This window comes from Vibrio kanaloae, assembly GCF_024347535.1.
GTDB classification, from domain to species: domain Bacteria; phylum Pseudomonadota; class Gammaproteobacteria; order Enterobacterales; family Vibrionaceae; genus Vibrio; species Vibrio kanaloae.
Genome location: NZ_AP025497.1, coordinates 2,418,505 through 2,476,175, shown reverse-complemented (window position 1 = coordinate 2,476,175; position 57,671 = coordinate 2,418,505). Strand labels below are relative to the sequence as shown.

Genomic DNA, 57,671 nt, shown 5'->3' with positions numbered 1-57,671 from the left:
TAAATCCCACATAATATTTAAGGATGAATACTTGACCAATTTAGTCAGTTAAATACTTGACCAATTTAGTCAAGTATGGGAAAATTCCAACCACATAAACAATGTGGATACGGTGTGATATGAAACTTACATCTAAAGGAAGATATGCGGTAACAGCTATGCTAGATGTAGCACTGCATTCGCAAAAAAGCCCGGTTCCTCTGGCTGATATTTCAGAGCGACAAGGCATATCGTTATCTTACTTAGAACAACTGTTTTCTAAGTTACGTAAAGCTGGTTTAGTTGCTAGTGTTCGTGGTCCTGGCGGCGGTTACCGTTTAGGTGCTGAAGCAAGCGACATCGCTGTCGGAACTGTGATTGCCGCAGTGGACGAATCCGTTGATGCAACTAAATGTCACGGTCGAGCAGATTGCCAAGGTGGTAGTCGTTGTTTAACTCATACCCTATGGCGTGATTTAAGCTCCCGAATCAGTAGCTTCTTAAATGACATTACGCTCGGTGAGCTAATGAAAGATAACGAAGTTTTAGAAACTTCTGACCGTCAAGATATCGATCTTGCGGTTAATAATGGTTTTGCACATAAGAATACGAGCACTACAACGATTAGTGCAGCACCTCACGGTGTCAATGCCCGCTCTTAGCGGTCAGTTTTTACATTGGAGTAGAAAATGAAACTGCCTATTTATTTTGACTATTCAGCTACATGCCCAGTCGATCCACGTGTTGCTGAAAAAATGGTTCAGTGTATGACGATTGACGGTAACTTCGGTAACCCTGCATCTCGTTCACACCGTTACGGCTGGCAGGCAGAAGAATCAGTAGATAATGCTCGTGAGCAAATTGCCGATTTACTGAATGCAGATCCACGTGAGATTGTTTTCACATCGGGTGCTACAGAGTCAGATAACCTTGCTATCAAAGGTGCTGCGCACTTTTACGAGAAGAAAGGTAAGCACGTAATCACGTGCAAAACAGAACACAAAGCGGTTCTTGATCCATGTCGCCAACTAGAACGTGAAGGTTTTGAGGTAACTTACCTTGAACCTGAAGCAAACGGCATCATCGATCTAGACAAGCTACAAGCTGCAATGCGCGAAGATACTGTTTTAGTTTCTATCATGCATGTAAATAACGAGATTGGTGTCATCCAAGATATTTCTGCAATCGGCGAACTATGTCGCTCACGTAAGATCGTCTTCCACGTTGATGCGGCTCAGTCTGCGGGTAAAATCCCACTAGACGTACAAGAGATGAAAGTTGACTTAATCTCACTTTCTGCTCACAAAATGTATGGCCCTAAAGGTATCGGTGCACTTTACGTTCGTCGTAAGCCACGTATTCGTCTTGAAGCGCAAATGCACGGCGGCGGTCATGAGCGTGGTTTCCGTTCAGGTACGCTTGCTACTCACCAAATAGTGGGTATGGGCGAAGCTTGTGCTGTTGCTAAGCAAGACATGCAGAAAGATTACGATCACGCATTAGTACTTCGTGAGCGCCTATTGAAAGGGGTTCAAGATCTAGAAGCGGTAACGGTAAACGGTGATCTAGACCAACGTGTACCACACAACCTAAACGTGAGCTTTGCTTTCGTTGAAGGTGAGTCTCTGCTGATGTCTCTAAAAGACCTAGCGGTATCATCAGGTTCAGCGTGTACATCAGCAAGCTTAGAACCTTCATACGTTCTACGTGCTCTTGGTCTAAACGACGAACTAGCACACAGTTCTGTACGTTTCTCATTCGGCCGTTTTACTACGGAAGAAGAAATCGACTACGCGATTGCACAAATTCGTGTAGCGGTAAACAAATTACGCGACATGTCTCCTCTATGGGATATGTATAAAGAAGGGATTGATTTGAACACTGTTGAGTGGGCTCATCACTAATCTCACGGAACTAGAGGATTCGAGGTAACTATCATGGCATATAGCGAAAAAGTAATTGATCACTACGAAAACCCACGTAACGTAGGTTCGTTTGATAAAGAAGACCCAAGTATTGGTAGCGGCATGGTTGGCGCACCAGCTTGTGGTGACGTAATGAAACTGCAAATCAAAGTATCTGCAGAAGGTATTATTGAAGACGCAAAATTCAAAACTTACGGTTGCGGTAGCGCAATCGCTTCTAGCTCACTAGTAACTGAGTGGGTTAAAGGTAAAAGTGTTGATGAAGCAGCGGCTATCAAAAACTCTGAAATTGCAGAAGAGCTAGAGCTACCACCAGTGAAAGTTCACTGTTCAATTCTTGCTGAAGACGCAATCAAAGCAGCTGTTGCGGATTACAAAAAGAAGCGTTAATCGTTTCATTAAGTAATCACGAAAAATAAGCAATATTTGGGAGCATCCTTTGTGCTCCCCCTGAGTTCTCTATTTATATAAAACACAAGGTTGTAGTATGGCCATCACCATGACAGATACGGCAGCAAGCCGAGTTCAAGCTTTCCTAGATAACCGAGGTAGAGGTATCGGGTTACGCTTAGCGGTAAAAACGACTGGCTGTTCGGGTATGGCGTATGTACTAGAATTCGTTGACGAGCTTAACGAAGAAGACGAAGTGTTCGAGCATTCAGGTGTGAAGGTTATCATTGATCCAAAGAGCCTAGTCTACCTAGACGGTACTGAGCTTGATTATGTCAAAGAAGGCCTAAACGAAGGTTTTGAATTCAACAACCCTAATGCCAAAGGCGAATGTGGTTGTGGTGAGAGCTTCAACGTATAAACACTTCTATCGTTAAGCGTTTATTGTGAGCGAAGAATAAAATTAGGCTTTGTTTAAAAAGCCTAAACTTAGGACCACCGTTAAATGAATCATTTCGAATTATTTGGGCTACCACTTCAGTTTCAACTGGATGGTAGCCTTCTTTCTTCTCAGTTTAGAGATCTACAACGCCAATTCCACCCTGATAAATTTGCTACAGCTTCTGAGCGTGATCGCTTATTGGCCGTGCAAAAAGCGGCACAAATCAATGATGCGTATCAGGTGTTGAAGAATCCAATCAGCCGTGCTGAATACCTGTTGATTCAACACGGTGAGGATATTCGCGGTGAGCAGCAAACCATGCAAGATCCAATGTTTCTAATGGAGCAGATGGAGTTGCGTGAAGAGCTTGAAGGTATTGCCGACAGTTCTAACCCTGAAGATGCATTACTAGCATTTGAAGGAAAGGTTAGCAAAATGTATAAACAACAACTAAGTGCTATCCAACAAGAACTCGACAGCGAAGCTTGGTTAGAGGCAGCAGACCGGGTAAGAAAGCTTAAGTTTATTGCAAAATTAAAGAATGAAATTGAGCTAGTTGAAGATCGTCTGATCGGCTAGTTTGCATAACAAGGACACATCCATGGCACTACTTCAGATAGCAGAACCAGGGCAAAGCGCCGCTCCTCACCAGCACAAGCTTGCTGTGGGTATTGATTTAGGTACAACAAACTCATTGGTTGCGGCAGTGCGCAGTGGTGAGGCGAGCACACTCGTGGACCAACAAGGCCGCAGTATTTTGCCTTCCGTTGTTCACTATCAGTCAGAGTCATACACAACTGGTGATGAAGCGCGTGCAAGTGCACAGACTGATCCTAAAAATACCATTATCTCAGTAAAGCGATTAATCGGTCGTTCACTGTCAGATATTCAACAGCGATACCCATCTCTGCCATATCAATTTGAAGAAAGTGATAATGGTTTGCCTGTGATTCGCACAGAGCAAGGTAACAAGAACCCAATTCAAGTATCTGCAGATATTCTGCGAGCGCTAGGCCAACGTGCTGAGTCCACGTTAGGTGGAGAGCTTTCTGGTGCTGTGATTACCGTTCCTGCGTATTTTGATGATGCACAACGTGCAGGTACTAAAGACGCAGCACAGCTTGCTGGTCTCCATGTTTTACGTCTTTTGAATGAACCAACGGCTGCAGCCATTGCGTACGGATTAGATTCAGGTAGAGAAGGGATCATTGCCGTTTACGACTTAGGTGGTGGTACGTTTGATATCTCTATCTTACGCCTATCGAAAGGCGTCTTTGAAGTACTTGCAACGGGTGGCGACTCTGCATTAGGTGGTGATGATTTTGACCATTTAGTCGCGGAGCACTTTCAAGAGAAAATGGGCTTATCAGTACTAACAGCAGAACAGAATCGTATTCTGCTAGATGCAGCAACAGAAGCGAAGATTGGCTTATCTGAAGCTGAAAGTGTTGATGTTGAAGTGCTTGGTTGGTCTGGTTCATTAACTCGTGAAGAGTTTGAAGAGATCATCAAGCCGCTGGTTAAGAAAACACTGCTTTCGTGCCGTCGTGCACTGAAAGATGCGGAAGTTGACGCGGACGAAGTTCTCGAAGTGGTCATGGTTGGTGGTTCTACTCGCACATTGCTTGTACGTGAAATGGTCGGTGACTTCTTTGGTCGTACACCACTAACCAGCATTAACCCTGATGAAGTGGTTGCGATTGGCGCATCGATTCAAGCGGATATCTTGGTCGGCAATAAGCCTGATTCTGAAATGTTATTACTGGATGTTATCCCGCTTTCCTTAGGTATTGAAACCATGGGCGGTTTGGTTGAAAAAATCATCCCTCGTAATACCACGATCCCTGTGGCTCGCGCACAAGAGTTTACCACGTTCAAAGACGGTCAAACTGCAATGACAGTGCACACCGTGCAAGGTGAACGTGAAATGGTTGACGACTGTCGTTCACTGGCTCGTTTTGCTCTAAAAGGCATTCCCCCAATGACAGCGGGAGCGGCGCACATTCGTGTGACTTACCAAGTGGATGCTGATGGTCTATTATCGGTTACCGCTATGGAGAAGAGCACTGGCGTTCAAGCAGAAATCCAGGTTAAACCTTCTTACGGCCTAAGCGACGACGAAGTGTCTAACATGCTGAAAGACTCGATGACGTTTGCCAAAGAAGACATGCAAGCACGTGCTCTTGCGGAACAACGCGTAGAAGCTGATCGTGTTATCGAAGGCTTGATTGCTGCAATGCAAGCTGATGGTGACGAGCTCCTAGATGAACAAGGGAAACAGCAACTTGTTCAAGCGATTGAAGTGTTGATTGAAGTGCGTAATGGCGACAATGCTGATGCCATTGAACTAGAAATTAAGAATATCGACAAAGCGAGCCAAGACTTTGCTTCTCGTCGTATGGATAAATCAATTCGTGCTGCACTGTCAGGTCAGTCAGTCGATAATATTTAATAGTTAGAGAATAGATAAGCATGCCAAAGATTATTGTTTTACCTCACGAAGAACTATGTCCAGAGGGCGCTGTTTTAGAAGCAAAAACTGGCGAAACGGTTCTTGATGTTGCATTGAAGGCCGGTATTGGTATTGAACACGCGTGTGAAAAGTCATGCGCCTGCACTACATGTCATGTTGTGATTCGCGAAGGCTTCGATTCTTTAGAAGAGAGTGATGACCTAGAAGACGACATGCTGGATAAAGCATGGGGCTTAGAAATGGAATCTCGCCTTGGTTGCCAAGCTAAAATGGCTGATACAGACCTAGTTGTTGAGATTCCAAAGTACACATTGAACCTAGCGTCTGAAGATCACTAAGAACTTCTCTGCAGTTATGGTGGTTTCGCCATGACTGAGATAACGGTTTAACAAAACTGACCTAAAGTATAGATCATAAAGGTGACAGAGCGTCGCTGATAAATATAAGGAAGTGTTATGAGCTTGAAGTGGATTGATTCGCGAGATATCGCAATTGAACTATGTGATTTGTACCCAGATACTGATCCTAAAACGGTACGTTTTACCGATTTACATCAGTGGGTGCTAGACCTTGAAGAGTTTGATGACGAGCCTAATCACTCTAATGAGAAAATCTTAGAGGCGATTATTTTGTGCTGGATGGATGAGATGGACTAAGCCTCTTGTCTGATGATTTGGTCGTGGGTTGGGATCTGTCCAATATAAAACGCAGCCAAGTTAACAATTCTTACTAAAAAAGCGGACCTTATGGTCCGTTTTTTATCAAAATGACATTTTACTTCTACATAATGCTAACATCAGTGCGCTAATAAAAAATAACCGAGCCACTCAAGCAAGGTGGTTCATGACAAGGAGAAATCATGTCTACACAGATGTCTGTATTTTTAAGTCAAGAAGCTGCCCAGCCTCAGTGGGGAGAAAGAGCTATTTTATCGTTCTCTGAAGCGGGATCGACAATTCATATTGGCGAAGGCCACGATTTAGGCGCGGTTCAACGTGCTGGTCGTACGCTTGATGGACAAGGTATTGCATTCGTATCACTTCGTGGTGAAGGTTGGGATCTCGAAAGTGTTTGGGCTTTTTATCAAGGCTACCGTGGACCAAAGAAAAAGAATGCATTGGAGTGGGATGCACTTTCAGAAGCCGACCAAGCTGAACTAGAGGCTCGCATTCGTTCTACTGATTGGACTCGTGACATTATCAACAAAACCGCTGAAGAAGTGGCACCTCGTCAATTAGCGACGATGGCTGCCGAATACATCAAGTCAGTGGCTCCTACGGGCACAGTTAAAGCGAAAATCGTTAAAGACAAAGACCTACTAACCGAAGGTTGGGAAGGCATCTACGCGGTAGGTCGTGGCTCTGAACGCACATCTGCGATGCTTCAACTGGACTTCAACCCAACCGGTGATGAAAACGCGCCGGTATTTGCTTGTTTAGTCGGTAAAGGTATCACTTTCGATTCAGGCGGCTACAGCATTAAGCCTGGTCAATTCATGACTGCAATGAAGGCTGACATGGGCGGCGCGGCAACCATTACGGGTGGTCTAGGCCTTGCGATTGAGCGTGGCTTAAACAAGCGTATCAAACTTATCTTATGCTGTGCAGAGAATATGATCTCTGGCCGTGCGTTGAAGCTTGGTGACATCATTACCTACAAAAATGGTAAGACGGTTGAGATCATGAATACTGATGCGGAAGGCCGCTTGGTTCTTGCTGATGGTTTGATGTACGCAAGTGCACAAAACCCAGAGCTGATCATCGACTGCGCAACACTAACCGGTGCGGCTAAAAACGCATTAGGTAACGACTACCACGCGCTATTAAGCTTCGATGATGAGCTGTCTCATCAAGCACTAACGGCGGCAAACCAAGAGAAAGAGGGCCTTTGGCCACTACCTCTTGCTGATTTCCACCGTGGTATGTTGCCTTCTAACTTTGCTGATCTCTCAAACATAAGCTCAGGGGATTACTCTCCGGGTGCAAGTACAGCAGCTGCGTTCCTTTCTTACTTTGTTGATGACTACAAAAAAGGTTGGATTCATATGGACTGCGCGGGTACTTACCGTAAGTCTGCAAGTGATAAATGGTCGGCAGGTGCGACTGGTATGGGTGTCCGTACTCTGGCTCGTCTTCTTATCGACCAAGCAAAATAATAATAAGAGTGCGCGGTATTTAATGCCGCTTATTCATAACACTAAGATCGAATGATCTCAGTACTTTCAGTATTTAATAACAAAAAATGAAGTGAAGGAATCCCTATGGCTCTAGAAAGAACGTTCTCAATTGTTAAGCCTGATGCAGTTAAGCGTAACCTTGTTGGTGAAATCTACCACCGTATCGAGAAAGCAGGTCTAGAAATTATTGCTGCTAAAATGGTTCGTCTAACTGAAGAGCAAGCGAGTGGCTTCTACGCAGAACATGAAGGTAAAGAGTTCTTTGGACCACTTAAAGAGTTCATGACTTCTGGCCCTATCATGGTTCAAGTGCTTGAAGGCGAAAACGCGATCGCTCGTTACCGTGAACTTATGGGAAAAACTAACCCAGAACAAGCGGCTTGCGGTACTATCCGTGCTGACTACGCAATCAGCATGCGTTACAACTCAGTACACGGCAGCGACAGCCCCGAGTCTGCAGCTCGCGAAATCGAATTCTTCTTCCCAGAATCTGAAATTTGCCCGCGTCCTGCTGAGTAAGCAGACAACAGTAAGTATCAATAAAGGCTTCACTTCGGTGAAGCCTTTTTTGTAAGTGGTTTTACGTTACTCCCGAAACTACGAAGAAGTGCAGTCGGGAATATTTTCTTTAAATTGGGTAATCTCAGGCCAATAAATTAAATTGTTCAAGTTTTAATCGCTTAAGTTTGAATGTCTTAATAAACACAGGGTTTTACAATGCTTGTTGAAGTTGCGTAAAGCCTGTACAATTCGCGCCCTTAATTATTGTTCCGTCATTGAGAGGCATCATGACCACAGCTAAAGTCAATCTACTCGATTTTGATCGTAAAGGTCTTCGTCAATTTTTCGCAGAAGAACTGAATGAGAAAGCGTTTCGAGCAGAGCAGGTGATGAAGTGGATTTATCATTTCGGTGTTGATGACTTCGAAAAAATGAACAACATCAACAAAAAGTTACGTGAAAAACTTGAGCGTCGTTGTGAGATTGTTGCACCAGTTGTTTCAGAAGCTCAACACTCTTCAGACGGCACAATTAAATGGGCAATGAGCGTTGGCGATCAAGATGTTGAAACCGTATACATCCCAGATGGTGACCGTGCGACGTTATGTGTATCGTCTCAAGTTGGTTGTGCGCTTGAATGTAAATTCTGTTCTACTGCTCAACAAGGCTTTAACCGTAACTTAAAAGTTTCAGAGATCGTTGGCCAAATCTGGCGTGCATCTCGTGAAATAGGCCTCGAGAAAGAAACTGGCCGTCGCCCAATTACTAACGTCGTAATGATGGGGATGGGTGAGCCCCTGCTAAACATGAAGAACCTAATGCCGTCATTAGAAATCATGCTTGATGATCTAGGTTTCGCACTGTCTAAGCGTCGTGTAACCGTATCAACGTCTGGTGTTGTTTCTGGCCTTGACCAAATGACAGACAACATTGATGTTGCGTTGGCTATCTCTCTACACGCGCCAAACGATGCACTACGTAGCCAGATCATGCCGATTAATGATCGTTGGGATATTCAAGATTTCCTAGCGTCTGTTCGTCGTTACATTGCTTCTTCAAATGCTAATCGCGGTAAAGTAACGGTTGAGTACGTTCTATTGGATCATGTGAATGATGATATGGACCATGCTCGTGAGCTTGCAGAGTTAATGAAAGACACGCCGTGTAAGGTTAACTTAATTCCATTTAACCCTTACCCGGGATCGCCTTATAAGAAGCCAAGCAACTCTCGTATTGATCGCTTCCAAAAAACATTAATGGAATACAATTATACCGTAACCGTTCGTAAAACTCGTGGTGATGACATTGATGCCGCATGTGGGCAGTTAGTGGGTGATGTGATTGATAGAACCAAGCGCACTAAAATGATCAAAGCCGCATCAGAAGCGAACTTGATTGCAGGTGGTGTGATTGAAGTAAAAGCGGTATAAAAGATAGTTGAACTTAAACAAGCCAGAAGCATTACTTCTGGCTTGTTGCTTTTCAGGGGGAGAGGTTTTGTCATTTTGAGCTTCTTCTCTGTACTTTCTTACACTTTTCGTCAAATTTTGGACAAAAGCATGAGCTGACGGTAAATTTTGTTTAAAGTGTTTTTGCCTTGCAATGGCATTAGCTTATGATTAAATAACCTTAAATTAATTTAAGTGCTCGCTTGTTACTAATCATCAATATGTCTATTTAGGTTGGCTACTTGATAAACTAGCTTCCTGAGAGGATCATTCATAATATTATGAGTGATGTTCGTCTTTAAGGGTTGATGATTTAGGTAACAAGACAAATTTCACATAAAGTGGGTTGCTAGATTGAGCTTAAACGATAATAAAAATGCTCTCATCAACCTGCGATAATCTTTAGAAGTTCACTTTTTATGAACACAGAACACGATACAAAAACACAAGAAACCGTTGCTCCAGCTTTGGAGGCGGGGACGCTTCTCAAAAATAAACGCGAGTCTCTTGGTCTTACACAAAAACAGATCTCTGATCGCTTAAAGCTTCGCGTTACTTTGATACAACAAATCGAAGAAAACCAATTTGAGTCAGATCAAGTGGCGACTTTCATGCGTGGTTACATTCGCTCATACGCGAAATACGTCAACCTTGATGAAAAAGTTGTACTGAGCGCACTTCACCATGCAGGTGATGCTCAACATCAAGAACAAGAAATGTTGAGCTTTTCTCGTAAAACAAAAACCGAGAAGCACAACAGTCGCATTATGTTGCTGACTTGGAGTATCTTCGCTGTTATTGCTGGTATCTCTTCATTGTGGTGGTGGCAGAATCAACAACAAGACACTTTATCTCAATCTCTGGTCAATGCTGAGAGCCCAGAAGAGCTGGTGGTTGAAGAGCCGCTTACTCCTGAGTTAGATTCATTAGCCGTTATCGAAAGTGTTGATGCTCTTACCGTGGTTAGTGCTGCTGAATCTTCAGATACAGTCACGCAAGTTGAAGAAACCCAAGCAGCCGCAGAGGTTGACTCTGTTGTTGCTGAACCAGAAGCTGTAACTCCCGAATCTGTAGCTAATCAGCTCGTTATGCAATTTTCTGCTGATTGTTGGATTCAAGTAAAAGATGCGGCAGGCAAGACTTTGTCTACCGGTATCAAAAAAGCAGGTCAGACACTCAATCTTTCAGGAACGGCGCCATACAAAGTGATTCTAGGTGCACCTGAGGGCGTATCGATGACATTTGCAAGTGAACCTGTCGACCTTTCTGGGTATACTTCAGGCAAAGTAGCTAGAATAACCTTACCTTAGAGTTAATATGCAACACGAATCTCCTATTATTCGTCGCAAATCAACCCGTATTTATGTGGGTGATGTGCCGATCGGTGATGGTGCGCCAATTGCTGTGCAATCCATGACCAACACAAGAACAACTGATGTAGCCGCGACCGTGGCTCAAATTCGAGCTTTGGAAAAAGTTGGCGCTGATATCGTTCGCGTATCTGTACCAACTATGGATGCCGCTGAAGCGTTTAAGCTAATTAAGCAGCAAGTTTCTATTCCTTTGGTTGCTGATATCCATTTTGATTATCGTATTGCCCTTAAAGTGGCAGAATATGGCGTAGATTGTCTGCGTATCAACCCCGGTAATATCGGTAACGAAAGCCGTATCCGCTCTGTTGTGGATTGCGCTCGCGATATGAATATTCCGATTCGTATTGGTGTTAACGGCGGCTCTCTTGAAAAAGAGATCCAAGAGAAATACACAGAGCCTACAGCAGAAGCGCTTGTTGAATCCGCGATGCGTCATGTAGATATCCTAGACCGTCTGAACTTTGATCAGTTTAAAGTCAGCGTTAAGGCCTCGGATGTATTCTTAGCCGTCGGTTCTTATCGCTTGCTCGCCAAACAGATTGACCAACCACTTCATCTTGGTATTACCGAAGCGGGCGGTGCTCGTGCTGGTTCTGTGAAGTCAGCCGTTGGTTTAGGTATGTTATTGTCTGAAGGTATCGGCGATACGCTGCGTATCTCACTCGCGGCGGATCCTGTTGAAGAGATAAAAGTCGGCTTTGATATTCTTAAATCTTTGCGTATTCGTTCGCGTGGCATCAACTTCATTGCGTGCCCGAGCTGTTCTCGTCAAGAGTTCGATGTTATTAACACCGTTAACGCTCTTGAAGAGCGCTTAGAAGACGTTATTACCCCAATGGATGTATCAATCATCGGTTGTGTGGTTAACGGCCCTGGTGAAGCTGAAGTGTCTCACTTAGGTCTAGCGGGTAGTGCACGTAAGAGTGCCTTCTATGAAGACGGTAAGCGTCAGAAAGAGCGTTTTGACAACGATGACCTTGTCGACAAGCTTGAAGCGAAGATCCGAGCAAAAGCATCGGTGCTTGATAAAGCAAATCGCATTGATGTAGAAAATTTAGAAGATTAATACAACACGATGAGGTGTGATTGTCTATTCGCACTAACATCTGGTCGTGAGAAATTACGGAATAAATACTGTGGCTAAAAATATTCAAGCAATTCGAGGCATGAACGACTGCCTTCCAACTCAATCACCACTGTGGCAAAAAGTAGAAAGCGCAGTTAAAAACGTGGTGAGCGCATACGGTTACAACGAAGTACGTATGCCTATCGTTGAAGAAACAAACCTATTTAGCCGTGCAGTTGGTGAAGAGACAGACGTTGTTTCTAAAGAGATGTACACCTTTGACGACCGCAATGGCGATAGCCTAACGCTGCGTCCAGAAGGCACAGCAGGTTGTGTACGTTCATGTATTCAAAATAGCCTTATCAACCGTGATGAACAGCGCCTATGGTACATGGGCCCTATGTTCCGTCACGAGCGTCCTCAAAAAGGTCGTTACCGTCAATTCCACCAATGTGGTGTTGAAGTGTTTGGCCTAGACGGTCCAGACGTTGACGCAGAACTTATCATGATGACAGCACGTCTATGGCGTGAGCTAGGCATCGATAAGCACGTTCGACTAGAGCTGAACTCAATTGGTTCTCAAGAAGATCGTGTAAGCTACCGCACTGCGTTAGTGGCCTTCCTAGAGCAACACATTGATGTGCTAGATGAAGACTGTAAACGTCGCATGCACACCAACCCTTTACGTGTACTTGATACTAAAAACCCTGATGTTCAAGCTATCTTAGGTGACGCACCTCGACTATCTGAATATTTAGGTGAAGAATCGAAGCAACATTTTGCTGGTTTGTGTGAACTTCTTGACGCTGTTGGTATCGAATACCAAGTTAATGAACGTCTAGTACGTGGTTTAGATTACTACAACCGTACCGTATTTGAGTGGATCACCGACAGCCTTGGTGCACAAGGTACAGTGTGTGGCGGTGGCCGTTACGATGGCCTTGTTGAGCAACTAGGCGGCAAAGCAACAAATGCGGTTGGTTTTGCAATGGGTCTAGAGCGTCTGGTTTTGATGATGGAAACGCTAGAACTAACAGAAGTTCGCCGTAGCGTTGACGTATATATGGTTGCTGCTGGTGAAGGTACAATGATCGCGGGCATGAAGTTAGCGAATCAATTACGCGACAACCTAGAAGGTGTACGAGTGATGAACCACTTCGGTGGCGGTAACTTCAAGAAGCAATTCAAGCGTGCTGACAAAGTAGGTGCTGTTGTGGCACTCGTGCTTGGTGAGAACGAAGTTGCTGACAATACTGTCGTGCTAAAAGATTTGGTTGGCGGCGTGCAAGAAACCGTGTCTCAAACGGAAGTTGCAGAGAAAGTGGCTGCGCTAATCTAAACCATTGAGCAAACGCTCATAATGAATACTAACGTCAGCACTATGCTGGCGTTTAAAGAATTAAAGAGGACAGGAAGTGGAACTTTACGATAGCGAAGAGCAACAAGTTGAAGCCATTAAAGATTGGTGGAAAGAGAACGGTAAAGCCGTAATCTTTGGTGCAGTTATTGGTTTAGGTGGTCTATTTGGTTGGCGCTATTATCAAGATTCAGTCGTCGAAGCGCGTGAAGCTGCTTCGGAAAGCTACACTTCTGTAATTTCAGCGCTTGATGCAAAAGGCGTTGCGGCTCAATCTGATATTCAAGCTTTCATCGATGCAAACAAAGACGCTGAGTACTCAGTACTTGCTGCAATGCAACTTGCAAAAGCACAAGTACAAGCGGGTGAGCTAACGGCGGCACTTGAACAACTTGAATGGGCAAAATCGGCAACGAAAGATGTGGCACTTGAGCCTCTGCTTACATACCGTGTTGCACGTATTAAAGCTGAGCAAGGTGAATTTGACGCAGCATTGACTGACCTTGCTGCAATGACTGATGAATCTTGGAAAGGCCGTGTTGCGGAGCTGCGTGGTGATATCTCACTTCGTAAAGGCGACACTGACGCAGCATACAGTGCCTATACAGAAGCACAGCAAGCTGTTGATGCGAGCCAAACGCTTCAAATCAAACTTGACGACCTAGCTAAATAAGGCGCTTTGAATGAAGAAGATGTTTCCAAAAGCGGCGTTATGTGCGATTGCTCTTGGCCTACTAGCTGGCTGTGCAGGTGAAGAAGACACCGTAATCATGGCGCCAGTACCAACAGTAAACAGTGAGTTCACTCCCAAACAAGAGTGGTCTACGTCGGTTGGTGATGGTGTTGGTCACTACTTTTCCAAATTGACGCCAGAGCTTGCTTACGACAAAGTGTTTGTCGCGAGCCGTGACGGTATTGTCAAAGCGCTAGCTCCCGAAACGGGGGAAAAGTTGTGGGAAAATGATCTTGAAAAAGAAGTGATCGCACGCTTATCTGGTGGCCTAACAGCAGCTTACGGCAAAGTGTTCTTAGGTTCTGAAAATGGCGAAGTGATCGCGTTAGACGAATCGACCGGTGAAGAGCTATGGCGTGTGTCAGTGAATGGTGAGGTGCTTGCATCACCTGTGACTGAAAACAACATGGTTATTGTGCATACCAGTCGGGGCATGTTGATCGCGTTAGATCAAGACAAGGGTGATCAAAAGTGGGCCATCAGCACTGAAGTACCAAGCCTAACACTACGTGGTGATAGCACACCAGTAGCGGTTTCTGGTGGTGTATTCTGGGGCACCGCAAATGGTCGTCTAGCAGCTGCTATCGTGGACCGTGGTCAGCTTATTTGGCAACAGCCAGTCGGCACGCCAAAAGGTGCAACCGAAATCGATCGTTTAGTAGATGTTGATGCATCTCCGGTTGTTCTTGGAGGCACCCTGTATACAGTGGGTATCAATGGTCAGCTAATCGCTATCGATCTCCGCTCTGGCAAGCCCGTTTGGAAACGTAACTACTCGTCAGCGATAGACTTAGCGAGTGATGGCAGTCGTTTGTTTGTGGTTACAGACAAAGATCATGTGGTTGCGGTTGATGCTCGTAGTGGTACTGAACTTTGGAGCACTCCATTGTTAGAAAACCGTCTACTAACGGCTCCTGCTATTATTAACGGTTATGTAGTTGTCGGTGATACGGAAGGTTACCTGCACTGGTTGGATCGTTCATCTGGTGAATTTGTTGCTCAACAGCTAGTCGATGATAGCGGCTTTGCGGTTGCACCAATTGAAATGCCTGAAGGCTACTTAGTGACGACTCGCAATGGCGATGTAAAGAAACTAACGATTAGCAAATAAAAGCGTGATATAATTCACAATCGGCTCCTGGTTGGTAACAGCTAGGAGCCGTTTTGTTGTTATAAATTAATAAACCATGTGGTTATAGGTAAGAGTTTAAACTTGCGAACAAGAGTTTACCTATAACTACATTTAGAGAAGAAATTGTAGAGGTTGTTATGGTACCTGTTGTTGCTCTAGTAGGGCGTCCGAACGTAGGTAAATCTACGTTATTTAACCGATTGACTCGAACTCGTGATGCATTGGTTGCGGATTTTCCTGGCTTAACGCGTGACCGTAAATATGGCCATGCTCATTTTAGTGAGCATGAGTTTATTGTTATCGACACTGGTGGTATCGACGGTACTGAAGATGGTGTTGAAACTAAAATGGCTGAACAGTCGCTAGCGGCGATTGACGAGGCTGATGTTGTCCTATTTATGGTAGATGGCCGTGCGGGCCTAACACCTTCAGATGTGGCAATTGCTAAGCACCTTCGTCAGCTAGAAAAGCCTTCAATGCTAGTAGTAAACAAGGTGGATGGTATCGACCCTGATGCTGCAAGTGCTGACTTTTGGCAACTAGGCGTAGAAGACATGTACCAAATCGCGGCAGCGCACGGTCGTGGTGTAACAGCGCTGATTGACCTTGCTCTTAACCCATTCGCAGAAGCGCTAAAAGCTGAGAATGGTGAAGTAAGCGATTTAACAGAGTTTGAAGACGAAGAAGAAGAGCAAGTTGATTTCACTGAAGAAGAGGCTGAAGAAGAGTTCCAGCGCCTTCAAGATCAACCAATTAAGTTAGCGATCATTGGTCGTCCTAACGTAGGTAAATCAACACTCACCAACCGTATTCTTGGTGAAGAGCGCGTAGTTGTTTATGATATGCCAGGTACAACTCGCGATTCTATTTATATTCCAATGCAGCGTGATGAGCGTGAATACGTTCTAATTGATACTGCGGGTGTTCGTCGTCGTAAAAACATCAATGAAACCGTAGAAAAGTTCTCTGTAGTAAAAACATTGAAAGCGATTGAAGATGCTAACGTTGTATTGCTGCTTATTGATGCCCGTGAAAATATCTCGGATCAAGATCTAAGCTTGTTAGGCTTTGCATTGAACGCGGGTCGTTCAATCGTGATTGCAGTAAACAAATGGGATGGCCTAGATAGCGACGTTAAAGATCGCGTTAAGAAAGAGCTAGACCGTCGTTTAGGTTTCGTCGATTTCGCACGTATTCACTTTATTTCTGCACTTCACGGTACAGGAGTTGGTCACTTGTTTGAGTCTGTTCAAGAGGCTTACAAGTCAGCGACGACTCGTGTTGGTACTTCTGTTCTAACTCGTATCATGAAAATGGCGACTGATGATCACCAACCGCCGATGGTTCGTGGCCGTCGCGTGAAACTGAAATACGCGCACGCTGGTGGCTATAACCCACCGATTATCGTTATCCACGGTAACCAAGTACGTAACTTGCCAGATTCATACAAGCGATTCTTGATGAACTACTACCGTCGTTCACTAGAGATTATGGGTACACCAATTCGCATTCAATTCCAGAACAGCGAGAACCCATTTGAGGCTAAGACAAACAAGCTAACAGTCTCTCAAGAACGTAAACGTAAGCGTATGATGAGCATGATGAAAGGTCGTAAGTAGCTCTTTCTAATAAATTTGATACCCGAGCCTGTCTCGGGTATTTTTTTAAGCAAAATTTACGTTAATCCATAATTAGTTCCTCTGTATCGCTATGGATTAACGAACCAGATTAGATTCCAGAAGAAGAACGATATGACAACTAGCGATTTGATCACACAAGCTGAAGTAATCACACCAACCATCACTCAATTTTGCCATCAGATTTGGCAGCTCAACGCAAAGGCGCTGCACGTTGAAAGTGACGACAGCAAAACTTACCTGATCACCGACGTAACACCTTTCCACCCAGTGAGTCATATTTGGCCCGATCACCCGGCAGACCAAGGATTTGTCACTGTTGATGATGACGTGCAATATCCAGTTGAAGATTGCCTTGTGGGAGCAATAGAACAATCTACTGGAAAGCTTTGTATCGCAGCAGATATTCCTGTTAAGCGTGATGCTGAAGGCTGGGTATTTGTTGTTGTCCATCAGTTATCGGCATCAGCTTCTATGATTAATATTCACGACGAAATCGTGTTGTCGGTTGATAAAGAGTACCAATCCAGCCTTAGCCGAGGTCACAGCGCAGGTCACATTGCTTCCTTAGCGCTGAATAAAGTCTTAGCAGAGAGTTACTGGCGCAAAGATGCCGACAGAAAAGATCCGCTCGGCAGCTATGACTTTAATAGTTACGCTCAAGTGACGAGCTTTGTGACTCAAGAGTTGTGTACCGACAAGTATCGCTTGGGTAAAACTCTGAAGAAACGGGGCTTGAACGTTGCAGACCTGCTAGCAAACCTTGATGGCATTGAAACTGATATCAATCAGATGATTTCTGGCTGGCTTGCAGAGCCGACGCCAGTAGCAATGAGACTGGAAGGCGAGGCATTAACAGACTCTCGTTACTGGGAGTGGCAGTTGGATGCTGATACTTTAGTGTCTATACCGTGTGGTGGCACTCACATTGAGAATACGTCAGAGCTTAAGGCATTGTCCGTTAAGTTAACCCAGTTAGATGACCAGCACATTGAAATGCTGACGCATGTAATTCGATGATTCAGATTACAGATCGAAATGACTTATGCTGTTTGCTTTGCTTTATTTTGTTTATTTTAATATAAATGACTATATAAAATTGAAATGCAGCACATGTAACTTATGCTTTCGGTGTGTGGTGATATAAATATTCTTTTTAGGGTAGATCGCTGATCAAAACAGATAAAGCAAAAGATCAACCTATGATCTTCGGTTTTCTGTCGTACTCATCTAGTCTGCCAATAGCAACTAATACGATCTTGCACAAGAACGATCTGCGCCAAAATATATAATTGAAAGCACTGACGAATGACGCAACAATCTGTCTTAGAAGCCTATCGAGAATTAAAGAGTTTGTTTCGAAAGCTACATAAGCTTCATCAGTAGTAGATTATAAAAATAGTAGTAAATTAGGAAGTGCTAATGAGTGAAAATATCTGCCCTAAATGCCAGTCTGAGCTAGCTTGGGATGGCAAGTATCACTGTGAAAGTTGTCAGGCTCACTTTACTAAAGTTGGGTTTTGCCCTGAGTGCAGCAGCCAACTTGAGAAGCTTCAAGCCTGTGGCGCGGCGAGCTATTTTTGCAACGGTGATTGCAACGAGTTGAAATCAAAGTCGAGAGTAAAATTCGAATTTCAACCAGCGGAATAGCCTTAAACTCATGGTTTGAACGACTATCGGTGATGTTATACCAGAGACTCAATACTAAAGTGTTGGGTCTTTTTTGTATCTGAAGAACAGGAATGTGTCATCTTGGTTCATTCCCACCGTCACTGCACCAGTATGAAACATAGTTACATGATTGCTATGCACTCTATTGGTGTGAGTTTCTTTTAAACTCTATTAATACAATTACTTATAAATAATTTCGTTGGTTTGTAAGTTTGGCACTCTTCTTGTAACTCTGTAATTGAATAACAAAAATACAATTATGGAGTAATATCATGAACAAGGTGTTCAATTTATCGCTAGCTGCACTGTGTACAACACTTTCATTTTCTTCTGCAACGGTGTTTGCTGCTGATGAGACCATCAAGGTCGGTGTTCTACACTCACTCTCTGGCACCATGGCGATCAGTGAGACAACGCTAAAAGATACCGTGCTAATGCTCATCGAAGAGCAAAACAAAAAGGGCGGTTTGCTCGGTAAGAAGCTAGAACCTGTCGTGGTTGACCCTGCGTCAAACTGGCCGCTATTTGCTGAGAAAGCGCGTGAGCTTATCGAAAAAGAGAAAGTGGATGTGGTGTTCGGTGGTTGGACATCGGTATCACGTAAATCGATGTTGCCTGTCTTTGAAGAACTCAACAGCATCCTTTTCTACCCAGTACAGTATGAAGGTGAAGAGTCTTCTAAAAACGTTTTCTACACCGGTGCCGCGCCAAACCAACAAGCGATCCCAGCAGTGGATTACTTGATGGAAGAGCTTGAAGTTGAACGTTGGGTACTTGCAGGTACCGATTACGTTTATCCACGTACCACCAATAAGATCTTAGAGGCCTACCTAAAAGATAAAGGTGTCGCCGAAGAAGACATCATGATCAATTACACACCGTTTGGTCATTCTGATTGGCAATCTATTGTTTCAGATATCAAAAAGTTCGGCGAAGCCGGTAAGAAAACCGCAGTGGTTTCTACTGTCAACGGCGATGCGAACGTTCCTTTCTATAAAGAGTTAGGCGCTCAAGGCATTTCATCTGAAGACATCCCAGTTATTGCATTCTCTGTCGGTGAAGAAGAACTGTCAGGTATGGACACTGAACCACTGGTAGGTCACCTAGCGGCATGGAACTACTTCATGAGTGTTGATACCGAAGCTAATGAAGAGTTCGTTGAAACGTGGCAGTCGTTCATCAAGAGTGAAAAGCGTGTCACCAATGACCCAATGGAAGCGCACTATGTTGGCTTCAATATGTGGGCTCAAGCGGTCACTAATGCGGGCACAACCGATCCTGAATCTGTGCAAGATGCCTTGATTGGCGTGTCTGTACCTAACCTTTCTGGCGGCTACTCTACCATGCTGCCAAACCACCACATTACTAAACCAGTCCTGATCGGTGAAATCCAAGACGATGGTCAATTTGATATCGTTTGGGAAACCACTGGACTAGTGGCGGGTGATGCTTGGTCGAGTTACTTACCTGAATCGGCAAAACTGTTCTCTAGCTGGTCGAAGCCATTCTCATGTGGTGCGTTTAACGTCGAAACCAAGAAGTGTTCTGGCGGTAACTAGATCGTCAATTCAGGAATATTGAGCCTTCCGGTTTGGGAAGAACGCGTCTGTTTAACGGGCGAAGCGAACGGAAGGCTCATCGTTTCAGGTAACAACCACTATCCACACATCCTCCAAGTAAAAATAACAATATCTAACTTGGTTGGTTAAGGAAGCAGGGATGAAAAACGTATTAAACGTATTTAAAGCGCTGTTGCTCATGGCAGTCAGTGCTCAGTTGGCTTTTGCTGGAATAACGGATGAAGCTAGCTTTACCAAGGCGCTAGTTGGTAAGAAAACATCGGATAAAGAATTGGCTATCGATTGGGTGATTGAGGCACAGACGGGAGACATTTCGAAACCTATTTTGGATGGCTGGTTAAACGGAGATCTTTACTACTTTAATGAGAAACAGAGCGAGCAGTACAAACAGCTCTACCTCATTCAAAGTATCAAAACAGCGACGTCAGCTCTGTCTGTATGGGATGATTCAACGCTGAATATCGAGAATGCGAGACAGTTTAAAAAGGTTCGCGTGAATAACAAACTTCGCGGGATCTTGCGCGGGGAAATCTCCTCGATTGGACTGAACAGCAGTAATCCTGATGTGCGCTATAAAGCGGTTCTGGATCTGTTAGGTACCAAAGACGCTGATATCATCGAACGCATCGCTGAACTCAGAACCAACGAATCAGATAGCAAAGTGGCAGAGCTGATGGATCTCTCATTGGCTATTTATACCGCCCTTGATCAAAGCGTAACCATTGAAGACCGAGTCACGTCGATTGAGCGAATCGGTGACTTCAAACATTCGGTGGTACTCAAAACCTTGAATCAACTGCTCAACAGCGAACAAGATCCAAAAGTCTTGGCAGCGGCAGAGCGTGCGATGGACGATTATCAACAAAGCCAATCACTCTATTCGGGTGTGGAAACGGTATTCTTCGGCTTGAGCTTAGGTTCGGTATTGGTGCTGGCGGGCATTGGCTTAGCGATTACCTTTGGTGTGATGGGCGTTATCAACATGGCTCATGGCGAGCTGATCATGATTGGCGCTTATACCACCTATGTATTGCAGTTGTTGATGCCGAATCATGTTGGCCTAGCACTGATACTTTCCATTCCAGCGGCATTCATTGTATCCGGATTAGTGGGCATTGCGATTGAGCGAAGTGTGATTCGTCATCTTTATGGTCGCCCATTGGAAACCTTACTCGCCACCTTTGGTATTAGCTTGATCTTGCAGCAAGCTGTTCGTTCTATTTTCTCTCCTTTGAACCGCTCAGTGAGCACGCCTGAATGGATGTCTGGCGCACTTCAATTAAACCCAATGTTATCTCTGACCTACAACCGACTTTATATCATCTTGTTCTGTGGTTTGGTGTTTATGGGCTTATTAATGGTTCTGAAAAAGACACCACTAGGCTTACAGGTTCGTGCGGTTTCTCAAAACCGTGGCATGGCTCGTGCGATGGGTATTCGTTCTGAACGAGTTGATGCGATGACCTTCGGTTTAGGCTCTGGCGTTGCGGGTGTTGCAGGCGTGGCACTTTCTCAACTGACCAACGTTGGCCCTAATATGGGACAGGCTTACATCATCGACTCATTCATGGTGGTGGTATTCGGCGGTGTTGGCAACCTATGGGGCACGCTAGTCGCAGGTTTAAGCCTTGGTCTGTTCAATAAGATTTTAGAACCATGGGCTGGTGCGGTTCTCGCTAAGATTCTGGTACTGGTTTTCATCATTCTATTTATTCAAAAACGCCCACGCGGACTGTTCCCGCAACGTGGTCGTGCGGCTGAAGGTTAAGGACAACATCATGCAGTCAAAATCATTTGTACTTTCGGCAATGCGAGGTGACAAAGGTGGCCAACTGACCATCCTCGCCATTCTTGCGGCCGTCATTCTTATCCCACTGGCTAACACCATGTTACCAAGTGGGCACCCGCTACATGTCGAGACTTTCACTATCTCACTAATGGGTAAATACCTGAGCTACGCAATGTTGGCGTTGGCGCTCGATCTTGTGTGGGGCTATCTCGGAATATTGAGCCTCGGCCACGGTGCTTTCTTTGCGCTTGGTGGTTATGCGATGGGCATGTACTTGATGCGCCAGATTGGTGACCGTGGGGTTTATGGTGATCCAGTCTTACCAGATTTCATGGTGTTCCTTGATTGGTCGGCGTTGCCGTGGTTTTGGCAGGGTTTTGATCAGTTTTGGTTCGCGTGCTTAATGGTCGTGTTGGTACCGGGCGCATTGGCTTATTTGTTTGGTTATTTAGCTTTCCGCTCTCGAGTGTCCGGTGTGTATCTTTCTATCATGACTCAAGCGTTAACTTACGCATTGATGTTGGCATTTTTCCGCAACGAGATGGGCTTTGGTGGCAACAACGGACTGACGGATTTCAAAGACATCATCGGCCTGAGTTTACAGAGTGATGCGGTCAAGATAGGTCTGTTTGTCGCGACTGGTATTGCACTTACTCTCAGCTATATCGCGTGTCGCATGGTAGTGACCAGTCGATTAGGTCGTGTGGCACTGGCGATTCGTGATACTGAGTCCCGCACTCGCTTTATGGGTTACGATGTCGATGGCATCAAGCTATGGGTCTTTGTACTGTCTGCGGTTATCGCGGGTATTGCTGGGGCTTTATATGTGCCTCAAGTCGGTATCATCAACCCAGGAGAGTTTGCACCGCTTAACTCGATTGAGATTGTAGTTTGGGTTGCCTTAGGCGGTCGTGCCACTCTGTTTGGTGCAATCGTTGGTGCGCTGATCATCAACTACGCCAAGAGCTGGTTTACGGTTGAGTTCCCAGAGGTGTGGTTATTTGCTCTCGGTGGACTATTCGTTCTTTCAACCATGTACTTCCCACAAGGTGTGATTGGCTTTGTCAGTGAAAAGTGGCAACAGCTACGCAAGGCATCGAACTCAAAAGGCGAGGAGCAAGGTAAGGATGATCAGCATAAAGGCAAGGAGGCGACCGCATGACCACATTTAACAGCGTAAAGGAATCCGTTCAGGCGTTCACCCGTCGAGACGAAGTCTTTGATTACCTCAAACCCGATATTCATCCCGCCATCGATACTCGTCATAACGTGCTGTTGTATGTCGAAGGCGTTAATAAAAGCTTTGATGGTTTCCAAGCGATAAATGATCTCAACCTCTATATCAAAGAGGGCGAACTGCGCTGCATCATCGGCCCTAATGGGGCAGGTAAAACCACCATGATGGACATCATCACAGGTAAAACTAAGCCGGACACTGGCGAGGTGTGGTTGGGTTCGAACATCAACTTATTGAAGATGAATGAAGCCGAAATTGCCAATGCAGGCGTTGGGCGTAAATTCCAAAAACCGACCGTGATTGAGTGTTTAACTGTGTGGCAGAACCTTGAATTAGCCATGGCCGGTGACCGTTCAGTGTGGGCAACTTTCACTGCTGTGATGTCTGGTGAACAGAAAGACAAACTGACCTCTGTGCTTGAGTTGATTCATTTAAAAGACGAAGCGGCGAATTTGGCAGGTAACCTGTCTCACGGACAAAAGCAGTGGTTAGAGATAGGCATGTTATTGATGCAAAACCCTAGGCTATTGCTGGTGGATGAACCCGTTGCAGGGATGACTCACCAAGAGATGGACCGTACTTCTGAGTTACTTAACTCACTGGCAGGAAAGCACTCAGTGGTAGTGGTTGAACACGATATGGATTTCGTTCGTTCAATTGCCAGCCATGTCACCGTGCTTCATCAAGGTCATGTGTTGGCTGAAGGCACGATGGATCAAGTGCAGGCTCACCCTGAAGTTAAACAAGTTTATCTCGGAGAATAGGATGCTAGAGGTTAAATCAGTTAATCAATATTACGGTGAGAGCCATACGCTGTGGGATTTGGATATGCAGATCCCAGAAGGTAAATGCACGGTGCTAATGGGGCGAAATGGAGTCGGTAAAACCACGTTGCTGCAATGCATCATGGGGTTGGTTAAGGTCGAAAGCGGTGACATCTCATTGTCGGGCGAGTCGCTTTTGAAAACCGATGCTGAAGATCGTGCTCGCCAAGGCATCGGTTATGTGCCGCAAGGTCGTCAGATCTTTCCGATGCTCACGGTTCAAGAAAACCTAGAAGTAGGCTTGCCGATTCGAGAAAAGGGCGACCGTAAGATCCCTGAGTTCATCTTCGATATATTCCCAGTATTAAAAGAGATGCTGCATCGTCGCGGAGGTGACTTATCTGGTGGTCAGCAGCAGCAACTGGCGATTGGGCGTGCGCTGGTGGTTAATCCAAAACTGTTGATCTTGGATGAACCGACTGAAGGTATTCAGCCTAATATTGTGCAAGAAATTGGTGACATCATTCGTATGCTCAACGAGAAGATGGGACTCACCGTTCTGCTTGTTGAACAGAAGCTGCCATTTGCGAGAAAGGTCGGTGACCGATTTTGCATTCTCGACCGTGGTCGTCAGGTCGCAGAAGGTGAAATGACAGGGCTCAATGAGTCTTTGATTAAGGAGTACCTAACCGTATGAGCTCTCTATATTCTTCGAGTGAAGCAATAAATACTTCTTTAGCGGGAGTTTTGTCTCTGAATGAAACCATTGAACAAGATATTAGAGACGGTTGGCAGGCGAGCTTAAACCTCACCTTTGTCGACCGCGGTGATAAAACCGTATTAAAGAATCGTCAGCAGTTTGGTCCGCTTGCGGTGCAACGCCCCCTGTATCCTGATGGGGAAACGTGTCACACCTACTTACTTCATCCCCCCGGCGGAGTAGTAGGTGGTGACACTCTCAATATTGAAGCGACCATCGAAAGCGGCGCTCATGCGTTGATCACCACACCCGGTGCGACCAAGTTCTATCGTTCTAACAACAAGTACGCCAAGCAGAAGCAAACCCTTCGAGTGAAGAAAGGTGCACGTTTAGAGTGGATGCCGCAAGAGAACATCTTTTTTCCTAATGCACACGTTCGCCTAGACACTGAAATTCGCCTAGAAAAGGGTGCACAGTTTTGGGGTTGGGAGATGCACTGTTTTGGGCGACCTGCACAGAATGAGGGATTTGAGCGTGGTCACCTTGTAGGGAAAACGGAAATCTATCTTGATAATCAAAGGCTTCTTACTGAAGGTTTTAATTTTCACGGTGGCGATAAGTTAATGATAAATATGGGGTTACTTGATTATTCAATGATGGGAACCTTTTATATCACCTCAAATGAGAAGCAAGGTTTAGAGTTGGTACAGAGCTTGCTCTTATCTATTACACAGCAAGCTTCACAGCAATCAGTCACATCAAAAACGTCGAGTGAACCCACATTAATATTGGGTGCGACCCAGATAGAAGGATTGATTGTGGTGCGAGCCTTGGGTAATTGGAGTGAAGACATCCTCCAGGCCTTTGGTCAGATATGGCAAGCAACTCGCTCTCATTTATGTGGTACGACTCCTGATTTACCAAGGATTTGGGCGACTTAGCGATTAGCCCTTTTGTACCTAGGGTGACTTCCGGCTCTAGGTACATTTTTCAAGCTTGCTGTGCTTGAATCCCACTTACTGCTCATGCGTTTTTGAGCACTAAGAAACAACACTAACAGCGGGCGGCTAAATGGAATTAACACCAAGAGAAAAAGATAAGCTACTTATCTTCTGCGCAGGAATGCTGGCACAGCAGCGCAAACAAAAAGGCTTAAAACTTAACTACCCAGAATCTATTGCACTGATCAGTAGTGCCATTCTTGAAGGTGCCCGTGAGGGTAAAACCGTTTCAGAGTTGATGGATTTTGGACGCACACTGCTTACTGTCGATGACGTTATGGAGGGGATCCCTTCCATGATCCCTGATGTACAAGTCGAAGCCACTTTTCCTGATGGCACCAAGCTGGTGACCGTTCATGAACCTATCGTGTAGGGAGAAGTAATATGGCTGGTTCCACAAAGCAATACTCAGGATTCGTTCCCGGAAAAGTCGAAACTGCTTCCGGTGACATCACTCTCAATAAAGGCCGCGACACGACGTCCATTAAGGTGCAAAACATTGGCGATCGTCCCGTTCAAATTGGCTCTCATTACCACTTCTATGAAGCAAATCCTTCGCTGATCTTTGACCGAGAAGCCACTAAAGGCTTTCGACTCAATATCCCTGCAGGCACCGCCACCCGTTTTGAGCCGGGTCAGTCGCGCAGCGTCGAGTTAGTGCGTTACGCTGGTAAGTTAGAAATTTACGGCTTCCAAGGAAAGGTGATGGGCAAGCTCTAAGTGCTCTCACGGAAACAATAAAAACAACAAAGGATTGAACATGGCGACGATATCCAAACAGGCTTACGCCGAAATGTTTGGGCCAACAATCGGAGACCGAGTGCGTCTTGCTGACACCGATTTATGGCTAGAAGTTGAAAAGGATTACACGGTATACGGCGACGAAGTGAAGTTCGGCGGCGGTAAAGTCATTCGTGATGGACAAGGGCAAAGCCAACGTCCAAGTGCTGAAACACCTGACTTGGTGATCACTAACGCGATTGTGTTGGACTACTGGGGAATCGTAAAAGCCGATGTCGCCATCAAAGATGGTCGAGTTCAGGCATTGGGCAAAGCGGGCAACCCAGATGTTCAACCAGGCGTTGATATTGTGATTGGTCCGGGCACGGAAATTTTAGCAGGTGAAGGTTCAATTTTGACGGCTGGTGGCATTGATTCACACATCCACTTTATCTGCCCACAACAAATTGAAGAGGCATTGGCGTCAGGTGTGACAACCATGATTGGCGGAGGCACAGGGCCAAACACCGGCACCAACGCGACCACATGTACGCCGGGGCCTTGGAACATGCACCGCATGCTAGAGTCACTCGATCAATTCCCGATGAACTTTGGCTTGTTAGGCAAAGGCAATGCCAGTCAGCCAGAAGCATTGCGTGAACAAGTAGCGGCAGGCGCAGTGGGTTTGAAGTTGCACGAAGATTGGGGAACCACTCCCGCTTCAATCGATACCTGTTTGAGCGTTGCTGACGAGATGGACGTACAAGTCGCGATTCATACCGACACTCTGAACGAATCTGGTTTTGTTGAATCGACACTTGGCGCAATCGGTGATCGTGTGATTCATACTTATCACACCGAAGGTGCCGGTGGTGGTCATGCTCCCGATATTATTCGCGCCGCAGGTGAGCCGAACGTTCTGCCTTCCTCAACCAACCCAACGCGACCTTATACGGTCAATACGGTCGATGAGCATTTAGATATGTTGATGGTCTGTCATCACCTTTCACCGTCAATTGCTGAAGATGTCGCGTTCGCCGAGTCACGTATCCGCCGTGAAACTATTGCCGCTGAAGATATTCTTCATGATTTGGGCGCGTTCTCAATGATCGCTTCTGATTCACAAGCGATGGGGCGCGTAGGCGAGGTGGTAACACGTACTTGGCAAACCGCACACAAGATGAAAGTGCAGCGTGGCAGCCTAAAAGAAGATTCAGACTACAGCGATAACTTCCGTTTAAGACGTTATGTCGCTAAGTACACCATCAACCCTGCGATCACTCATGGTATGTCTCATGAAATCGGTTCGATCGAAGCCGGGAAATTAGCTGACCTAGTTCTATGGAAGCCAGCCTTTTTTGGCGTGAAACCAAGCGTAATTTTGAAAGGCGGCATGATCGCCATGGCGCCGATGGGTGACCCAAACGCTTCAATCCCAACCCCTCAGCCAGTTCACTACCGCTCTATGTTTGGTAGCTACGGCAAGGCGTGTCAGAACACATCGATGTTGTTTGTCTCTAAAGAAGCCAAAGCGCAGAACATCGATAAGAAATTGGGTTTGCAGAGTTTGATTGGTGTTGTCAGCAATTGCCGAAATATCAGCAAATCCGACATGAAGCTCAATGATTGGATGCCGAAGATTGAGGTCGACTCTCAGACGTATCAAGTGCGCGCCGATGGTGAATTGCTGACGTGTGAGCCTGCTGAAGAGCTGCCAATGGCTCAGCGGTACTTTCTATTCTAAGCCTTTGACTAAAGAATCTTATTTTAGTGACCCTATTTTGAACGTTATAAATCTCACAAGGAGATTGAGGTAAGAGCATGATTGAACTGACTCAACTGAATACTCAAATACAAAATGCACCGGACGGCTATTTGAGCCTGCCGATCGATAGCCGCATCAAAAGCCGCCTTAAGGTGATGCTAGATGACGGGCGCAATGCCGGCCTGTTTCTACCACGAGGTCATATCTTGCGTGGTGGCGAACAACTCTCAAGTGAATGTGGTTTAGTCGTAGAAGTGAAAGCGGCACCGGAAACCGTTTCAACCGTTTACTGTGAAGACCCACACTTGCTAACGCGAGTGGCGTATCACCTTGGCAACCGTCATGTTCCGCTGCAAGTGGAAGCGGGTTGGGTTCGTTACCAACACGACCATGTTTTAGATGAAATGGTTGAAGGTTTAGGCGCAAAGGTGACCACCGAGAAACAACCCTTTGAACCTGAAGGTGGCGCTTATGGCGGTCGCTCAGGTGGACATCATCACCATCATTAATCGAGTCATTTGAGACTCACCCATTTATAGATACAACCACGATATTAATAACAATAATACCAATCACAGTAAGTAAGTGATCAACAATAGCGCAGAAAAAAGGCTTGAGAACAAGGCATAATTTTTCGATAAGTAGTTATTCTACAATCAAAAATTATAACGCAGTTATCGAGCGTTTTAGCAAGCTAGGGTGAGCAATTATTTACTACGATTGGTATAAAGCAAGGAAGACGCGATGAACTTTAAAACAGCTGCTGGCTTATGTACTTTCACAATAGCTTCTCTAACAACATCAACATTGGCTTTCGCTCACCCAGGTCATGGATCTCACTCGGTTCATGAATCTCACTCATTTATGTCTGGCTTAACTCATCCTGTGACAGGTATGGATCACCTGATCATGCTGATCGCTTTTGGTCTATTAATTGGCGCACTGTCATTTTCAACCAAGATAAAAGCCGCTCTGATTGGCGGCGGATTAGCTTCATTGGTCGTGGGGCTTATCGCAGGCCAAGCCCTAGGTTTCTCTGTAATAGTTGAACCGGCAATCATCGCTTCTCTGTTCGTCGTCAGCCTATGTTTATGGCACGTATTCTCACCATCCACCAAGCGTGTAAACAGCGTGTTAGTCGCTTCGATTGCAATGCTGTTTTTCCATGGTTACGCACACGGCGTTGAAGCCGCGAGCAACCTGACTCAATTTGCAACGGGTATGAGCATCACTGCTTTGGCATTAATGGTTATCGGTACGTTTGTTGGCCGCGCGGTTTACTCTAAATGGATGTCGGTCGGCGTGGCTTCAGCAAGCGCACTATTACTGTTAGGTGCGTAAGCTCTCGAACTTTTCGATTCTAGAGGACAAAGAACAAGAGTATGACCACAACAGAAAATGTCGCAATTTATCGTCTGTTCCAATTGATCAGTCCGTCGTTGCCGATTGGTGGCTTCACTTATTCGCAAGGGCTAGAGCTGGCGGTTGAGGCGGGGTGGGTGACTAATCGCGATAGCATGGAACAGTGGCTTAATACCATTGTCAGCTCTAGTGTCGCGACCTTGGAGTTACCTATCTTAGAGCGCCTTTATCACGCGCTAGAAAAAGGTGACCTCGATGAGATTGAGCATTGGTGTAACTACTTGTATTCAAGCCGTGAAACCAGTGAATTGCGAGCGGAAGAGAAGCAACGTGGACATGCCTTGAATACCTTGTTGAAGCGCTTAGATATCGATATTTCGCTGGTAGATTCTGTTGATAGTCATCCAAACCAATTGTTGGGCATGTGTATGGCGGCCCAGCATTGGGGTATTGATTTAGAAAGCCTCAAGCAAGGTTACTTATGGAGCTGGCTTGAAAATATCGTTACCGCAGGCGTCAAGTTGGTGCCTTTAGGTCAAACCGACGGGCAGTTGGCACTGATTAATATCACCAACACCTTTCCTGAGGTGATCGAAAAGGCACGCTCGATAGAAGATTGGATGATAGGTAGCTTTTCGCCATCAATGGCATTAGCAAGTTCACTGCACGAAACACAATACACGAGACTATTTCGTTCGTAGCGGTCAGCGCAAACGATGTAGTAAAAAGAATATAAGGAAGTAGACAATGGAAAGTTATAAGCAACCACTTCGAATTGGTATTGGCGGCCCGGTAGGGTCGGGTAAAACAGCATTGTTAGAGGTGCTATGTAAGGCGATTAGAGACAAGCTCAACATTGCCGTAGTAACCAATGATATCTACACCCAAGAAGACGCAAAGATACTCACGCGAGCAGAAGCGCTGGAACCAAATCGGATCATTGGTGTAGAAACGGGTGGCTGTCCGCATACGGCGATCCGTGAAGATGCCTCGATGAACCTCGCGGCAGTAGAAGAGCTGGCTAAGTTACACAAGAACCTCGATGTGGTATTCGTCGAAAGCGGTGGTGACAACCTCAGTGCCACGTTCAGCCCTGAGTTAGCCGACCTTACTATCTATGTAATCGATGTGGCGGAAGGGGAGAAGATCCCACGTAAAGGCGGGCCGGGTATTACGCGTTCTGATCTGCTAGTCATCAACAAGATCGATTTAGCACCATATGTGGGTGCGTCACTTGAGGTGATGGAGCAAGACACTCAACGCATGCGACCAACCAAGCCATACGTGTTCACCAACCTAAAAGAGAGCCAAGGTTTAGATTTCATCATCAACTTTATTGTGACGGAAGGTATGCTCACCATGAAGGAGCATTCTACGACTGAGTCGTGAATCATGAATAGGGAGTAGAGTTTAAATCCGTTCGTTTTCTTTCTAAGCTATTAGACAGAAAAAAGCCCTGTCGATTATCGATAGGGCTTTAACGTTCGAGTCGAATCTAAAGCTCGCTCTTCGCGACTCTTGTTGTCACTTGTGACTCAATTACACCATCTTCAACTTGAGTAGTGATCACTTCACCTAGTTCGACATCATTAATTGATGACACGGTATTGCCTGATGTTGAATGGGTAATGCTGTAGCCTCGCTTCAAGGTTGCCAGTGGGCTCACTGTCTCTAACTTCTCTGCAGCCATAGCGAGCTGGTGGCGAGTCGTTAGTAACGTCTTATCCATCGCATCCAGAAGCTTTTGCTCAGAACGCTGTAAATGTAACTTCTGTACACCAAGGCGTTTCACTGGTGAGTTCAACTGAAGCTGATGCTGTTTACGTTCAATATCTTGTGCATGTTGCTTTAAGTATTGGGTCATACCACGACGTAAGCGCATGTCTAAGTCATCAAGTTGCTGACTTTGCTTTTGTAGCTGGTAGCTCGGGTGCTGTTTCTCTAAGCGGTATTTCAACGTTTGAGTTGATTGCGCTTGTTTGATTAACACATGACGAATCGCACTGACCAAGCGAGCACGTTTAGACGCGAAAGTTTGTTCTTTATGGCTGTTATCACGGCTAACCAGTTCGGCTGCCGCTGACGGCGTTGGTGCACGCATATCTGCGACGAAATCAGCTATAGTGACATCGATTTCGTGGCCAACAGCACTGATGATTGGGATCTGACTTGCCTTAATCGTGCGAGCTACTATCTCGTTATTGAAACACCATAAGTCTTCTAACGAGCCACCGCCACGACCTACAATTAATACGTCACATTCATTGCGTTCGTTAGCTCGTCCAATCGCTTGGGCGATTTGAATCGCGGCTTCTTCACCTTGAACCATCGTTGGATAAATGACCACTGGCAATGAAGGATCGCGTCTTTTCAACACATCGAGAATATCAAACAGTGCTGCGCCCGTTTTGGAAGTAATGATACCTACACATTTAGGATGCTCTGGCAAAGTCTGCTTACTCGATTGAGCAAATAAGCCTTCAGATGCCAAATCTATCTTCAGTTTTTCAAACTCTTGCTGAAGCTTACCATCACCTTCTGGCTGCATGCTTTCGATGATTAGCTGATAGTCACCACGCGGCTCATAAAGAGACAGACGTGCTTTGACTAAAACTTGATTACCGTTCTGAGGCTTAAAAGTCACACGACGGTTATTGCCACGAAACATAGCGCACTTAACTTGAGCGCGAGAGTCTTTAAGCGTGAGGTACCAGTGACCAGAGACAGGTGCAGAGAAGTTTGAGATTTCACCAACGAGCCAGACTATTCCCATTTCGTTTTCTAATAGGAGACGAACCTCTGAGTTGAGGCGAGAAACAGTAAAGATGTTTGGATTAGTCATAGGAGCACTATCTTTCCTTGAAGGAAGGTCTTTCTTGGAATCTCACAGGGCGTGAGTATGGAAGATAGCGGCAATATAATACATAGCAAGGGGGTAAATGCAAATTAAAAATACAAAAATGTGTAGCCAAGCGATTTCGTTGGCCGTATAATCCGTCCGCAATATCTAATCCAAATGCAGTTGAATTTTCCTTAATTGGCTGCCCTCATTAGGCGAAACGATGAGATTGGATTGTTTCTTTTTACTCCTATTATTGTGAGATATTGCAAATGCTAAGAATTGCCAAAGAAGCGCTGACATTCGACGACGTACTGCTAGTGCCAGCACACTCCACCGTTCTCCCTAATACAGCTGATCTTCGCACTCAGCTGACGAAGAATATTTCCCTAAACATCCCAATGATCTCTGCATCGATGGATACTGTGACAGAAGCTCGCCTAGCGATTGCACTGGCACAAGAAGGCGGAATCGGCTTCATTCATAAGAACATGTCTATTGAACAGCAAGCTGAAATGGTTCGCCAGGTTAAAATTTACGAAGCAGGTGTGGTTTCTCACCCTGTTACTGTAAACCCTGACGCGACAATCGCTGATGTTGTAGCCCTTACCCAAAAACACGGCTTTGCCGGTTTCCCAGTTGTTACTGAAACAAACGAACTTGTTGGTATTATTACTGGCCGTGACGTTCGCTTTGTTACTGACCTTTCTAAGAAAGTTGATGTAGTAATGACGCCTAAAGCTCGCCTTGCTTCTGTTAAAGAAGGTGCAACTCGTGAAGAAGTTCAAGAGAAAATGCACGAAGCACGTGTTGAAAAAGTACTTGTTGTAAATGATGACTTCCAACTAACAGGAATGATCACAGCAAAAGATTTCCATAAAGCAGAACGTAAACCAAACGCTTGTAAAGATGAGCGCGGCAGCCTACGTGTAGGTGCAGCTGTTGGTGCTGGTGCTGGTAACGAAGAGCGCGTTGCTGCTCTAGTTGAAGCTGGCGTAGACGTTCTACTCATCGACTCTTCACATGGTCACTCTGAAGGTGTACTTAACCGTATCCGCGAAACTCGCGCTGCATATCCTGATCTACAAATCATCGGTGGTAACGTAGCAACTGGCGCTGGTGCTCGTGCTCTTATCGAAGCAGGTGTTAGTGCGGTTAAAGTAGGTATCGGCCCTGGTTCAATCTGTACGACTCGTATCGTTACTGGTGTTGGTGTTCCTCAAGTAACAGCAATTGCAGACGCTGCTGAAGTGGCAAACGAATACGGTATTCCAGTAATCGCAGATGGCGGTATCCGCTTCTCTGGTGATATCTGTAAAGCTATCGTTGCTGGCGCATCTTGTGTGATGGTCGGTTCAATGTTCGCTGGTACTGAAGAAGCACCGGGTGAAGTTATCCTTTACAACGGTCGTTCTTACAAGTCTTACCGTGGTATGGGTTCTCTTGGCGCTATGTCTCAAGGTTCTTCTGACCGTTACTTCCAATCTGACAACGCCGCAGACAAGCTTGTTCCAGAAGGTATTGAAGGTCGTATCGCATACAAAGGTCGTCTAAAAGAGATCGTTCACCAACAGATGGGTGGTCTACGCTCAAGCATGGGCTTAACGGGTTCTGCAACTGTTGAAGACATGCGTACTAAAGCTGAGTTTGTTCGTATCTCTGGTGCAGGCATGAAAGAATCTCACGTACACGATGTTCAAATCACGGAAGAAGCACCTAACTACCGTTTAGGTTAATAATACGTCCAAACGTTTGAATAATGTGCCGAGTTAGTCGGCACATTATTTTATCTAAAGCCTGTTTTGTTTAGAGAGTGGTTCTCACAAAACATCGTCTTACAGATAACCAACGAAAACGTTTGCTTTATTTCTTGAAGAGTTAATCAGAGGTGAGTAAACTCGCTTCCGTTTTATCACATAGCCAATAAGACTGCTTACAATGACTAAAAATATTCATGACCAACGTATTCTAATTCTGGATTTCGGTTCTCAATACACACAGCTAGTTGCTCGTCGTATTCGTGAGATCGGTGTTTACTGTGAACTTTGGAGCTGGGATGTAGAAGAAGCGGATATTCGTGAATTCAATCCAGACGGTATCATCCTATCTGGTGGACCTGAAAGTGTGACGGAAGAGAACTCTCCGCGCGCACCTCAGTACGTATTTGATTCAGGTGTTCCTGTATTTGGTGTGTGCTACGGCATGCAAACCATGGCAGAACAGCTTGGTGGTAAAGTCGCCGGTTCTAACGAGCGTGAATTCGGCTACGCCGCGGTTCAGGTTACGGGTGATTCAGCATTATTTGCTAACCTTGAAGCGACGCAAGATGTTTGGATGAGCCACGGCGACAAAGTGGTTGAGATTCCTGCTGATTTCATAAAGATCGCAGCAACAGACACTTGCCCATATGCTGCGATGGCAAATGAAGAGAAGAAGTACTATGGCGTGCAATTCCATCCTGAAGTAACGCACACTAAGAATGGTCTTAAAATGCTTGAGAACTTTGTTCTTAACGTTTGCGGCTGTGAGCGTTTATGGACTTCTGAATCCATCATCGAAGATGCGGTTGCTCGTATTAAAGAGCAAGTAGGTGATGATGAAGTTATCCTTGGCCTTTCTGGTGGCGTTGATTCATCTGTAGTTGCAATGCTTGCTCACCGTGCAATCGGTGACAAACTAACTTGTGTATTTGTAGATAATGGCCTTCTTCGTTTGAACGAAGCAGAGCAAGTTATGGATATGTTTGGTAACAAGTTTGGCCTAAACATCATCAAAGTAGATGCTGAAGATCGTTTCCTTAATGCGTTAGAAGGTGAAGCTGAACCGGAAGCTAAGCGTAAGATCATCGGTCACGTATTCGTAGATATCTTCGATGAAGAGTCTAAGAAACTTAAGAATGCTAAATGGCTTGCTCAGGGTACTATCTACCCAGACGTAATCGAGTCTGCTGCTTCTAAGACGGGTAAAGCACACGTAATCAAATCTCACCACAACGTTGGTGGTCTTCCTGATGATATGGAAATGGGCCTTGTTGAGCCTCTACGTGAGCTGTTTAAAGATGAAGTACGTAAGATCGGCCTAGAACTTGGTCTTCCATACAACATGCTTTACCGCCACCCATTCCCAGGTCCTGGTCTAGGTGTTCGTGTTCTTGGTGAAATCAAGAAAGAGTACTGTGATCTGCTGCGTCGTGCTGATGCTATCTTCATTGAAGAACTTCACGCTGCTGACCTTTATCACAAAGTATCTCAAGCATTCACGGTGTTCCTACCAGTGCGTTCAGTTGGCGTAATGGGCGATGGCCGTAAGTACGATTGGGTTGTATCTCTACGTGCTGTAGAAACTATCGATTTCATGACGGCTCATTGGGCACACCTGCCATACGACTTCCTAGGTAAAGTCTCTAATCGTATTATCAACGAAGTTAACGGCATTTCACGTGTTGTTTACGATATTTCTGGTAAGCCACCAGCAACTATCGAGTGGGAATAATCTCTTAGAGAATTAGCCAACGTTGATTGAAATCTTAAAAGCCTCGAACTCTGTTCGGGGCTTTTTTCTTTCTTATTCAGGTATTAAAGAGTCATATCGAACGGTTAGGAGCCAAACTAGTCGAAAATTAGACATCGCCTCAAGAAACAATGAGACGCTTTGTTGTGTTGGACTATACATAAAAATATCACTCGCAATTTTTATAAATTCATACCACACCAGCTAGGCCATTTCACATGTGACGCATACTCTTTGATGGACTTATTAAGGACAGATAAGAGAATCCACCATGTTAAAAATTAAATATTTGGCGGCAATACTTGGCTGTACATTAGCAGCCCAAAGCCATGCGTTTTTGAACATCCAACCTGATCCGCAAAACCCGAATGGTTACCTTGTTGAGAAGTCGGCATTACAAGCTGCTGAACAGGTGAAAACCTCCGACCCTATGTATGCGATCTGGTCACAGGCCCTTCAAACTCGTTCTAATACCATCGTTGAAGCGATTGAACCCGGTTCGCCTTCTAACCCTGAAAACGTAAAGCGTGTTGAGCGTGTATTTCCTCAATCTGAATGGAACTTTCTCACTCAGATGGCGGCACCAGAATACACTTATACTCGTTTCTTGCGCGCGATTGGTAAATTCCCAGCCTTCTGTGGAGAGTACACTGATGGGCGAGATTCTGATGCCATCTGTAAGAAATCCATCATCACCGCTTTTGCTCACTTCTCTCAAGAGACGGGCGGTCACATCGCAATCGACAACACTTCTGATAACCCATTAGCTCTAGAAGAGTGGCAGCAAGCGCTGGTACATGTTCGTGAAATGGGGTGGTCTGAAGGGCAAGAAGGCTACACCACAGGTTGTGGCCAGAACGATTGGCAAAATGAACGTTGGCCTTGTGCCACAGGGCAGGGCTATTTCGGACGTGGTGCTAAACAGCTTTCTTACCATTTTAACTACGGTGCGTTCTCGGAAGTGATGTTCGATGGTGATGCGACGGTTCTATTGAATAATCCGGCCTTAGTTGCTGACTCTTGGTTAAACCTAGCTTCTGCTATTTGGTTCTTCCTTACTCCTCAAGCACCTAAACCTGCAATGTTGCACGTGATCGACCGTACATGGACACCCTCGCAACGTGAATTGGATGCCGGTATTGGTTATGGCTTTGGTACTACTATCAACGTGATCAATGGTGGAATTGAGTGTGGTGAGCAGAATAAAGACAAAGGTCAACCCGTTAACCGAATTCGTTACTGGGAAGGCCTAGCGGCGCACTATGAAATTCCTGTAGAAGTGGACGAGCAGAACACGTGTTGGCAGCAAACGCCTTACGGAAGCTTAAACCTCAACGGTGCCACTGACGTGCTATACACTAACTGGGATGGTAACTGGAAATACTACGCAGACCGCCCAGAAGGCTACTCATTTGAATGTGAGCTTGTTGGTTTCCAAACGGCATATTCCGCGCTGGTGGCTGGCGATTACGAGAAGTGTGTGACCAACTTCTACGGTTCTCACGCGAGCTGGCCTGAAGTGAAAGTGGTCGATAAGCTTGATCCGGTAGACCCTGGTACTGATCCGGGTGGTAATGGTTGGAGTGCGACCAAGGTTTACAATGCGGGTGACCAAGTCACTCACAACGGCGCAACCTACGAAGCGAAATGGTGGACACAAGGGGATGACCCTGCCAATGGCGGCCCTTGGAAATTAGTTGCCGGTGAGCCTACACCTGTCGATCCTGATCCGGTAGACCCAAGCCCTGTTGAACCGCCAGTGACTGAGCCACCGATTATCGTCGATCCATCGGTGTTTATCACATGGGAAGCGGGCGTGAGCCAAGTGAGTAATGGCGACAAGGTGACACATAACGGTAAGTGCTTCGTGGCGAAAAACGGCCCTGGCGTATGGGAAAGCCCTATTCAATCGAACTGGTTCTGGGATGAAATAAATTGCGATTAATAGGCGACGACTTTAATAAGTTGATATATTAAATCTATTGACCTGATTACCCAATATTATTCAAAAGCCGAAAGTTTCTACTTTCGGTTTTTTGTTTCTGACTATGCCGATCAGACACAAGCTCTAAGTTAAAACTCGAGCTAACGCAACAGATCTATATCAAGCTATTGAATGGGTATTGCCGTTATCAGGTGCGTTTTTGTTGTGTTGAAAATGGTTAAAGTACAGCAAATGGAGTCAAAGGATCATAGTAGGCCAAAAACTATTTCTGCGGATATAAAAATGGGCCTCAGCTTAACGCTAAGACCCAAACCTGAAGGCGGTATTAGAGGTGAGTAATTCACGTTGCCTCTCTCTCGGTCTGAATGCAATTTGCTGACCGACGTTCTTATGCGTAATTGGGTCGTAGTGAATACGAGTATTTTTGGACTGAGGTAATTGTTAGTAAAACTTTTACTAAATGAGGTTGGTGAAAACGTTTTGCTTTAACTCCATCACGTTTTTTATGGTCTTTTTACAGTGCTGCGTGATCCACTTAAAAGAATGCTATTGGCTGTTTTATGAAGCAGACTAAAGAGGCAGGTATGTGTATATAGGCGTATGTGATGGGCACAAAAAAGGCCACCTTCAACAAAGGTAGCCTTAGTTTATCTATTTGATATTTTAACTATTTTGTCGTGTCGCGCAGCTTTAATTTGCTTGGTACATAGACGCGTAATGGGATGGTTCGGCCGTCGCGTACTTTTTCAACCAGAAGGTTAACACCTTGAATTCCCATCAGTTCAGAGTGAATACGAACGGTTGATAAACTTGGGAAGGTAAATTTAGCGGTTGGGATGTCGTTTACACTGATCAGCGCAATGTCTTCAGGAATGCGCAATCCGTGCTCATGAATCGCTCGTAAAACGCCAATAGCGATGGAATCTGATGCAATAAACATGGCTTTCGGGTAATTGCCGCTCTCTAGCATTTTCTTCGTTAGGTCGTAGCCCGACGAGCTAGAGAAGTCACCACGGTAGATGTCTTGCTCACTGACAACATTTTTGAGGCCACCGTATTCAGCAAAAGCCACTTCGCGAATATCAGAGGTGTTAATGTCGTCTTGTCCACCAATGAAACCAATCCGTTGATAACCTTGGTTAATGAAGAAGTTGGTGATCTCTTTGCTGATACGAGCAAGGTCGATATCGACAGAATCATAAGGTTCTGAGTGATCCGTAAAGTCGACGTAGCAAATATTATCGGTGAGCTTTTTTGCTTGCTCGATAACTTCTTGTGTCATTCTACCGACTAATAAAATACCGGTAATATTGCTAGAGTTAACTTGTATTTTTCTTTCATAACAATTAGTTAGTCCAACTTCCATTTTTTCGCATTGAGTTTCAATACCATGACGAATGGATAGGTAGTAAGGGTCGTTAACTTCCGCTTCTTGCTTGTAGTTGTACAGAGCAAGGAAGTGGTGGATCTGTTTTTTACCGCTAACAGATTTACGTGAGCTGCTGGTTTTGTATTCCAATTTCTCGGCAATTTCAAAGATCCGCCTCTTGGTCTCTTCCTTGACGCTTAATGTTGGATCTTCATTGAGAACCCGGGAAACGGTAGCTAATGAAACATTTGCTTCAGTCGCGATATCTTTTAACGTTGCCATACTCACTTCCTGTTCTTGGAACATTGCGCTGCTTTGAAATTCGTCTTTAGTAAAAAAAGCAATGCACCTCTTAATTCTACAGACCTATTGTAATCAAACTGAAAGCCAATGCATTAACTTTTAGTAAAATAAATGCTCAACACATCTGTGATGTCTCAAATCTAACTACCTATAATTATCTTATTAAAATTCAATGAATTAGAAGTTAACAGCTATACGTTCTCTCTATGTCATGTCAGTACCAATGATGCGATTTGTGTAAACGTTTACACTCCGTGATTTTGATCACAGAATTATAGTCAAAATGGCTGCTACTATTTCTGACATACGGTGCTACTGAGCTGAATGTCAGTTCGAGTTAGCCCACGAATGACGACAAAGAGAGGTTGATTGTGAAAGTACTGGTTACGGGCGGCATGGGTTACATCGGAAGTCATACATGCATTCAAATGATGCAAGCGGGCATAGAGCCAATCATTGTAGACAACCTTTGCAACAGCAAAGAACTCGTACTGGAGCGAATCAATGCGCTAACCGGTCAAACACCAACATTTTACCTTGGAGATATTCGTGATGAATCTTTCCTAGATAGCGTGTTTGCCAAGCATGACATTCAAGCGGTGATTCATTTTGCTGGCCTAAAAGCGGTAGGAGAATCAGTTGCTAAGCCTTTGGAGTACTACGATAACAACGTCAATGGTTCTCTGGTCCTAGCGCGTAGCATGAAGAAAGCGGGCGTGAAAAGCATCGTATTTAGTTCTTCGGCTACCGTTTACGGTGACCCTGAAGTTGTACCTATTACTGAAACTTCACCAACTGGCGCGACAACTAACCCTTATGGACGCAGCAAATATATGGCGGAAGAGTGCTTAAGCGATCTGTTCAACGCGGAAAACGACTGGAGCGTCACTTTACTGCGCTACTTTAACCCTGTTGGCGCACATCCGTCAGGCACCATGGGTGAAGACCCGCAAGGCATTCCAAACAACCTAATGCCGTTCATCGCACAGGTTGCTGTAGGCCGAAGAGAGAAGCTTTCTATCTTTGGAAACGATTACCCAACACCAGATGGAACAGGTGTGCGTGACTACATCCACGTAATGGATTTGGCTGACGGCCACGTAGCAGCATTAAAAGCCGTGGGCGAGAAAGCGGGTTTGCACATTTACAACCTAGGTACAGGTAAAGGATCGAGTGTACTTGAGATGGTTGAAGCTTTTGCTGAAGCATCGGGCAAGCCTGTTCCTTATGAACTTTGCCCGCGCCGTGCTGGTGATATTGCCGAATGTTGGGCAAGCACTGAAAAAGCAGAGCGTGAACTGGGTTGGAAGGCGACACGCAGTGTGATGGAAATGACGGCGGATACGTGGAAGTGGCAGTCGAATAACCCGAACGGCTACTAGTCTGTGTAATTGAAGTCGCAGCGTTGTTGGATGTAATTCCAATTTTATTGGTGAATGCAGATGAAGAGATATTTTGAATCTCCTTGTAGAAGAATTATTCGTCTTGGTGAATTGACCAAGACACAAAAATTAAGAGCAATGTAAGTATGTCAAAAGTTGAATTTAACCCAGTAGACCACCCGCATCGTCGTTATAACCCACTAACGGGTCAGTGGATCTTAGTATCACCGCACCGTGCTAAACGCCCGTGGAGTGGTCAAGACGAGAAGCCATCGACTGAACAACTTCCTGAGTACGAGAAAGAGTGTTTCTTGTGCCCGACCAACACACGTATCTCGGGTGATCAAAACCCAGATTACGACGGTACTTATGTGTTCAGTAATGATTTCGCGGCGTTGATGCCTGATTCGCCTGACGCTCCAGAGTCTGACAACCCTCTATTTAAGACTCAAGGTGTTCGTGGGTTGAGCCGCGTTATCTGTTTCTCTCCAGACCACAGCAAAACGTTGCCAGAGTTACCGGTGAACAAAATCCGCGGCGTGATCGATACCTGGAACGAGCAGATTGAAGAGCTAGGTAAAGATTACCTATGGGTTCAAGCGTTTGAAAACAAAGGCGAGACAATGGGCTGTTCTCAGCCTCACCCACACGGTCAAATTTGGGCGAACAGCTTTCTGCCAAACGAGATTGAACGTAAAGAAAAGCTTCTAAAAGAATATTTTGAGCAACAGGGCACAAACCTATTAGTGGATTACGTTGAAGCTGAAATGAAAGACGGCTCACGCACTGTGGTTGAAACGGAACATTGGATTGCTGTCGTACCTTACTGGGCGGCGTGGCCATTCGAAACCATGTTGCTGCCAAAAACACATATTCGTCGTATGAGTGAACTGACTGATGAACAACGTGATGATTTGGCACTTGCAATTAAGAAGCTGACCAGCCGCTACGACAATTTGTTCCAATGCTCATTCCCATACTCGATGGGTTGGCACTATGCGCCGTTCTTTGAAGAAGGCACCGACATCGACCATTGGCAACTGCACGCGCTTTTCTACCCGCCACTACTACGCAGCGCATCTGTTCGTAAGTTCATGGTGGGCTACGAAATGTTGGCGGAATCGCAACGCGATTTGACCGCAGAACAAGCGGCGCAACGTCTTCGCGATTTGAGTGATGTTCACTACAAAGAGCAGTGATACCTGCTTCGTAAATAACAAACGAGATAGAGAATCTCATAGAATTAAAGTGGTGCCATGAAGGGACCACAATTGAACAAAGAGTTTAAGCAGAGAGTTTACTTATGTCTGATCTAATCCAAAACGTGAAAGCATCTTTTGAGCAAGTCCTTGGTTACCAAGCGACTTACATCGTTCAAGCGCCTGGTCGTGTGAACCTGATTGGTGAACACACTGACTACAATGATGGTTTTGTTCTACCGTGTGCCATTAACTACCAAACCGTTGTCGCAGCAGCAAAGCGCGATGACAACATGGTGCGTGTGGTGTCTGTCGACTACGATAATGCGGTAGACGAATTCGATATCACGCAAGAGATTACCTTCCAACAAGACAAGATGTGGGCGAACTATATTCGTGGCGTGGTGAAGTGCTTAATTGGTCGTGGCTATGAGTTTAAAGGTGCGGATATTTCTGTAGCCGGCAACGTGCCTCAAGGTGCCGGTTTAAGTTCTTCTGCGGCTCTGGAAGTGGTCATTGGACAGACATTTAAGGTACTTTACAACTTAGAGATAAGTCAGGCTGAAGTTGCGCTAAATGGTCAGCAAGCGGAAAACGAATTTGTAGGCTGTAACTGCGGCATCATGGATCAAATGATCTCGGCAGAAGGCCTTGCGAATCACGCGATGCTTTTGGATTGCCGTAGCTTAGAAACTCAAGCGGTTTCAATGCCAGAAGACATGGCGGTGGTGATCATCAATTCAAACAAGAAACGTGGCTTGGTCGACAGTGAATACAACACGCGTCGTGAGCAGTGTGAAGAAGCGGCTCGTCTGTTCGGTGTGCCTGCACTGCGTGATGTAACGATTGAGCAATTCAAAGCGAAAGAGTCTGAGCTGGATGAGATGGTTGCTAAGCGCGCTCGTCACGTGATTACCGAAAATGACCGCACCGTTGAAGCGGCTCAAGCTCTGCGTACTCATGACATGAAGCGCATAGGTGAGTTGATGGCAGAATCGCATGCATCAATGCGTGATGATTTTGAAATCACAGTCAAAGAGATCGATACGCTAGTGGATATGGTTAAAGAAGTGATTGGCGATCAAGGCGGCGTGCGTATGACGGGCGGTGGCTTTGGTGGTTGTATCGTGGCATTGGTTCCGCCTGCTTTAGTTGATAAAATTAAAACAACCGTTGAGCAGAAATATCAAGCAGCGACGGGTCTAAAAGAATCAATTTATGTGTGCCAAGCGAAAGACGGCGCCAGCCTAATTGAAGTAATCTAACTGCTTCGAGACTTAAGATAGCGCTTACCAAGTAAAAAGATCATGGTAGGCCAAATACTAAAGCCTTTACCTCAACGTAGAGGCTTTTTACTGGCAGTAGAAGGAATTTAGAATGACACAAGCGCAGAACCTGCATCAATCCATGACAGAAACTGCAGCCTATGATGGCCAACCTGCTCAGCTTGTCACGCTGTCGAATGCACACGGTATGGAAGTGACATTCATGGATATTGGTGCAACATGGTTGAGCTGTATCCTGCCAGTAAAGGGAAATAAAAGAGAAGTTTTGTTGGGTGTTAACTCAATGGAGAACTTCGATAAACAAGCCAGCTATATGGGCACAACCGTTGGCCGTTACGCCAACCGCATTGCCAATGGTCGTTTCAAAATTGATGGTAAGAATTACAAGCTAGAAACCAACCAAGCGGGAAATACCTTACACGGTGGTCCGAATGGTTTTGATAAACGTCGCTGGAATATTGCTGAGCAATCTGAAACATCGGTTGTGTTTAGTTTGGTGTCAGCGGATGGAGACCAAGGTTTTTCGGGTAATTTGAACGTGTCGGTTCGTTATGAAATCACCGAAGATAATCGAGTCTCTATCGATTACACAGCCAACACTGATAAACCAACCGTAGTTAACCTAACTAATCATGCCTACTTCAATCTGCTCGGTGCAGAAGCAGGGCACGATTGCTTGTCTCACATTGTGAGTATCAACGCGTCTCAGTTCTTACCAACCAACTCTGTCGGCATTCCATTAGGCAACTTGAAATCGGTGAAATCGACCAGCTTCGACTTTACTCAGCCTATGATGATTTCAGAGCGTCTATTAGGTGACGAACAACAAAAAGCCGCCAAGGGTTACGATCACTCTTTCTTATTGGCTGACGGCTGTAAACGCACTCAATGTGCTGCGACCGTGACCTCGCCAGATGCGTTAGTCACCTTAAAAGTATTTTCAACCAAACCTGCGATGCAGCTATACACCGGAAACCGGCTTGGTGGTACACCAAACCGAAGTGGTGGCAGCTATGAAGATTACGCAGGTTTGGCATTAGAAACCCAGTTCTTACCTGACTCTCCTAACCACCCAGAGTGGAAGCAGGACAGTTGTATTCTCCAGCCTGAACAAGAATACCACTACCGTACCTGCTACCAGTTTGAATTTTCGGGGGATTCTTCAAACTAGTACGCTCTAGCTCAAAGCGGTGATGCCAAGTTCTTTTGTTGATTTATGAATGGAGCGGTGTGATTTATTACGCTGCTCTTGGGGGGATGAACAAAAGTGGCACTTAGCAATCTACGACCTAATAAGGGAGTGATTGTTGGGTACGAGAGTAAGGTAGGAAAGCCCTAACAGAAGCGATTCTGTTAGGGCTTTTTTTGTTTGCTGTTTGGTCAGTGACCTGAACTTAGATTTTCTCTACCGAATTACGACGCACCAAAGTTGGAGAGAACATCATTGGCTCTGCTGAGGTGTCTTCACCTTTGGCTAAATTCAAGGCAAGTCGTGTTGCTTTCTCAGCCATCATTTGAATTGGGTAACGAATCGTAGTCAGCTTCGGATGAACATAGCGGGCAATTAAGCCATCATCGAATCCGATGATCGACATTTTCTCTGGCGCTTGGATTCCGTTCTCATCGAGTACAGACAAAGCCCCCGCCGCCATGTAATCGTTGTAAGCCACAATACCAGTGATTGGCAGTGACTTAGTCAGCAGGTTTGTCATCGCATATTCGCCACCGTCACTGGTTGGCAGAGCCTGTTCAACATAGCTTTCAGATAACTCAATACCATACTCTTTTAGCGCGGCTTGGTAACCTTCAACACGCTCGTTGGCATCTTCAATGCTTGAAGAAGAGGCGATACACGCAATGTTTTTATGACCATGTCGGATTAAGTATTCAGTCGCGAGGAAGGCGCCTTTTTTGTTATCTAGGAAGATACAGCGATTGGCGATTTCTTCGATGTAACGGTTGATCAGCACTAAGCCTTTTACTTCTTTAGAGTAAGCAATCAGCTCTTCGTCAGTTAGGCCTTTCGAGTGAATGATTAGCGCATCACAACGGCTGTTGATCAGCAGTTCAATCGCTTGTTGCTCTTCTTCACGATTGTGAGAACCATTACCCACTAAGATGTGTTTGCCGTTCTCTCTTGCAACGTTGTCGACCGACTTAACTAGCGTGCCGAAGAAAGGATCGGAAATATCACCAACCAATACACCGACGGTATTGGTGCTTTGGCTTACGAGTGCACGGGCATTGGCATTCGGGCGATAGCCGAGCTTTGCCATGGCTTTCGTTACCGACTCAATAGAGCTCGCACTGGCCTTCGGAGATTTGTTGATCACCCGAGATACGGTTGCGACGGATACACCGGATTCTTTTGCGACATCTTTAATTGTTGCCATTTTTAACCTCTATACATTGCTGCATCTATTTAACACCGACAATGAGTGCAAGGCAACGAAACTCTCATTTTACTTCCAGTAATGAGATCTTTACCTCTTGTAATTATTAGGCTTAATGCTAGTGTAAATGTTTACATTTTACTTAATTTTAGTAAATTGTTTGATGAGTGAAAATAAATCAATATAGGAAGTGAGAAATGGATACTGTCTCTTATGGCGACTTTGCTAAGTTAGAAATGCGTGTGGGTAAGATCATCGAGGTTGTGCGTCATGAAAACGCCGACAAGCTTTACATCGTGCAAGTGGATGTGGGGGACAAGACGCTGCAAACGGTGACCAGCCTAGTCCCTTACTACACAGAAGAAGAGTTGATGGGTAAGCAGGTTGTTGTTTTGTGCAATCTAGCAAAGGCGAAGATGAGAGGGCACACTTCTGAGTGCATGTTGCTATGTGCAGAAACGGAAGATGAATCTGAAAGCGTATTGCTGACGCCAGAACGTGCAATGCCAGCGGGTATTCGAGTGGTTTAAGCGGTTTATTTTAGTCGGTGAGCCTACTTGTTATAAGTTCATCGACTTCCCTGTTCTCAAAGATCCAAAATAACCAAAGCCCTCAAAGGCTAACTGCGAACACTCAGTATTAAACCATCAATCACACTGTGGTGGTGCTCAGAAACGCCAGCAAGGTTGCCGTATTTTGGCTGGTGGCGATCATTTTCTAATGGGTGGTGCCAACCTTGTGTGTGTTCCACAAAGTGCGCCGCAAAGCTTTCAGACACCTCTAAACATCCTGCCATAACGGTATCGACATAGGTTTGAACGATAGGGCTGTCTTCACAAGGCGCTGTAATATCGTCTTTGATGTAAACCCAGATCGATTGATCCGTTTTGAAATCAGTTTGGCTCTCTATCTGATCGGCTTTTAACTCGATTCGATGATAGCCACGTTCACGGCGATCAAACTCAGCCAAGGCTACATCATCGACTTCAAGCAAAACACCATTCACTTGCCCTTCACCAAGATTGACGATCAAAGGTGACAACACATAGCTGTCATCGATCTTGCTCCAATGGCGAATTAAGCCATGAACAATCGCAGGGATCGCTTGCCCTGTCTGACCGGTAAGCTGGCGTGAAGATGAGTTGATTAAGCTGCCATAACCAAAAATATACATCGCTTTCTCTGTCTGAGTTTTTCCATTTAAGTCTAACCTTACTATATGTGTCGCAATCGCAAAAGTCAGTAAGTTTTTATTTATACATCTATATGTCTTTATGACTCTTTTTGTTGTGTGTTTTTGACTTATTTATTGGTCTATGAATCTTGTGAGTAGCTGTTTTTACGGGCTTTATCGAATTGGCGCGTTTAATGCAATGTGATCAGCAGATTGCATCGAATTTGATGCAAACCAAATTTGGTTTAGGTAATACCTTAGCCGCTATCTGAGCATTAGGAGCGAGTTTGTTAAATATCACAGATAAAAGTGTAGAAGACGCGATTCCAGTCTACCTGCGTTTAGGCTTCCGACCTTTCTTCTTTTTAGGCAGCCTATATGCTGTGATTGCGATTGTGGCTTGGGTTGTCATGTTCCAAAATGGTCAGCCTGAAGTGTTAAAAGTACCCGCGCTTTGGTGGCACGTACATGAAATGCTGTTTGGTTTTTCTATGGCGATTGTGGTTGGTTTTGTTCTGACTGCGGTGCAAACGTGGACGGGGGTCAATGGTACCAAGTATTATCGATTAGGCGTGCTAGTCGGCTTGTGGTTGGCACCTCGCATTCTTTTTTGGACACCGGCTCCGCTGTGGATGATCTCTTCGATTGAAGCGCTGTTCTTAATTTTCGCGGCTTACGAGATTGGTTTTCGAGTAGTGCAGTCGAAAGGATGGAAAAATCTATTCTTCGTCCCGCTGTTTGTACTGGCTATCGTGGCAAACTTTGCGAGCTACGCGACCATTAAGGGCATGCCTCCGTTCCCATCATCAGCGGTATGGCAAGCGATGTTGTGGTGGTTTACGTTGTTGCTGTCTGTAATGGGCGGACGAGTGATTCCATTTTTCACAGCGCGTCGTTTCGACTTTGAAAAAGCGCAGCCCTTGGTTTGGTTGGAATGGCTTGCAAACTTGCCTTTAATAGGACTGTTTGTTCTGAGTTTCTTCCCATTGACCTTTGCTCAAGTCGGCAATGAGTTGATGGTATTTGCAGGGGTAACTCAGTTGGTGCGCTTTATCCGCTGGAAGCCTTGGACTACGTTATCTGAGCCCTTGGTGTGGTCGCTGCATGCGGCTTACTTATGTATCCCTCTCAGCTTGCTGTTACGTGGTTTATTAGACAACCCGTTCGCGAGCCACAACATGCTGCACTTGTTTGCGATTGGTGGCTTGAGCGGTTTGATTCTAGCGATGATTACGCGCGTGACAATGGGACACACTGGTCGTGCTATCTATAAAGGGCCAAGCATGGCGTTAGCGTTCTCGGCTATTTTTTTAGCAGCGCTCGTACGTAGCTTAGGTGTGACTTTCTTCCCGGCTTATCTGTTTGAGATGGTTAACCTCAGTGCAGGCTTATGGACGTTGGCGTTCGGTCTGTTTATTTGGAAATTTGGCATGATGTTACTAACACCGCGAGTGGATGGTCATCCGGGCTAAGTTAATTTCAGTCTATACAGCATTGGAGTGTGATCCGCTGCAAATATTTGCAGCAATATTCATTGATTTGTGCTCTAATATCGCGCTTACCAAGGGATGGTGTTAAAAGATGCTCACTTAGATGGAGTTATCAAAGTTGACCGATCCCTTAATGATCTCCCTTAGGAAAAAATAGAACATGTCTAAGAACAAAAAATTTGATATCCGCCTTACAGAAAAACGCAACGGTTGGTGTGCAGAGATTACTCGTCAAGTAACGTCTCGCAGCACTACAGTATCTAAGCGTGAGTCTGGTTTCGAAACTGAAGCTCTAGCACAAGAGTGGGCAGAGAAAGAGCTAGCCTCTTTCATCGCTAACCAAGCTGAACGTAACGAGCGTAAATCAGAGCAGCGTAAAGAGCGTGACGAACTACGTCACACTAAAGAGCTTAAAGCTGAGCAAACACGTGAAGCACGCGCTAAGGCTCGTGCAGAAGAGCAAGAAGACGCTGAGTAATTCAGTGCATGACTAATTTATAGATCCCTTAATTTTAAGATAAGGGATTTGTGAAAAAAAAGCCCCGATACAACTTTTTTCTTTCTAGTTAAAAGTGTATTGGGGCTTTTTAGTTTGTGGAGTTCTGTTTTATTGTGTTTAAGAGCACTGTTTTGGCTTCTCGCTTTTAACGTCGAGCTCTTAAACTTTTAAGCATTGTCTGATCAGTTATTCAGTGCAGTTAGCCAATCATCTTCTGCCACTTCTTCAATGTAGCTTTCTACTGATTGCCCGACTTCTTCATCGTCTTGCTTGAAGTAAGCGATGTGGAACACAGCATCACCTTCGTTCACCAAAGGCAGAGTTTGCTGACCAATCACGATACCGCCTTTGGTTGTGATCACTTGGCCTTCTTGGTGACCCAGTGGAGAGCTGATGTAAGCCAGAGTTTGCCCGGCTTCAACTTGTTCACCAAGCCCTACCATATTACGTAAGATCCCGTCTGATTCAGCGCGGATCCAACTGGTCGATTTGCTCAATACTGGCTCTGGCAACTTCTTACGGTTCGGGCGCAACATACCGATTTCTTTCATAACTTGGTGAGCGCCAAGGTAACCGGCACGGATCGCTAAAGGATCAAAACGCAACGCTTCACCACCTTCGTAAGTTAATACAGGAATACCAAGTTTTTCCGCTTCGCTACGCAGTGAACCGTCACGCAGTGGAGAATCAATGATCACTGGTGTTGCAAACGCTTTTGCGATGCGCAGTGTTTCTGGGTTCGACAGGTTTGCACGAATCTGTGGCAGATTCGTACGGTGAATCGCCCCCGTGTGTAAATCTAAGATGAAATCACAGTGCTTCGCAACATTCTCGAAGAAGGTGTAAGCGATACGTGATGTTAACGATCCTTTCTCACTACCAGGGAAGCAACGGTTTAGGTCACGGCGGTCTGGTAGGTAACGAGACTTATGGATGAAGCCGAACACGTTAACGATAGGCACAACAATTAAGGTACCTTTCAACTTCTTCGGATCGATAGCATTGGTTAACTGGCGGGCAATCTCAACACCATTTAACTCATCGCCGTGGATCGCCGCGTTTACCATCAGTGTTGGGCCTGCTTGGCGACCGTGAATGATTTCAATCGGGATTGAAAGTGGAGAGTGTGTATAAAGCTGAGCTGCTTGCAGTTCAATCTCCATTCGCTGTCCTGGCTGAACAGTATAACCAAGTAATTCGAATGGTTGGTTAGGTTTTAGTCTTGCCATTTAGGTTGTTCTCAACATGGTGATAATTCGTTAACACGGAATGTAGCAATCGTTGATTTTTAGTACGAATCAATCGCTTTACGGTGACGACAAAAGTTTTTTATGAAGGGGCTTCCGAATTGGTTTCAGTTTTTTATTTGGCTAATTGAAGGGTGTTTCAAATTGTGAATTTTATGACAATACATTGATTTAGCGCTGATATTTGTTATTCAGTTCGTTGGTATTATCCACCGCCATTTTTTGGCGGCCAAATTCAAATATTGAGATCAAAATGAAAAAAACAATTTCAAAAGTCGTTGCACTGGCGGTGGTATCTGTTGCTTTATCTGGCTGTGTTGGTAGTAACGCAGTAACGGGTTACCTAATGAAGTTCAACGTTAAGGCTGTTGATAACCGTTACGCTCGTGGTGGTTTGAACATGCTACTCGCACCTGCATACGGTCTAACGGTTGCTGCTGATTACCTGGTATTCAATTCACTAGAGTTCTGGACTGGTAGCAACCCACTAACGGGTTCTCCACACATCTTTGATACAAAGACTGACACTTACCTAGACATTAATAACCAACTTGACCCGTCTCTAACGGAAGCGCCAATAGGTCCTATCACGAGTACAGATGTGATCGAGCAGGGTCAAATGCAGCAGATTGATGAAAACACGATCCAAATGGACATTACTTACCAATCTGGTGAGCGCGCGACGTTAATCGGTGTTCGTGATGGCGAGATGGTGACGTACTTCATCGATGGCGAAGTTGTGGCACAAACTTCAATGGATGAGCTAGAAAGCTACGCGGCTTCACGCGCTTAGTTATACCAATCGTAGTAAATAACTGGTCACCCTAGCTTGTTAAAAATCTCGATAACTGCGTTGTGATTTTTGATTGTAGAATAACTACTTATCAGAAAATCACGCCTTGTTCTCAAGCCTTTTTCCTGCGCTATTTCTGAACACTTACTTACTGTGATTGGTATTACTTCTTTAGTCACAAATAGTCGATTAACAAATATTAGATACAAAAACAGGTACTCATTGAGTACCTGTTTTATTTTGCCTCGGATAAACGGTGTTTACTGAAAAGTACGATTTATTGAGCAAACATAGCTTATCGAATTAAGCTTTTTCTGGGATTGCTTCAAGCAGTGCAACCATTTGGTTCCAGAATAGCTCAACGGTATCAATCTTCACTTTCTCGTCTGGAGAGTGAGGGAATTTGATCGTTGGGCCGAAAGAAACCATATCCATGTTTGGGTAAGGTTCTTTGAATAGACCACACTCAAGACCAGCATGGATAACCATGATATTTGGCTTGTGACCGTATATGCCTTCGTACATGTCGCGGAATATGTGCATGATTTCAGAATCTGCGTCTGGTTTCCAACCTGGATAAGCACCAGAGAACGCGATGTTAGCACCTGCTAGTTCAGCAATAGAGTGAAGCATGCTTTCTACTTGGCTGCGACCTGAGTCGATAAGGGAACGGATCAGGCAAAGTACTGTGATTGAATTCTCTTCTGTCGTGATCACACCTACGTTTAGAGATGTTTCCACAACACCTTCAATCTCGTCACTCATACGAATCACGCCGTTTGGTGCTGCGTTAAGTGCTGCGATAAAGCGCGTCTGTTCTGCTTGTGCAAGAGTACCCATTTCAACGGCGACTTCTTCGTTGAATGTTACGATGCTGTCTTCGATGTTACCTAGTTCAGTTGATAGAAGCTCGGTGTAGTAGTTGTATAGCGAAGCCAGTTCCTCTTGGTTTGCAGCAGGAACTGCAACCGTTACGAAACCTTCACGAGGAATTGCGTTACGAAGGCTACCACCTTTGAACTCTACGATGCGAAGGTCTAGCTTTTTTGCGTGACTCGCTAAGAAACGGGCAAGTAGTTTGTTTGCGTTTGCACGACCAGTATGGATATCACAACCCGAGTGACCGCCTTTAAGGCCTTTAAGTGTTAGTTTGCGCGTTACGAAATCTGCAGGAATAGCATCTCGAGTGATGTCGAAAGTCATTGTACCGTCGATACCGCCAGCACAACCCATATATACTTCACCTTCTTGCTCTGAATCGGTATTAAGAAGGATATCGCCTTCTAACCAACCAGCTTCAAGACCGAAAGCACCTGTCATTCCTGCTTCTTCATCTACAGTGAGTAGAACTTCTATAGGGCCGTGCTTGATTTCGTTTGACGCAAGAACCGCTAGGCAAGAAGCCATGCCCATGCCGTTATCAGCGCCAAGTGTTGTGCCTTTTGCTGTAACCCACTCACCATCAATGTATGGCTGGATAGGATCTTTAGCGAAGTCGTGAACCGTGTCTTCATTCTTTTGTGGAACCATATCGATGTGCGCTTGCAGCACCACACCTTTTTTGTTTTCCATGCCTGGCGTTGCAGGTTTAGTAATGAAGACGTTACCCGTTGGGTCGCGACGCACACTTAAACCTTGCTCTGTTGCCCAAGCAATAATGTATTGAGCTAGCTCTTCCTCATGCTTAGAAGGATGTGGGATTGAGCAAATCTTATCGAAGAACTGCCAAATAGGGGCAGGGGATAATTTACTGATCTCAGAATGGAATTCAGACACGGATGACTCCTTTTTTATTTGGTAACCATATATTTAGGATTCTCATGGGTAAAAACCTAGAACAAAAATCTAAAATATGGGTCTGTTTTGATGGTAACAGCATACCACTTGAGTGTTTTGACGAGTAGCGCTTCTAAACCTCAAACACCTCAAATTTTGAAAGCGATTTTGTCCATCCGATCATAACTAAGCGCTTTGATGCTTATAAATAACCCAAGCAAACGTTTGTTTAAGTTTATTTTGTAATTTAATTACACTTATGGGTTTGGGTTGTGATCTTATTTAGTCAAAAGTGTGATGTGTCGCAATAAAAAGTTGTAATATTTTTTCTTTAGGGTATATTAATAACCAACTTCTAAGGTGAAGAGTAAATGCTCAAAGGATGAGTCCGTTTTATCGCCTCCAAGGAACCGAGAAATCAAATTCGTTTTTTATTGATTTATTAAGGTGATAGTTATGAAAGGTTTACCATCTGCAATGTTCTGGCTTAACAGCTCTGTTTACACTAGCAACTTTGCATACCCTACAAGCTTTGGTTACTAATACCGTAAGCATGTAACTCGAACAGTTTTGTTCACCCCTATATATTGGAATTCTTTTACAACCCTTTTGGTTGACAGATTCTACCGCCACTCAGTTTTGAGTGGCGTTTTTTTTGCCTGCTACTTTTCCAAACCGCTTTAGCTTGTCACTTTCCCTGCTGTTCTGCATGGTTGTTTTTTAAACGCCGAAATATCAATTTACGCCTGATTACTGATCTTGTTGAAAAATACATAACTCTTGTGGGTTTGAATTCAGAGTTTAATGGCTAGATTCTCTATTAAAATAATTGATGGTCGAAAAAGTAACCAAGAAATTCCATCATGAATAATAGTATTAATTAACTGTTTATTATGGTTATTTTCTCTAGCTACCTTCCTTTTTAATCGCTTTGTTTCATAAAGTATTCTGATAAATATCGATTAGAGCCTTAATTCTATCTGGAATTTGTTATTTGATAACTTTATAATCCACGGCCAATCGATTACGCAACCGTTTACTCTTATAGGATTCGATAATGTTCGAAAAGCTATTCAAACTCAGTGAAAATGGCACCAATGTGCGCACTGAAATCATCGCAGGTCTAACAACCTTCCTAACAATGGCTTACATTATTTTTGTAAACCCAATGATTCTAGCTGACGCAGGGATGGACCATGGCGCTGTATTTGTAGCAACCTGTTTAGCGGCTGCTATTGGCTGTTTTATCATGGGCTTTGTTGCTAACTACCCAATTGCTCAAGCACCAGGTATGGGGCTGAATGCATTCTTTACTTACGCTGTTGTAATGGGGATGGGTTATACGTGGCAAGTTGCTTTGGCAGCGGTTTTCGTATCGGGCGTAATCTTCATTTTCTTAAGTATCTTTAAGATTCGTGAATGGATTATCAACTCTATCCCTATGTCTCTGCGTGTAGGTATCTCTGCGGGTATTGGTCTTTTCCTTGCGTTTATTGCTCTTAGCAATGCTGGCATCGTTGTTTCTAACCCAGCAACCAAGGTTTCACTTGGTGATATTACCGCGATTGCCCCAACCCTAGGTGCACTTGGTTTTTTCCTTACTATTGCTCTTGTTCATCGTGGTGTGAAAGGCGCAGTCATGATCGCTATTCTAGCTATCACTGCTCTTGGTATTGCTATTGGTGATGTTCAATACGGTGGCATCATGTCTACACCACCAAGCTTAGCACCAACGTTTATGCAGCTTGATTTCTCTGCGGTATTTGAAATAGGTATGATTTCAGTCGTATTCGCATTCTTGTTCGTCGATTTGTTCGATACTGCGGGTACTTTGGTGGGGGTTGCAACGAAAGCAAACTTAATCAAGGAAGACGGTAAACTTCCTCGTTTAAACAAAGCACTGCTTGCTGACTCTACAGCAACGTCTATTGGTGCATTGCTAGGTACATCAAACACGACTTCTTATGTTGAAAGTGTTGCAGGCGTGGCTGAAGGTGGCCGTACAGGTCTAACAGCTGTTGTGGTTGGTATCTTATTCCTACTGGCTCTTTTCTTCTCGCCACTTGCAGGTATGATTCCGGCTTACGCAACATCAGGCGCATTGTTCTATGTAGCCATTCTGATGATGTCTGGCCTCGTGGGCATTGATTGGCGTGATCTTACGGAAGCTGCACCTGTCGTGGTAACATGTCTGCTTATGCCGCTGACATACTCTATTGCTGAGGGTATTTCACTTGGTTTCATCGCTTACGCTGTAATTAAGCTGCTAAGTGGTAAAGGTCGCGACGTTTCACCTGCTGTGTGGGTCATGTCGGCTATCTTTATTCTTAAATACATTTTCGCTTAATCGTCTAGATTTCTGCTTAATCGCTGAAGAGGTTATGTTTGGAATAGCCTCTAATAACATGACAAAATTATTAGGTTTTATACTATGAGCAACAAATTCGTTATCACTTGGGACAACATGCAGACTTACTGCCGTCAACTAGCTGAAAAGCAAATGCCAGCAGAGCAGTGGAAAGGTATCTGGGCGGTCAGCCGTGGTGGTTTGGTTCCTGGTGCAATCTTGGCTCGTGAATTGGGTATTCGTCACGTAGATACGATTTGTATCTCTAGCTATGACCACGATCACCAACGTGATATGACAGTCGTTAAAGCTCCTGAAGGTGACGGTGAAGGTTTCTTAATCGTTGAAGATCTTGTTGATAGTGGTGACACTGCACGTAAGCTTCGCGAAATGTACCCTAAAGCGAAATTAATCGCAGTATGTGCAAAACCATCTGGTGCACATTTACTTGATGAATACATTGTTGATATCCCTCAAGACACATGGATTGAGCAACCTTGGGATACGAGCCTAAGCTACGTTGAGCCAGTAAATCGCAAGTCAAAATAAGCGCAAGCTAAATTTTTTGAGAAATGACCCATCATAGGGTCATTTTTTTTTATATGATTAGTGACAACCATTTCTTATTAAGTATTCCAATGTCTGAATCAAAAGAAACGAGCTCAAACCTTTCGGAAACCTTGTTTGTTAAGCATAAGCAGGCCAAAGAGACCTCAATGCTAACGTGTTACATGCCCAGCTCCGAAGCGTTGCTCGGCGAGAAGCGTAAGCAGCACAATTCATCATGGTACCGAAACTTAAGACGTCTGCAGTGGGTATGGCAAGGGGTTAATCCAATAGAGCAAGAAGCTGTATTGGCTCGAGTTGCGTCATCAAAGAACTCCCGAACGACTGATGAGTGGTTAGACACTGTGATGGGTTACCGCAGCGGTAACTGGGCTTACGAGTGGACTAAGCTAGGCATGCAGCACCAAAATAGTTCGAACGAAAAGAGTGGTGAAGAGATGGCAGAAGAATTGTTCTCTGCATCTTTGTGCTTCAGCATTGCGGGCTACCCACATCTTAAGAACGACAGCCTTGCAGTCCAGGCTCAAGTATTGGCGAACGCCGCTTATTCTGAAGCGATTAAGCATACCAAGCTGATCGTCAAACAGATTGAAGTGCCATACCAAAACAAGAAAATCAAAGCGAATTTGCATCTAACCAAAACGGACAAGCCACAACCCGTTGTGATTGTGAGTGCTGGCTTGGATAGCTTGCAAACTGATATGTGGCGCTTGTTTAGAGATTACTTAGCACCGAAGAACATTGCGATGCTAACCGTAGATATGCCATCGATAGGACACAGTTCACACTGGCCATTAACCGAAGACTCTTCTTGTCTGCATCAAGCCGTGTTGAATGAACTGCCTAACATTCCGTGGGTGGATCATCATAAGGTCGGGTTATTTGGTTTTCGTTTTGGTGGCAATGCAATGGTGAGGCTATCTTTTATCGAACAGCGCAAGCTTAAAGCTTGTATCTCTTTAGGTGCTCCAATCCACGATATCTTTGTTCATGCCGATAAGTTAAAGCAGATGCCTAAAATGCATTTGGATGTGTTGGCTTCTCGCCTTGGTAAAGGTGCGGTGGATATCAATAGCCTTTCTGGACAATTGATGGCGTGGTCGCTCAAAGTTCAAGGTTTGTTATCTAACAGTAAGACGAGTGTCCCTATTTTGGCATTGGCTTTGGAGGGTGACCCGGTGTCGCCACATACGGATAATCAACTGGTTGCTATTTACAGTGATTACGGTAAAGCGAAGAAAATTAAAACTAAATCAATTACACAAGGTTATGAGCAATCCCTCGAATTGGCGATAAAGTGGCTTGAGGATGAATTATTTAGGTGACATTTCTCCGAAATTAGTTAAGCATGAAAAGTGTACAGATTAAGTACCTGATACTCAGTGACTATTTATAAAATCAAAGGCTATTTAGCCGTTTGCTTTAAACCTGAGTAACGTCATTCTTAACATTGAAGATGGAGATTCAATATGTCAGAAGTGACACAACAACCTACTCACTATCGTTTGCTTAATGTTTTAAAGGCTATTGGCCCTTATCTAAGAGAGCCGCAATCAAAAGAAGGGCACTATATTTTTGATTGCTTGTCTGTGTGTGTGAACGATAAAAAATCACCAGAAGAACGTGAGTTCTGGGGCTGGTGGTTGGAGCTAGATAAGTCGGAAGAGGGATATTCGGCGAAATACAACATCGGTAAATACAACACTGATGGTAATTGGGATTCTTTGCCACTGCCTAAGAAAGCGGTCACCGAAGTCTCTCGAACCCAAGTAGCCTTTCATAAAAAATTGGTTGATGAACTTCAAACTAAATTTGAAATCAGCGTTCAATTCGACGAAGAGTCTGTCGAATTCATCTGATTTTAAAGGTTAGTCTTCTCTATAGAGCAAAAAGGTGCGATTTCGCACCTTTTCTACTTGTGAATTCCCCTGTTGATTGCTAAAACATCACCTCTTATTTGTTTTATCCATAAAAGACTTCATGACAATAAATCATCAAAGCGGGACAACAACACAGCGTAAAACTGTCGTTGTTAAACTGGGTACCAGTGTCTTAACTGGTGGAACATTGGCATTAGATCGTGCTCACATGGTTGAGCTGGTTCGTCAATGTGCTGAATTAAAAAAACAAGGCCACTCAGTGGTTATGGTTTCGTCTGGCGCAATGGCGGCAGGGCGTGAGCACCTTGGTTACCCCGCACTTCCCAACTCAATGGCAAGCAAGCAGCTGCTGGCGGCCGTTGGGCAAAGCCAGTTGATTCAAGCTTGGGAGTCTTTGTTCGCTATTTATGGCCTTAAGATTGGCCAGATGCTGCTGACTCGCGCTGATCTT

The 57,671-nt window shown here is 44.9% G+C and carries 55 protein-coding genes (2 of these 55 only partly in view); 49 read left to right on the top strand and 6 right to left on the bottom strand.

The window, feature by feature from the left end:
• The 33 genes from trmJ to ureG form a co-directional block, all read left to right on the top strand.
• Positions 1-3, top strand: the end of a protein-coding gene (gene trmJ, locus OCV24_RS11240) for a tRNA (cytosine(32)/uridine(32)-2'-O)-methyltransferase TrmJ (RefSeq protein ID WP_046223646.1). It extends 726 nt beyond the left edge of the window; the window shows 3 of its 729 coding nt (coding positions 727-729); its start codon lies off the left edge, out of view; the stop codon is at positions 1-3.
• A 116-nt stretch (positions 4-119) separates the two neighbouring features.
• The gene (iscR, locus tag OCV24_RS11235; protein ID WP_029626962.1) at positions 120-641 is read left to right on the top strand and encodes a Fe-S cluster assembly transcriptional regulator IscR; all 522 of its coding nucleotides are present in this window, start codon (positions 120-122) and stop codon (positions 639-641) included.
• A gap of 27 nt (positions 642-668) precedes the next feature.
• Positions 669-1,883 carry an IscS subfamily cysteine desulfurase gene (locus tag OCV24_RS11230; protein ID WP_017056184.1) on the top strand — a complete coding sequence of 405 codons (1,215 nt, stop codon included), beginning with the start codon at positions 669-671 and terminating at the stop codon, positions 1,881-1,883.
• A 33-nt stretch (positions 1,884-1,916) separates the two neighbouring features.
• On the top strand, positions 1,917-2,294 hold the full coding sequence (gene iscU / locus OCV24_RS11225; RefSeq protein WP_017056185.1) for a Fe-S cluster assembly scaffold IscU: 378 nt from the start codon (positions 1,917-1,919) through the stop codon (positions 2,292-2,294).
• 97 nt (positions 2,295-2,391) lie between these two features.
• On the top strand, positions 2,392-2,715 hold the full coding sequence (iscA, locus tag OCV24_RS11220; protein WP_077680741.1) for an iron-sulfur cluster assembly protein IscA: 324 nt from the start codon (positions 2,392-2,394) through the stop codon (positions 2,713-2,715).
• 84 nt (positions 2,716-2,799) lie between these two features.
• The gene (gene hscB / locus OCV24_RS11215) at positions 2,800-3,315 is read left to right on the top strand and encodes a co-chaperone HscB (RefSeq protein ID WP_150879197.1); all 516 of its coding nucleotides are present in this window, start codon (positions 2,800-2,802) and stop codon (positions 3,313-3,315) included.
• A 22-nt stretch (positions 3,316-3,337) separates the two neighbouring features.
• Positions 3,338-5,188, top strand: a complete 1,851-nt coding sequence (gene hscA, locus OCV24_RS11210) for a Fe-S protein assembly chaperone HscA (protein WP_017056187.1) — start codon at positions 3,338-3,340, stop codon at positions 5,186-5,188.
• Positions 5,189-5,208: 20 nt separating this feature from the next.
• Positions 5,209-5,547 carry an ISC system 2Fe-2S type ferredoxin gene (fdx, locus tag OCV24_RS11205; RefSeq protein WP_017056188.1) on the top strand — a complete coding sequence of 113 codons (339 nt, stop codon included), beginning with the start codon at positions 5,209-5,211 and terminating at the stop codon, positions 5,545-5,547.
• A gap of 117 nt (positions 5,548-5,664) precedes the next feature.
• The gene (gene iscX, locus OCV24_RS11200) at positions 5,665-5,865 is read left to right on the top strand and encodes a Fe-S cluster assembly protein IscX (RefSeq protein WP_004740335.1); all 201 of its coding nucleotides are present in this window, start codon (positions 5,665-5,667) and stop codon (positions 5,863-5,865) included.
• A 203-nt stretch (positions 5,866-6,068) separates the two neighbouring features.
• Positions 6,069-7,364: an aminopeptidase PepB gene (gene pepB, locus OCV24_RS11195; RefSeq protein ID WP_046223648.1), complete on the top strand. Its 1,296-nt coding sequence runs from the start codon at positions 6,069-6,071 to the stop codon at positions 7,362-7,364.
• A 105-nt stretch (positions 7,365-7,469) separates the two neighbouring features.
• Complete coding sequence (gene ndk / locus OCV24_RS11190; RefSeq protein WP_017056190.1) at positions 7,470-7,904, top strand: nucleoside-diphosphate kinase; 435 nt, start codon at positions 7,470-7,472, stop codon at positions 7,902-7,904.
• 269 nt (positions 7,905-8,173) lie between these two features.
• Positions 8,174-9,316, top strand: coding sequence for a bifunctional tRNA (adenosine(37)-C2)-methyltransferase TrmG/ribosomal RNA large subunit methyltransferase RlmN (locus OCV24_RS11185; RefSeq protein ID WP_017056191.1), 1,143 nt, complete (start codon positions 8,174-8,176; stop codon positions 9,314-9,316).
• A gap of 437 nt (positions 9,317-9,753) precedes the next feature.
• Complete coding sequence (locus OCV24_RS11180; protein ID WP_077680739.1) at positions 9,754-10,644, top strand: RodZ domain-containing protein; 891 nt, start codon at positions 9,754-9,756, stop codon at positions 10,642-10,644.
• Positions 10,645-10,651: 7 nt separating this feature from the next.
• Positions 10,652-11,773, top strand: coding sequence for a flavodoxin-dependent (E)-4-hydroxy-3-methylbut-2-enyl-diphosphate synthase (ispG, locus tag OCV24_RS11175; protein ID WP_046223650.1), 1,122 nt, complete (start codon positions 10,652-10,654; stop codon positions 11,771-11,773).
• 70 nt (positions 11,774-11,843) lie between these two features.
• Complete coding sequence (gene hisS / locus OCV24_RS11170) at positions 11,844-13,112, top strand: histidine--tRNA ligase (protein WP_077680738.1); 1,269 nt, start codon at positions 11,844-11,846, stop codon at positions 13,110-13,112.
• 76 nt (positions 13,113-13,188) lie between these two features.
• Complete coding sequence (locus OCV24_RS11165) at positions 13,189-13,803, top strand: YfgM family protein (RefSeq protein WP_060468409.1); 615 nt, start codon at positions 13,189-13,191, stop codon at positions 13,801-13,803.
• A 10-nt stretch (positions 13,804-13,813) separates the two neighbouring features.
• The gene (gene bamB / locus OCV24_RS11160; protein WP_136978775.1) at positions 13,814-14,974 is read left to right on the top strand and encodes an outer membrane protein assembly factor BamB; all 1,161 of its coding nucleotides are present in this window, start codon (positions 13,814-13,816) and stop codon (positions 14,972-14,974) included.
• A gap of 158 nt (positions 14,975-15,132) precedes the next feature.
• Positions 15,133-16,614 carry a ribosome biogenesis GTPase Der gene (gene der / locus OCV24_RS11155; protein ID WP_017056197.1) on the top strand — a complete coding sequence of 494 codons (1,482 nt, stop codon included), beginning with the start codon at positions 15,133-15,135 and terminating at the stop codon, positions 16,612-16,614.
• A 132-nt stretch (positions 16,615-16,746) separates the two neighbouring features.
• Positions 16,747-17,652 carry an alanyl-tRNA editing protein gene (locus tag OCV24_RS11150; RefSeq protein ID WP_150879196.1) on the top strand — a complete coding sequence of 302 codons (906 nt, stop codon included), beginning with the start codon at positions 16,747-16,749 and terminating at the stop codon, positions 17,650-17,652.
• Between the two features lie 402 nt (positions 17,653-18,054).
• Positions 18,055-18,282: a zinc ribbon domain-containing protein gene (locus OCV24_RS11145; protein WP_017056199.1), complete on the top strand. Its 228-nt coding sequence runs from the start codon at positions 18,055-18,057 to the stop codon at positions 18,280-18,282.
• 293 nt (positions 18,283-18,575) lie between these two features.
• Complete coding sequence (gene urtA, locus OCV24_RS11140; protein ID WP_004735113.1) at positions 18,576-19,862, top strand: urea ABC transporter substrate-binding protein; 1,287 nt, start codon at positions 18,576-18,578, stop codon at positions 19,860-19,862.
• Between the two features lie 160 nt (positions 19,863-20,022).
• Complete coding sequence (gene urtB / locus OCV24_RS11135) at positions 20,023-21,651, top strand: urea ABC transporter permease subunit UrtB (protein ID WP_150879195.1); 1,629 nt, start codon at positions 20,023-20,025, stop codon at positions 21,649-21,651.
• A 10-nt stretch (positions 21,652-21,661) separates the two neighbouring features.
• Complete coding sequence (gene urtC, locus OCV24_RS11130) at positions 21,662-22,834, top strand: urea ABC transporter permease subunit UrtC (RefSeq protein ID WP_102507742.1); 1,173 nt, start codon at positions 21,662-21,664, stop codon at positions 22,832-22,834.
• Positions 22,831-23,673, top strand: coding sequence for an urea ABC transporter ATP-binding protein UrtD (gene urtD / locus OCV24_RS11125; RefSeq protein WP_017056203.1), 843 nt, complete (start codon positions 22,831-22,833; stop codon positions 23,671-23,673). The genes urtC and urtD overlap by 4 nt, the downstream gene beginning before the upstream one ends.
• Position 23,674: 1 nt before the next feature.
• On the top strand, positions 23,675-24,370 hold the full coding sequence (urtE, locus tag OCV24_RS11120) for an urea ABC transporter ATP-binding subunit UrtE (RefSeq protein ID WP_017056204.1): 696 nt from the start codon (positions 23,675-23,677) through the stop codon (positions 24,368-24,370).
• Complete coding sequence (locus tag OCV24_RS11115) at positions 24,367-25,314, top strand: urease accessory protein UreD (RefSeq protein WP_077680732.1); 948 nt, start codon at positions 24,367-24,369, stop codon at positions 25,312-25,314. The genes urtE and OCV24_RS11115 overlap by 4 nt, the downstream gene beginning before the upstream one ends.
• Before the next feature lie 130 nt (positions 25,315-25,444).
• Positions 25,445-25,747, top strand: coding sequence for an urease subunit gamma (ureA, locus tag OCV24_RS11110; RefSeq protein ID WP_004735119.1), 303 nt, complete (start codon positions 25,445-25,447; stop codon positions 25,745-25,747).
• A gap of 11 nt (positions 25,748-25,758) precedes the next feature.
• Positions 25,759-26,094 carry an urease subunit beta gene (locus tag OCV24_RS11105; RefSeq protein ID WP_150879194.1) on the top strand — a complete coding sequence of 112 codons (336 nt, stop codon included), beginning with the start codon at positions 25,759-25,761 and terminating at the stop codon, positions 26,092-26,094.
• Positions 26,095-26,134: 40 nt separating this feature from the next.
• Positions 26,135-27,838, top strand: coding sequence for an urease subunit alpha (gene ureC / locus OCV24_RS11100; RefSeq protein WP_150879193.1), 1,704 nt, complete (start codon positions 26,135-26,137; stop codon positions 27,836-27,838).
• Between the two features lie 77 nt (positions 27,839-27,915).
• Positions 27,916-28,368 carry an urease accessory protein UreE gene (ureE, locus tag OCV24_RS11095; RefSeq protein ID WP_048614367.1) on the top strand — a complete coding sequence of 151 codons (453 nt, stop codon included), beginning with the start codon at positions 27,916-27,918 and terminating at the stop codon, positions 28,366-28,368.
• 235 nt (positions 28,369-28,603) lie between these two features.
• Entirely contained in the window at positions 28,604-29,200 is a 597-nt protein-coding gene (locus OCV24_RS11090) for a HupE/UreJ family protein (protein ID WP_136978758.1), read from the top strand.
• Positions 29,201-29,241: 41 nt separating this feature from the next.
• Positions 29,242-29,922: an urease accessory protein UreF gene (locus OCV24_RS11085; protein WP_150879192.1), complete on the top strand. Its 681-nt coding sequence runs from the start codon at positions 29,242-29,244 to the stop codon at positions 29,920-29,922.
• 46 nt (positions 29,923-29,968) lie between these two features.
• The gene (gene ureG, locus OCV24_RS11080; protein WP_137007457.1) at positions 29,969-30,610 is read left to right on the top strand and encodes an urease accessory protein UreG; all 642 of its coding nucleotides are present in this window, start codon (positions 29,969-29,971) and stop codon (positions 30,608-30,610) included.
• Positions 30,611-30,716: 106 nt separating this feature from the next.
• Here ureG and xseA read toward each other — a convergent pair whose 3' ends face one another.
• Entirely contained in the window at positions 30,717-32,063 is a 1,347-nt protein-coding gene (xseA, locus tag OCV24_RS11075) for an exodeoxyribonuclease VII large subunit (RefSeq protein ID WP_150879190.1), read from the bottom strand.
• 269 nt (positions 32,064-32,332) lie between these two features.
• Here xseA and guaB point away from each other — a divergent pair, with 269 nt between their 5' ends.
• From guaB to OCV24_RS11060, 3 genes are all read left to right on the top strand, one after another.
• Complete coding sequence (guaB, locus tag OCV24_RS11070) at positions 32,333-33,796, top strand: IMP dehydrogenase (protein ID WP_017056214.1); 1,464 nt, start codon at positions 32,333-32,335, stop codon at positions 33,794-33,796.
• A gap of 202 nt (positions 33,797-33,998) precedes the next feature.
• On the top strand, positions 33,999-35,552 hold the full coding sequence (guaA, locus tag OCV24_RS11065) for a glutamine-hydrolyzing GMP synthase (RefSeq protein WP_017056215.1): 1,554 nt from the start codon (positions 33,999-34,001) through the stop codon (positions 35,550-35,552).
• Positions 35,553-35,841: 289 nt separating this feature from the next.
• Positions 35,842-37,515 (top strand): chitinase, encoded by a 1,674-nt coding sequence (locus OCV24_RS11060; protein WP_150879188.1) that lies wholly within the window; start codon positions 35,842-35,844, stop codon positions 37,513-37,515.
• A 667-nt stretch (positions 37,516-38,182) separates the two neighbouring features.
• Here OCV24_RS11060 and ebgR read toward each other — a convergent pair.
• Positions 38,183-39,166 (bottom strand): transcriptional regulator EbgR, encoded by a 984-nt coding sequence (gene ebgR / locus OCV24_RS11055; RefSeq protein ID WP_150879186.1) that lies wholly within the window; start codon positions 39,164-39,166, stop codon positions 38,183-38,185.
• 392 nt (positions 39,167-39,558) lie between these two features.
• On the opposite strand from ebgR, the gene galE reads away from it, so the two are divergent.
• From galE to galM, 4 genes are all read left to right on the top strand, one after another.
• Positions 39,559-40,569, top strand: a complete 1,011-nt coding sequence (gene galE / locus OCV24_RS11050; protein ID WP_102507708.1) for a UDP-glucose 4-epimerase GalE — start codon at positions 39,559-39,561, stop codon at positions 40,567-40,569.
• A gap of 146 nt (positions 40,570-40,715) precedes the next feature.
• Positions 40,716-41,768 carry a UDP-glucose--hexose-1-phosphate uridylyltransferase gene (locus tag OCV24_RS11045; RefSeq protein ID WP_102507706.1) on the top strand — a complete coding sequence of 351 codons (1,053 nt, stop codon included), beginning with the start codon at positions 40,716-40,718 and terminating at the stop codon, positions 41,766-41,768.
• A 104-nt stretch (positions 41,769-41,872) separates the two neighbouring features.
• Complete coding sequence (galK, locus tag OCV24_RS11040; RefSeq protein WP_150879184.1) at positions 41,873-43,033, top strand: galactokinase; 1,161 nt, start codon at positions 41,873-41,875, stop codon at positions 43,031-43,033.
• Positions 43,034-43,145: 112 nt separating this feature from the next.
• Entirely contained in the window at positions 43,146-44,225 is a 1,080-nt protein-coding gene (gene galM, locus OCV24_RS11035) for a galactose-1-epimerase (RefSeq protein WP_150879182.1), read from the top strand.
• Positions 44,226-44,448: 223 nt separating this feature from the next.
• On the opposite strand, the gene OCV24_RS11030 is transcribed toward galM, so the two are convergent.
• Positions 44,449-45,447: a substrate-binding domain-containing protein gene (locus OCV24_RS11030; RefSeq protein ID WP_102507700.1), complete on the bottom strand. Its 999-nt coding sequence runs from the start codon at positions 45,445-45,447 to the stop codon at positions 44,449-44,451.
• Positions 45,448-45,644: 197 nt separating this feature from the next.
• Here OCV24_RS11030 and OCV24_RS11025 point away from each other — a divergent pair, with 197 nt between their 5' ends.
• Entirely contained in the window at positions 45,645-45,977 is a 333-nt protein-coding gene (locus OCV24_RS11025) for a tRNA-binding protein (RefSeq protein ID WP_017060796.1), read from the top strand.
• 89 nt (positions 45,978-46,066) lie between these two features.
• Here the strand turns inward: OCV24_RS11025 and OCV24_RS11020 are convergent, their stop codons facing one another.
• Positions 46,067-46,621, bottom strand: a complete 555-nt coding sequence (locus tag OCV24_RS11020; RefSeq protein WP_017056238.1) for a gamma-glutamylcyclotransferase family protein — start codon at positions 46,619-46,621, stop codon at positions 46,067-46,069.
• Between the two features lie 287 nt (positions 46,622-46,908).
• Here OCV24_RS11020 and OCV24_RS11015 point away from each other — a divergent pair, with 287 nt between their 5' ends.
• Both OCV24_RS11015 and OCV24_RS11010 read left to right on the top strand, forming a co-directional pair.
• Entirely contained in the window at positions 46,909-48,093 is a 1,185-nt protein-coding gene (locus OCV24_RS11015) for an NnrS family protein (protein ID WP_150879180.1), read from the top strand.
• Positions 48,094-48,271: 178 nt separating this feature from the next.
• On the top strand, positions 48,272-48,589 hold the full coding sequence (locus OCV24_RS11010) for a DUF3622 domain-containing protein (RefSeq protein WP_150879178.1): 318 nt from the start codon (positions 48,272-48,274) through the stop codon (positions 48,587-48,589).
• Between the two features lie 203 nt (positions 48,590-48,792).
• Here the strand turns inward: OCV24_RS11010 and OCV24_RS11005 are convergent, their stop codons facing one another.
• Positions 48,793-49,839 carry a succinylglutamate desuccinylase/aspartoacylase family protein gene (locus OCV24_RS11005; RefSeq protein ID WP_046223673.1) on the bottom strand — a complete coding sequence of 349 codons (1,047 nt, stop codon included), beginning with the start codon at positions 49,837-49,839 and terminating at the stop codon, positions 48,793-48,795.
• 271 nt (positions 49,840-50,110) lie between these two features.
• Here OCV24_RS11005 and OCV24_RS11000 point away from each other — a divergent pair, with 271 nt between their 5' ends.
• Positions 50,111-50,650 (top strand): DUF3332 family protein, encoded by a 540-nt coding sequence (locus tag OCV24_RS11000; protein ID WP_150879176.1) that lies wholly within the window; start codon positions 50,111-50,113, stop codon positions 50,648-50,650.
• Between the two features lie 303 nt (positions 50,651-50,953).
• On the opposite strand, the gene OCV24_RS10995 is transcribed toward OCV24_RS11000, so the two are convergent.
• Positions 50,954-52,426 (bottom strand): aminoacyl-histidine dipeptidase, encoded by a 1,473-nt coding sequence (locus OCV24_RS10995; protein WP_077680715.1) that lies wholly within the window; start codon positions 52,424-52,426, stop codon positions 50,954-50,956.
• A 1,057-nt stretch (positions 52,427-53,483) separates the two neighbouring features.
• Here OCV24_RS10995 and OCV24_RS10990 point away from each other — a divergent pair.
• From OCV24_RS10990 to proB, 5 genes are all read left to right on the top strand, one after another.
• Complete coding sequence (locus OCV24_RS10990; protein WP_017056244.1) at positions 53,484-54,773, top strand: NCS2 family permease; 1,290 nt, start codon at positions 53,484-53,486, stop codon at positions 54,771-54,773.
• Positions 54,774-54,857: 84 nt separating this feature from the next.
• Positions 54,858-55,322, top strand: a complete 465-nt coding sequence (locus OCV24_RS10985) for a xanthine phosphoribosyltransferase (RefSeq protein ID WP_017056245.1) — start codon at positions 54,858-54,860, stop codon at positions 55,320-55,322.
• 89 nt (positions 55,323-55,411) lie between these two features.
• A complete protein-coding gene (gene frsA, locus OCV24_RS10980; RefSeq protein WP_102507692.1) occupies positions 55,412-56,665 on the top strand; it encodes an esterase FrsA in 1,254 nt (417 codons plus the stop codon).
• A gap of 144 nt (positions 56,666-56,809) precedes the next feature.
• Entirely contained in the window at positions 56,810-57,199 is a 390-nt protein-coding gene (crl, locus tag OCV24_RS10975) for a sigma factor-binding protein Crl (RefSeq protein ID WP_077680714.1), read from the top strand.
• A gap of 76 nt (positions 57,200-57,275) precedes the next feature.
• On the top strand, positions 57,276-57,671 hold the 5' portion of the coding sequence (gene proB / locus OCV24_RS10970; protein ID WP_170960252.1) for a glutamate 5-kinase. 789 nt of this gene lie beyond the right edge of the window; 396 of the gene's 1,185 nt are visible here — the first part of the coding sequence; its start codon is at positions 57,276-57,278; its stop codon lies beyond the right edge, outside the window.

Excerpts from the sequence above, each read along its gene's own strand:
- urtB (WP_150879195.1), top strand. The coding sequence starts at position 20,023 with ATGAAAAACGTATTAAACGTATTTAAAGCGCTGTTGCTCATGGCAGTC.
- OCV24_RS11030 (WP_102507700.1), bottom strand. The coding sequence starts at position 45,447 with ATGGCAACAATTAAAGATGTCGCAAAAGAATCCGGTGTATCCGTCGCA.
- iscX (WP_004740335.1), top strand. The coding sequence starts at position 5,665 with ATGAGCTTGAAGTGGATTGATTCGCGAGATATCGCAATTGAACTATGT.
- urtD (WP_017056203.1), top strand. The coding sequence starts at position 22,831 with ATGACCACATTTAACAGCGTAAAGGAATCCGTTCAGGCGTTCACCCGT.
- OCV24_RS11105 (WP_150879194.1), top strand. The coding sequence starts at position 25,759 with ATGGCTGGTTCCACAAAGCAATACTCAGGATTCGTTCCCGGAAAAGTC.
- OCV24_RS11060 (WP_150879188.1), top strand. The coding sequence starts at position 35,842 with ATGTTAAAAATTAAATATTTGGCGGCAATACTTGGCTGTACATTAGCA.
- ndk (WP_017056190.1), top strand. The coding sequence starts at position 7,470 with ATGGCTCTAGAAAGAACGTTCTCAATTGTTAAGCCTGATGCAGTTAAG.
- urtC (WP_102507742.1), top strand. The coding sequence starts at position 21,662 with ATGCAGTCAAAATCATTTGTACTTTCGGCAATGCGAGGTGACAAAGGT.
- iscR (WP_029626962.1), top strand. The coding sequence starts at position 120 with ATGAAACTTACATCTAAAGGAAGATATGCGGTAACAGCTATGCTAGAT.
- OCV24_RS11045 (WP_102507706.1), top strand. The coding sequence starts at position 40,716 with ATGTCAAAAGTTGAATTTAACCCAGTAGACCACCCGCATCGTCGTTAT.
- iscA (WP_077680741.1), top strand. The coding sequence starts at position 2,392 with ATGGCCATCACCATGACAGATACGGCAGCAAGCCGAGTTCAAGCTTTC.
- galM (WP_150879182.1), top strand. The coding sequence starts at position 43,146 with ATGACACAAGCGCAGAACCTGCATCAATCCATGACAGAAACTGCAGCC.
- OCV24_RS11145 (WP_017056199.1), top strand. The coding sequence starts at position 18,055 with ATGAGTGAAAATATCTGCCCTAAATGCCAGTCTGAGCTAGCTTGGGAT.
- OCV24_RS11010 (WP_150879178.1), top strand. The coding sequence starts at position 48,272 with ATGTCTAAGAACAAAAAATTTGATATCCGCCTTACAGAAAAACGCAAC.
- fdx (WP_017056188.1), top strand. The coding sequence starts at position 5,209 with ATGCCAAAGATTATTGTTTTACCTCACGAAGAACTATGTCCAGAGGGC.
- OCV24_RS11090 (WP_136978758.1), top strand. The coding sequence starts at position 28,604 with ATGAACTTTAAAACAGCTGCTGGCTTATGTACTTTCACAATAGCTTCT.
- OCV24_RS11085 (WP_150879192.1), top strand. The coding sequence starts at position 29,242 with ATGACCACAACAGAAAATGTCGCAATTTATCGTCTGTTCCAATTGATC.
- guaA (WP_017056215.1), top strand. The coding sequence starts at position 33,999 with ATGACTAAAAATATTCATGACCAACGTATTCTAATTCTGGATTTCGGT.
- ebgR (WP_150879186.1), bottom strand. The coding sequence starts at position 39,166 with ATGGCAACGTTAAAAGATATCGCGACTGAAGCAAATGTTTCATTAGCT.
- OCV24_RS11230 (WP_017056184.1), top strand. The coding sequence starts at position 669 with ATGAAACTGCCTATTTATTTTGACTATTCAGCTACATGCCCAGTCGAT.
- frsA (WP_102507692.1), top strand. The coding sequence starts at position 55,412 with ATGTCTGAATCAAAAGAAACGAGCTCAAACCTTTCGGAAACCTTGTTT.
- hscA (WP_017056187.1), top strand. The coding sequence starts at position 3,338 with ATGGCACTACTTCAGATAGCAGAACCAGGGCAAAGCGCCGCTCCTCAC.
- OCV24_RS11000 (WP_150879176.1), top strand. The coding sequence starts at position 50,111 with ATGAAAAAAACAATTTCAAAAGTCGTTGCACTGGCGGTGGTATCTGTT.
- crl (WP_077680714.1), top strand. The coding sequence starts at position 56,810 with ATGTCAGAAGTGACACAACAACCTACTCACTATCGTTTGCTTAATGTT.
- pepB (WP_046223648.1), top strand. The coding sequence starts at position 6,069 with ATGTCTACACAGATGTCTGTATTTTTAAGTCAAGAAGCTGCCCAGCCT.
- ispG (WP_046223650.1), top strand. The coding sequence starts at position 10,652 with ATGCAACACGAATCTCCTATTATTCGTCGCAAATCAACCCGTATTTAT.
- OCV24_RS10985 (WP_017056245.1), top strand. The coding sequence starts at position 54,858 with ATGAGCAACAAATTCGTTATCACTTGGGACAACATGCAGACTTACTGC.
- guaB (WP_017056214.1), top strand. The coding sequence starts at position 32,333 with ATGCTAAGAATTGCCAAAGAAGCGCTGACATTCGACGACGTACTGCTA.
- OCV24_RS11115 (WP_077680732.1), top strand. The coding sequence starts at position 24,367 with ATGAGCTCTCTATATTCTTCGAGTGAAGCAATAAATACTTCTTTAGCG.
- bamB (WP_136978775.1), top strand. The coding sequence starts at position 13,814 with ATGAAGAAGATGTTTCCAAAAGCGGCGTTATGTGCGATTGCTCTTGGC.
- OCV24_RS11025 (WP_017060796.1), top strand. The coding sequence starts at position 45,645 with ATGGATACTGTCTCTTATGGCGACTTTGCTAAGTTAGAAATGCGTGTG.
- OCV24_RS11020 (WP_017056238.1), bottom strand. The coding sequence starts at position 46,621 with ATGTATATTTTTGGTTATGGCAGCTTAATCAACTCATCTTCACGCCAG.
- OCV24_RS11185 (WP_017056191.1), top strand. The coding sequence starts at position 8,174 with ATGACCACAGCTAAAGTCAATCTACTCGATTTTGATCGTAAAGGTCTT.
- ureE (WP_048614367.1), top strand. The coding sequence starts at position 27,916 with ATGATTGAACTGACTCAACTGAATACTCAAATACAAAATGCACCGGAC.
- ureC (WP_150879193.1), top strand. The coding sequence starts at position 26,135 with ATGGCGACGATATCCAAACAGGCTTACGCCGAAATGTTTGGGCCAACA.
- der (WP_017056197.1), top strand. The coding sequence starts at position 15,133 with ATGGTACCTGTTGTTGCTCTAGTAGGGCGTCCGAACGTAGGTAAATCT.
- xseA (WP_150879190.1), bottom strand. The coding sequence starts at position 32,063 with ATGACTAATCCAAACATCTTTACTGTTTCTCGCCTCAACTCAGAGGTT.
- iscU (WP_017056185.1), top strand. The coding sequence starts at position 1,917 with ATGGCATATAGCGAAAAAGTAATTGATCACTACGAAAACCCACGTAAC.
- OCV24_RS11150 (WP_150879196.1), top strand. The coding sequence starts at position 16,747 with ATGACAACTAGCGATTTGATCACACAAGCTGAAGTAATCACACCAACC.
- ureG (WP_137007457.1), top strand. The coding sequence starts at position 29,969 with ATGGAAAGTTATAAGCAACCACTTCGAATTGGTATTGGCGGCCCGGTA.
- OCV24_RS11005 (WP_046223673.1), bottom strand. The coding sequence starts at position 49,839 with ATGGCAAGACTAAAACCTAACCAACCATTCGAATTACTTGGTTATACT.
- urtA (WP_004735113.1), top strand. The coding sequence starts at position 18,576 with ATGAACAAGGTGTTCAATTTATCGCTAGCTGCACTGTGTACAACACTT.
- hscB (WP_150879197.1), top strand. The coding sequence starts at position 2,800 with ATGAATCATTTCGAATTATTTGGGCTACCACTTCAGTTTCAACTGGAT.
- OCV24_RS10990 (WP_017056244.1), top strand. The coding sequence starts at position 53,484 with ATGTTCGAAAAGCTATTCAAACTCAGTGAAAATGGCACCAATGTGCGC.
- OCV24_RS11180 (WP_077680739.1), top strand. The coding sequence starts at position 9,754 with ATGAACACAGAACACGATACAAAAACACAAGAAACCGTTGCTCCAGCT.
- urtE (WP_017056204.1), top strand. The coding sequence starts at position 23,675 with ATGCTAGAGGTTAAATCAGTTAATCAATATTACGGTGAGAGCCATACG.
- ureA (WP_004735119.1), top strand. The coding sequence starts at position 25,445 with ATGGAATTAACACCAAGAGAAAAAGATAAGCTACTTATCTTCTGCGCA.
- galK (WP_150879184.1), top strand. The coding sequence starts at position 41,873 with ATGTCTGATCTAATCCAAAACGTGAAAGCATCTTTTGAGCAAGTCCTT.